This is a genomic window from Microbacterium sp. Marseille-Q6965, from assembly GCF_946151065.1.
GTDB lineage: Bacteria > Actinomycetota > Actinomycetes > Actinomycetales > Microbacteriaceae > Microbacterium.
Genome location: NZ_CAMGZA010000004.1, coordinates 115,344 through 173,014, shown reverse-complemented (window position 1 = coordinate 173,014; position 57,671 = coordinate 115,344). Strand labels below are relative to the sequence as shown.

Sequence of the window (57,671 nt, the reverse complement as noted above, 5' to 3'; positions counted from 1 at the left end):
AAGGACATGTCATAGGCGGCGGCGAGCTGCGACACCGTGGCCTCACCGGCGAGGGTGCGGCGCAGGATGTCGCGGCGCGTCGCGTCGGCGAGGGCCCGGAAGATGCGGTCCACCTCGTCGTCGGTCAGCTCCGTTTGTACAACCATTTGGTTGTAGATTAGCGCTGCTCGACGACTTGTCAAGGGGTACCTCGGAATCGCGCGATCCCCCGGGGCGGGCACGCCTCACGCCTAGGCTGAAATGTCGGCACCGGATCGACGAGAGCCGACGAGGGAGGGGAACGGACATGTCCGGATCGCGCGATCTCGACGCACAGAACACCGACCGCGCCACGCCGTCCGAGCCGGCGTGGCGACGGATGATCGCCCGCGTCATCCCGCGGCTGCGCAAGCCGCGCCGGCTCACCGTGGACGACGTCACCGTGGTCGACCGACCGATGCTGCGCCGTGCGGTCGCCGGGACGGTCGTCGGCAACCTCATGGAGTGGTACGACATCGGCATCTACGGCTACCTCGCCGTGATCATCGGCCGCATGTTCCTGCCCGAGGCCTCCGCGGGAGCACAGGCACTGTTCTCGCTCGGCGTTTTCGCCGTGACCTTCGTGGCCCGCCCGGCCGGCGGGGTCATCCTCGGACAGCTCGGCGACCGGCTGGGCCGCCAGCGGGTGCTCGCGTTCACCCTGATCATGATGGCGACCGCCACCTTCCTCATCGGCGTGCTGCCCGACTACTCCGTCATCGGCGCGTGGGCGCCCGTCCTGCTGATCGTGCTCAAACTCGCGCAGGGCTTCTCGACCGGCGGCGAGTACGCGGGCGCCACGACGTTCATCACCGAGTACGCGCCCGACCGCCGTCGCGGCTTCTACGCCTCCCTTCTCGACCTCGGTTCGTACATGGGCTTCGCGATCGGTGCGGCGTTCGTCTCGGTGCTGCAGCTGACGCTGTCGGACGACGTCATGCAGAGCTTCGCCTGGCGGATCCCGTTCCTGGCGGCTCTGCCGCTCGGCCTCATCGCGATCTACTTCCGCCTCAAGATCGAGGACACCCCGGCCTTCCAGGACGCCAAGGCCCGCGTCGAGGAGCAGGCCGTCGCCGCTCAGACCTCGCCCGACGCGCCGAAGGGCGTCATCGCGCTGATCCGCAGCTATTGGCGGGAGCTGCTCACCGCGTTCGTGCTCGTGGCCGCGGCCAACACGGTCGGCTACGCGCTCACGTCGTACATGCCGACGTACCTGACCGGCACGCTCGGCTACGACGAGGTGCACGGAACGCTCCTCACGCTGCCGGTCCTCGTGGCGATGTCGCTGTGCATCCCGCTGACCGGCGCACTCTCCGATCGGATCGGCCGTCGCCGGGTGCTGTTCATCGGTTCGGTCTCGGCCATCCTGCTGGCGGTGCCCTCGTTCCTGCTCATGATGCACGGAGCCATCTGGTCGACGCTCCTCGGGCTCGTGCTGCTCGCTGTTCCCGTGACCTTCTACGTGGCCAACCTCGCGTCCTCCCTGCCGGCCCTGTTTCCCACGTCGTCGCGCTACGGCGGCATGGGTATCTCCTACAACGCCGCGGTCGCGATCTTCGCCGGGACCGCGCCGTTCATCATGGAGTTCCTCGTGCAGGTGAGCGGGTCGGCCCTCGCACCGGCCTTCTACGTGATCGGCACGTCGGTGGCCGGTTTCGTCGCGGTGGTCGTGCTCCGCGAGTCGGCGCGGCAACCGCTGCCCGGCGCGATGCCCAGCGTCGCGACAGAGGAGGAGGCGCACGAGCTCGTGCGCACGCAGGATGACAATCCCGACCTCGACCTCGACGAGCTCTTCCCCGAGCGGCGCGCGGACTGAGGGGGACCGGCGCAACATTACGTCGCGTTTCGGCTCCGGTTCTCGACCACCACGGGGCGGCCTAACGTGGATGGACCCAGCCCGTCCGAGAGGAAGCCATCGTGTCCACGCCGCTGCCGCACATCCGCCCCACCGAGGTGCGCGAGGGTGTGGCGTGCATGTGCGCGCACGGCGGAGCGTGCTCCACGTACGCACCGGGTCACGCCCTGCACCTGATTCAGGCGCGGATCGCCTCGGCCACGCCCCTCGAATGGACCGACGGCATCGTCGAGCGCGCGGACGCACTCGAGGGGACGCTCGTCGTGCGCGACCTCGACGGCGACGTCCACGAGCTGTGGAACGCCGGGGGCGCCGCGCTCGAGGCCCCCGCGGGCACGCCGGTCGCGCTGCACCGCCGCTACGGCGTGCTCGCCGTGGGCCGCGCTCAGTTCAACGTGGCGTAGGCACGGAAAAGGCGGCCGTCACGCGGCCGCCATCATCATGTCCTTCATCGCGGTGCAGGCGTCCATGCACGCCTGGCACGCCTGGATGCACATCCGGCAGATCTCGCTGTCGGTGTGCGGTGCGCAGTCGTCGATGCAGACCTGGCACATCGCGATGCAGGCGTCGAGCATCCTCATCATCGCCGCGGGTGTCATGCCCTGCATGCGCATCATGGACCGCATCGTCGTGTGACACATATCGGCGCAGTTCATACACGCCGGCGCGCAATCCATCATCTGCGTCGAACAGATGGTCGTCGCCTGCTCCGCGGCCGAGCAGGCATCCATACAGGCCTGCATGACCGTCATGTCCATCGACGCCATCTCGGGCATCGACGCCATGTCCTTCGCCATGGCGTCCATCATCATCGCGTCCATCTCGCTCCTCGTTTCCTTGTGGTCGTCAGGCGAGCGGCAGCCCGTCTCGCCGCCAGGATAGGTGGCCGTCCCGCGGGACGGAACCCCTGCCTCCGGGGCGCGATCGGGCGGCCGATGCTCAGTGCCCGGAGAGGTTCAGCTCGTCCGGGTCCACGTCGACGTCGCCGACGTCATCCGGTCCGCCGGTGCCCGGCGCCACCTTGACGTCGTCGGGGTCGATGTCGTCGTCGACGCTGTCGGGAACCGGGTCCTCCTGCTTGCGCCGGGTCTCGGTGTCGCTGGCCGGGCTGTACGACATGTCCTTACGGACCGCGTCGCTTTCCGACAGCCCGGTCTCCTCCGGCGCCGGCGGGCGCTTGCCGGTCTCTCCCGCCGCGAATCGCGCGGCCATCTCGTCTGAGTTCATGCTGGCGAGCGTAGGCAGCGCAGCGCGCGTGCGTGAGCCCCTTGACACGCGCCAGGCGTGCCGGAAGATGCGCCTAGAGGCGGCCCCGCCCTCGCGCAACCCCCGCGCCGGATAGCCGCCTCGGCCGTACCGTCCCGCTATGGCCACTCATACGCACGATGTCATCATCATCGGCGGCGGCAACGGCGGCATCGCCGCAGCCGCCCAGTTGCGGCGGCGGGGCGCGCGCGACATCGTCGTCGTCGACCCCGCGGCGGAGCACGTGTACAAGCCCCTGCAGAACTACGTCGGAACGGGGCTCGCCCCCGCGTCGACGCTCTCCCGCCCGCAAGCGGACGTGATCCCGGAGGGAGTGGCGTGGGCGCGCGCGGCCGCGACGCGAATCGACGGCGGTCAGCGGACCGTCGAGCTCGAGGACGGGACGGTGCTGCGCGGGGGCGACATCCTCCTCGCCTGCGGTGCCGTCACCGACTGGGAGGCGCTGCCCGGGGCGCGTGCGGCGCTCGGGGAAGGTATCGCGTGCACCACGTACGAGCGGGACCACCTGGAGGCGACGTGGGAGCGGATCCGCACGCTGACCTCCGGGCTGGCGGTGTTCACCCTGCACGATCAGCCGGCCTCGGGGCGGGAGACAGCGCTCAAGCCGCTGTTCCTCGCCTGTGACCACTGGCGTCGCGAGGGCGTCCTGGATGCGATCGAGGTGCGCCTGGTGCATGCCGGCGAGGCGCTGCACCCGGTCGCCCCGATCGAGGAAGCGATCCGTCGCCATCTCGACGCGTACGGTGTCATCACCCAGCTCGGCACGCGCGTGCAGCGCATCGACGGCCGGGCGGTGACGCTGGAGGGTCCTGACGGCACGAGCGCGATCCAGCCCGACCTGCTGCATCTGCTGCCGCCGTACGCGGCGCCGGCGCTGATCCGCGCGTCACGCCTGGATGGACCGGGCACCCATGGGTTCGCGAGGGTGGATCCGCTGACGCTGCAGCACCCCGATCATGCGCGGCTGTGGTGCATCGGCGATGCCGCCCACCTCGGCGACGCCCGCACCGGCGGGGCGCTGCGGCACCAGGTGCAGACGGTGGTGGAGAACATGCACCGGCACCGCAAGGGTCGCCCCCTCGCGGAGTATGACGGGTACACCGTCGCTCCCATCGCCACCGCGCGGCGGTCCCTCTTCTTCGGCGAGTACGACAGCCGCACGCACGAGGTCCGGCGCAGCGTGCCGCTGTTCGACAACCTGCGCTCCCGGCCGTGGTGGTACCTGCTGGACCGCCAGGTGCTCCCCCAGCTCTACTGGCACGGGATCCTCAAGGGACGGATCTGACCGACCGCGTCAGCGCGGTCCGTCCGGCGGCACAGCCGCCGGACGGACGCGAAGGAAGGCGTCGATCGCGGCGGCCACCGCGCGCGGCCGGCGGTACTGCGCGAGATGTCCGCTGCCCGGCACGAAGACGAGGGCGGCGTCGGCCGCGCGGTCACGCAGTCGGCGGCACCAGTCCACCCCTGCGATCGGGTCACGTCCGCCGCGCATGATCAGCAGCGGCCGCGTCAGGGCCTGCACCCGCTCCTCGATCGGATAGGACAGCATGTGCGGCAGCTGCGCGAGGTACCACCGTGGGCCCGCACGCAGGTACTCGCCGTAGACGATGGCGTTCGCGCGCGGCGTCTCGTGAAAGGTGTCGAGCCCCAGGGCGACCGCCTGCGCGAGCGCAGAGCGGTGGTGGTCGTCGGTCACGGGGCCGATGGCGACGACGTGCGAGGCGAGGTCGGGCCGTTGCAGGGCGAGCTCGACCACCCACTGGGTGCCCATCGAGTGCCCCACGATGACCGCGTCGGCGATGCCGAGCCGATCGAGCACGGCGGCGAGCGCCCTCGCCATCTCGGGGACATCGGGGCTGTGGTCGGGCTTGGGAAGGCCGGCGTACCCCGGCAGGTCGAGGGCGAACACCTCGTCGGTCTGCGCGAGGAGCTCGTACAGCGGCCTGAAGTACTTGTGCGAGACCCCGATGCCGTGGACCAGCACGAACGTGCGCGTCGACGAGGGGCGGGGCCAGTGCAGCACGCGGAACGCGAGACCGTTGATCATGAGCACGCGCTCCTGCGGATCGCTGCGTTCCATCGCCGCCTTCCGTTCTCCCGGGAGCAGGGCGCCGGGAGCACCATCGTATGCGGCTGCGCATGCGCAGGATCGACGACCGAGCCGGCGGCACTCCTCGCGGCCACCGCCTTCCGGTGAGGGGGCGGCCTCCCGCCCCCTCACCTTCAGGCCGCGCGCCTGCGGCGACGGACGGTCAGCACCGCTCCGAGCAGGACGAGCAGCAGCGCGAGCGCGATCCACACGGCGGCGACGGGTGCGTCCGTCGCGGCGAGCGGGTCGGCGGCGACCGTGGTGACCACCGTTGCCGACGTCACCGCGGTCGGCAGCTGCTCGGTCGGGCTGGCGACGGTGGCCGTGTTGGAGACGGAGGGGAACGCGGCGTCCTCCACGCCGACCTGCAGCATCACGGCGACCGTGGCGCCCACGGCCAGCGCACCCTCGAGCGTGCAGCGGACCGTGCCGCTCTCGTCCGCGCACATGACCCCGTCGCCCGTCACGCCGCGGAAGACGAGACCCTCGGGAAGGGCATCCTCGACGACGATGGGGCCCGGATCCTCCGTGACTCCGAGGTTGGTGACCGTCAGCGCGTACTCCGCATCGGAGCCCACCTGGAAGTCGCCGACCGCGTCCTTCGTCAGCACGAGCGCGGCCTGGGCAGGCACCGACACCCGATCCTCCGACGTGTTGTCCTCGGGCATGGGGTCGGGCTGCGCCCCGGCCACCGTCGCGACGTTCGTCACATCGGGGTAGGCGCCGGGTTCCACCCGCGTGGCGATCTGCAGCAGCGGGGCGGCCGTCTGCGGCGCGAGCGCCACATCGAGGACGGCGGTGACCGTCGTCGTGCCATCCTCGGCCGTCGGTGCCGCGGTCACGGACCACGCCGGGTCGCTCGCGCCGGAGCCGACGTACCGCAGGCCGGCGGGCAGCGTGTCGGTGACGGTCACCTCGGCAGCCGTGGACGGTCCGGCGTTGCTCACGTCCAGCGCGAACGTCAGCTCGTTGCCGATACGCACGGCGTCGCCCTCGTGGCTCTTCACGATCGACAGGTCGGCCGACTGCGTGACGTCCAGGGGGGCGTCATCCGCGTTGTCGTCCGGCACCGGGTCGGCGGTCGGCGACGAGACCGTGGCGTGGTTCACCGCCGTGCCCACCGGCTGCGCGGGATCGATGGTGGCGATGACGACCAGTGGCGTGGCGGCCTGGCCGGCAGGCAGACCGTCGGGCGAGGAGCAGGTGAACGACGCGTCGCCGGCCTCATCCACGACGCAGGTCCATGCGCGTGCCCCGTCGGCGACGGAGACGAACGTGAACCCCTGCGGCAGCGCATCGGTGATCGTCAGCGGCCCGACCGCGTCCGAGGACCCGCTGTTCGTCACCTGGAGGAGGTAACGCACGTCGGCACCCGCGGCGGCCGTGGTGATCTCGCTGCCGTCCGCGTCGATCGCGGTCTTCGCGAGAGCGAGGTCCGCCGACGCGGTGACATCGATCGTGTCGTCGTCGCTCACGGGTCCGGTCGGGTCGGGCGTCGACGAGGTGACGGTCGCGACGTTGCGCAACGCGGTGCCGTGCGGCACCGACGACGCGATCTCGGCGGTGACGGTGATCGTCGAGCGGCCGACGGGCATCACGTCGCGCTCGCAGAGGGCGGCGTCGGCGTCGCAGGCCCAGTCGGCCCCGCTCATGGCCGTCACCGTCATGCCGGCGGGCACGGCGTCGTGCACGGCGACGTCGCGCGCCACGGACGGCCCCGCGTTGTCGACCGTGATCGTGTAGGTCGCCGTCTCGCCTGCGACGTACGTGCCGGCGGCCGCCGTCTTCACGACCGAGACGTCGGCCGAGGTCGTCACCGTCGTGGGGTCGGTGGCGACGTTGTTGCTCGGGTCGGTGTCGTCCGGTCCGCTGACGGTCCCCACGTTGAGGTGGGTGCCGGCGGCGACGTCGGCGGCGACCGTGGCGGTGAACTCCACGAGGATCGTCGATCCGTTCCCCAGCGTCGTCGCGCCGTCCCCGACGCTCCACTCCAGGGTCGAGCCCGTCACGGCGGGCTCGGCCGCGACGGCCGGTCCGCCCGCGACGGACACGGTGGCGGTGCCCGGCGCGTATCCGAACCCGGCGGGCAGCTCGTCGGCGACGACGATCGGGCCCGAGGAGTACGACGGGCCCTGGTTCGTCACCTCGAGCCGGTAACGCAGGGTGCCGCCCGCCACGACGGTGCCGTCGTGCGACTTCTGGATGGCGAGGTCGGCGTGGCGGGTGGCGCCGGAGCCGTCGTCGGCCCGGGGACGGTTTGTCGCGTTCTCGGCGGAGCCCTCCACCCAGTTGACGACTTCGTCGTCGTAGGCCGCATCGATCTCCAGCGTGATCCGCAGCGCGGCGGTGGCTCCGGGCGCGAGCGGGTCCGCGAGGACGAACCGCTGGTCGTCGCCCGCGGCACCATCGATCGACGTGCGCGTCCACGCGCCGGTCACCGACTCGAAGGCCGCGTAGGTGACGTACTCCGCCACCTCGTCGACGAGGGCGACGCCACGAGCGTCGGCGGTGCCGACGTTGGCGACGGTGAGGAGGTAGCTGACCGGCGCGCCGGGCACCGTCTCGTCCGCGTCGGTGGCGTCGCGCCACGCGCCGCCGTCGAGCACCTGCCGCGTCTTGGCCACCGCGAGGCGGGTGTCGGTGGTCGGCATCGTGGTGGTCGCGTCCTCGTTGTTGGCGGGTTCCGGATCGTCCGTCGCGCCCGGCGTGACCGTCGCGCTGTTGGTGATGTCGGTCCCCTCGGGGAGGGAGGCGGAGACGGTGCCGGTGAGGACGAACGCCGCCGCCTGCGCCGGGGTCAGCCGCTGCCCGGCGCCCAACGTCAGGGTGAGGGTGTCGCCTGCGCCGAGCGGACCGGTCGCGTCCGACGTCCAGCCGTCGGGCAGGGTGCCCACCGTCACGCCTTCCACCCCGTCGGGGATGGTGTCGCTGACGGTGATCGGGGCGGTGTCGCTGCTGACGGAGTCGGAGGGCCCGTCGTTCGTCACCGTCAGGGTCCACGAGATGGGCGCGCCGGCGTTGGGCGCCGCGGCGGGACCGGTCTTGTCGATGGTCAGGTCCGCCGCCGCCGTGACCGGCACCTCCGCGGCGTCGTCGTTGTTGTCGGGGTCCGGATCGAACGTGCCTGCGGAGACGCGGGCCTGGTTGGGCACGGGCGCCTCGGCGAGGTCGAATCCGGCGACGGCCTGCGCCGTGACGGTGAGGGCGGGGAAGGTCGCGCCGTCGGCGAGCGTGTCGGCGGCGTTCGTGCGGACCGCGGTGAATCCCTCGTCCGTCCGGGTCACGGTCCAGCCGTCGCCCGCCACGCCCGTGACGGTGAGTCCCTCGGGAAGGGTGCCCCAGTCATCGGCGACGGTGAACGGGCCGACCGCGGCATCGGGGCCGTCGTTGGTGACCGTGATGGTCCACGCCGTGGCGGCGGGACCGCCCGCGACGAGGCCGTCACCGGCCTCCTTCACGAGCGCCAGGTCGGCCGCGTGAATGAACGCGTCGGCCGCCGCATCCGGACCCGTGTACGGGCCTGAGGCGTTCTCCGTGACGCCGGAGGTGTCGGTCGTCGTGGCCGACAGCGTGTTGGTGTGGGGCACGCGCACGCCGTCGCCGCCCGTGACCCCCGCGTCCGTCAGCGCGGCCTCGGCGGGTGTGGCGGTGTAGGTGACCACGATGGTGCGCTGGGCCGCCGTTGCGCCGTCAGCCGCTCCCGGCAGCGCCGGACGGGCGTCCGTCACCGCGGACGCCGCCCATTCCAGGCTCTGCACCCCGCCGGTCACGGTGATCTCGGGGTCGGCGAGGGGGCGCGCCGCACCGGTTCCGACCCTGATCTGTGCCGAACCGGCGTCGAACTCCCAGTTGCGCGGCAGGACGTCGGAGATCCCGATGGTGTCTGCGGCGCCGTCGCCGTCGTTGCGCAGGGTCAGCGTCCACCCGAACGACTCACCGGCGTAGGCAGTGTCGCCCGCCGTCGCCGACTTGCCCAGGATGACGTGCGGGAACGCCGGCTCCACGGAGGCGGTGTCTTCCACATCGCCCGGTTCGTACACCCGCCCGCCCGATGGGAAGGACTCGAGTCGGGTGACGCGGGCGGTGTTGACGAGCACGTCATCGTCGCTCAGGGCGGCGGACGGTGCCAGCTCGGCGGTGTAGGTGAGGGCGATCGCCTCGGGTTCGCTTCCTGAGCCAGCCGGCTGCAGCGGCCCCGGCAGATCCGTGGCATCCCACGCGATCGTGCCGCCGCCCGTGGCGCCCTGCCCGGTGAGGGTGCCGCCGTGCGAGATGGTGGTCGGGTCGACGATGACGCCGTCGGGCACCTCGTCCTGCACGACGAGGTCGTGCGCGGGGGTGGTGCCGGTGTTGGTGACCGTGACCGTGTAGTCGAAGCGCTGCCCCGGCTCGGGAGCCCGGTCGGACACCGTCTTCTCGATCGCCGGCACAGGGTCGAGCACGTCGACGGTTGCACCATCCTCGATCGACGAGCGCTTGGCCTCGTCGCCATCGACAGTGTTCCAGGAGAACGTCGCGGTGTTCGGGAGGTCGCTCACCGACCGCCCGATGCTCTCGGAGAGGAGCACCTCGTAGCGGAGGGTGAGCGTGCGCACCTCCGCGGCAGCGGCGATGTCGCCGTCGTAGGTCCACCGCCACGTGTTCGTCTGGGGGTCGTGCGAACGCGTCCACGCTCCGTCGATCGAGGAGTCGGTCTCGGGCCCGTTGACCGAGGAGTCGATGAGCTCCACGCCGGACGGCAGGTCATCGGCGATCGTCGGCTCGTAGTAGTTGATGTTCGGTTGCAGGGTGATGTCGACCTCGTACTGCACCGTGTCCCCGATGGGGGCGCCCAAACGATCGGTGTACGCGTCCGTCGTCTCGGCCAGACGCACACCCTTGGCGATGCGGGCCGTGGCGGCCTCGATCGTCGCTGCGGCGTCATCGGTCCGATCCCCGCGGCGATCGCCGGCGTCCGGGAGCGATTCGGGCAGCGTGTGCCCGGTGACCACGGCGGTGTTGTCGTACACCGCGCCCGCGCCCGTGCGCGGATCGATCTCCGCGCGATACGTGATGGTCGCTGTCGGCGGCACCTGCGCAATACGCCACGTGATCGTGCCACCCGCGCCCGCATACACGCCGTCGTCGACGGCGCTCGGAGCGGTCGAGAAGGATGTCGGGTCCACCACGAGCCCCGCCGGCACGGTGTCGACCACGACGTTGTCGTAGCTCGCCACGCGGTTGGTGTCGTTGGTGACGCTGAGCGTGTAGGTCACCGGCGTCCCCACGCCCACGTCGGTCACGCGATCCGCGGCCTTGGTGATGCCGAGGTTCGGCTCGCGGTAGGTGACCGTCGCCGTGGCGTTCCCCTCCCACGAGAGGCTGTCGAACCGCGCCTCGTTGGTGAGCGTGGCGCCGTTGTTCCCCGCATCGTCGGGCAGGTACCCCGTGAGGGTGACGGTGAACACCTGCGGCTCGTCCGACGAGTTCGTGTACGTCTGGGGGAAGGTGAGCACGCCCTGCGGCCGGCCGTCAGCGTCGTCCGGGAACGAGAAGTCGGCTCGGGTGGCGCCGGTGAGCGCGGTGGAGCTCCAGTCGGTGTCGTCCGTGATCTCCAGCGGCAAGGGGGCACCCTGCGGGCCACGCAGCCCCGCGTCCCGCAGCACCGCGTCGCGCACCGATGTGCCCGCGGGGATCGTGACCGAGTACTCGTAGGTGATCAGCTCCCCCTGCACCACGTCGGTCGCACCGTTGCGCGGGTCGAGGTTCGCCGTTCCCGGGCTGATCTCCGTCGATACGACCCGCTTGCTCATGGCGGCGGCGGGCGTGTGCACGGCGGAGTCATCGCGGCTGGCGCTTCCCGGCACCTCGTCGGCGGGGTCGCGGTCGGTGCCGTCCAGCGAGCCGGCCGGGTAGAAGGTGGCGGTCTCGCCGGTGTTCAGCGGCACGTCGTACTGCGTGATGGACGCGGTGTTGTCCAGATCGACGTTCACCAGCACATCGGCGGGGATCGCGACCGCATAGGTCAGCGTGTGCTGCGCCGCCGCGGCGAGATCGATGCCGGTCCACATGACGACAGAGCGTCCCGTCTGCTCGATGCTCGCCGGGTACCCCGCGTCGCCGGGATCGCGGGCGATTCCGCCCTCGACGGCCGACACGTCGTCCTTTGTCACGCCCTCGGGGAGAGCGTCCCACACCACGAGGTCCGTCACGTCGGTCGTGCCGCCGGTGAGGTCGATGCGGTACGTGACCACGTCGCGGGCGGCGACCTCGATGCCGTCGCGGTTCGAGCCGAAGGATGCACCGTCGGCGCCCTGCTGCGAGCCGGCGGGACGGGCGGCGTCGCCGTCCACGTCGCGCACGCCCTTGACGAGCGTCGGCCCCTGCGCCGTCTGGATGGCTGAGGCGTCGCGATCGAAGAAGACCCTCCCCAGCACGTTCTCCTGCTGGTACTTCATCAGGTTCTCGGGCTTGTCGAGCGTGGCCTCGTCGTTCGGGGTCCACGACGTCACCGTGCCGAGCACGTGCAGCACGAGCACCGAGTTCATCGGCACGAAGCGGTCACCCTCGGCACCGGGGTTGCCGACCGCCCAATCGAGGCGCTGACCCGTGACCGTGGGGTCGGGCACGTTCAGGCCCTCGCTGGTGCCAGGGCCCGCCGCCCAGTCGAGGTACTCGACGCCCGACGGAAGGAAGTCGGTGATGAGCGGGTTGCGCACGTCGATCTGGGACGCAAAGTCCACGCGCAGCTCGTAGCAGACGACATCGCCCGGCACGAAGGGTTCCGCGTCCGCGCCGGTGTGGTTCTCGCTCCACGCCGCGTCGTCGGCGGGCACGGCGCACGACGCCTCGGCGGTGGCGCCGGGCAGCACGGCCTCACGCGAGAGCACGCGCTTGGAGATGTCGGACAGGCCCGAGGTGATCTCGTCCGACGAGTCGTCCCAGACGTCCTCCTCACCGGCGGCGGGATCGGCGGGGTCGGCGACGGCGTCCACCGGATGCGTCACGCCTTCGATCTCGACGCGGACATCGAGCGCGTCACCCGAGGAGGTGCTGCCGACGTAGGGCGGGTGCGTGGTGTAGTGCGCGCGCATCAGCGCCGTGGTGATGATCTGCAGCGAGCCGTTGGCCGCGATGGTGCCGGGGTCCGGCGTGAACGTGAGGGTGAACTCGCCGGCGGCGGCGTCGTAGTGGATGCCCTCGAGCGTGGCCCCGCTCAGAGCCGCATCCGGCGACGTCGGCGGGTACGGGCAGTCCGAGGGCCACTCGTCGCCCGTCACCTCCACGTCGCCGTTCGGGATGACCGGGCACAGGCCGTTGGGGAAGGTGGCGGTGACCGTCATCCCGTCGGCCGATGCGTACTCGCCGGTGGCGATGTCGAAGGTGAATGTCGCGATCTCGCCGACGCGGAACTCGTCGCTCGTTTCCGGGCCCGGGTCGGTGTCGACGCTCTCGAGGATGCGCAGGTCCATGGCCTGGATGCGCTCGGTGTCGGTGTCGGACACGGTGGCCTCGGTGCCGCTCGCCCGCGCTCCGGCGTACGTACCCGACACGGTGGCCGCGTTCGTGTACGCGATGCCGTCGCCGGCCCCGCCCTGCCCCTGCCGGGTCGACGGGCCGTTGTTGTTGTTGAGATTGGCCGCCTGGGCCCCACCGACGGGCGGGGTGCCGCTGCCGTCATCGGCGACGAAGTCCATGGTGTTCTCGTAGAGGGGCACCGCGGCGGCGTAGCGGATCACGGTCACGCCCGCGGTGCCGGCGTCGTCCGGCATCGCCTGCGCGGTGCCGCCGGCGACGGGCGGCAGGTTCCAGGTGACCTTCGTGTACACGCCGGGGGTGAGGTCGGCGGGCAGCCCGCTGTTCACGGTCTCGACGGTGGCCGGCTGCACGCAGTCTGCCGGCGCCGTGCCGGTGAGGGGACCGGCACCGGCGTACTCGCGCGTGCCATCGGACAGCAGGGATGACGGCCTCGTGTTGTCGACCTGCGCACAGCCGAGGAACTCGAGACCGGCGGGCAGGTAGTCCACCACGGTGACCCCCTCGGTCGCACCCTGCGGGGTGTTCTCGACCGTGAGTGTGTAGACCGTGTGATGGTCGTGCACGCCGCGGAGCAGCTCGATCTCGGGGCTCGGCTCGTGCTTCGTCAGCCGAAGCGCCTTGACGGGCACCGACGCGGCGTCCGCGCCGGACGAGGTCTCCTCGCGTGCGGCGGCGGCGCCGACCCCGGTGGAGCCGTCGAAGATCGGCTTGACCGACGCCTGGCCCGAGACGTGCCCGGTGAGGGCGACGTCGATCTCGGCGCCGACCGGGAAGACCTCGGCGTCGGGGCGCACCGTGATGGTGGAAGAGTAGTCCGCGTTCGCCGGCAGATCGGCGACATCCTCGAACACCCACAGCTGGGTGCCCTCGGGCACCGTGTCGAGGGGCGGGGTCCTGCTGCTGTTGGGCAGCGTGTCGCCGCTGTCGTAGATGGCCGGCGCGCCCATCCCGCTCGAGACGAAGTGGACACCGTTGGGCACGGCAAGGGTGAAGCCGATGTTGTACCCGCCCGTGCCGTCGGAGGTGTTGCGCAGCGCGACGTCGAATGTCGCGTCCTCCCCCGCGAGGATGAACGCCTTCGCATCGGCGTCGCCGTGAGCCCCACCGGTGTCCTGCAGCGCGATGGAGGCCGCCGGGGCGGGCAGCGCCGCCGCGCTGGCTGCCGTCGCCCCCCACACGCCGAGCCCGATCATGCCGAGCACGAGCGACGGCGCCGTCAGGAACGCGATCAGCCGCGAGCGGCGGCGCTCGCGCGCGCGGCGCCTGGCGGCGCGGCTGTCTGCGGATGCAGTGGACGTGTGCATGTGGCTCCCCCGGGCGTCACGGCGCGCAGCACCGCCCGCACTTCTCGGCACGGGCGCGACGATCGGGTGCGGTCGCGGTGCGGGACGCTCGGGCGGCGTGCAAAAGCGGCACGGCGACCGCTCGACCCCTCATCGTCGCGATACGGCCCGCACCGAATCAGTCGGGGTGCCGGATTTCACCCGCTCTTTCACCCGCTGTTACCCGGCGTCCCCGCTCGCGACTGCCGCACACACCGCAGAGGACCCCGGGCCATCGGCCCCGGGGTCCTCCGTCGTCGCTTCTCGGCCTGCCGCCGTCGGCGTCTCATGCAGCCTGCGGGACCCTCCTCGGCACGGGGCTCAGCGGCGCCTTTTTCGCGGCGCCGGGGGCGGGCTTCTTCTCGGCACTGAGGTCCATGCCGCGGCTCGACGTGGCCGCATGGGCGAGCTCCTCCAGCAGGGCGCCGTCGAGCGAGACCGGCTCCGCCTCGCAGACGAAGCGCAGCGGGATCGACGAGTGCACCCAGATCGTCTCGCGGCCGGCACCCGAGGGGCGCTTCCACGAGATCACGAACGACTCCCCGCGGCGCAGCTTGGTGAACGCCACCAGCTGCACGTGCATCAGCAACTCGTCGTCGACCTCGATCGGCTGGTCGGTGGATCCGTAGAACAGCTGCCCCATGATGCCCTCCTCGATCGCGCCGCGCCGTCCCGCTGACGGCCCCTTTGTCAAGGGTGGCTGATTGTTAGACAGCCTAACGGTAAGATAGTCGAGAAAGCTAATCGGATGTCACCGCGCTCCGGTCGGCACCGACAGGACGACAGGTCCGCCGCGGATCGGGCGTCTGCGGCGGACGGCGAGCACCCGAGGGAAGTAGGCTCACCCCCGATGGCATTCCCGACGCATGACGCGGCCTCCGGCTACTGGTACCCCGATGCCGAAGGCACCACGACCGTCGACGTCCTCACCCTCCTGAGGCGCTATCGCTCCGCCGAGACCGCGATGCGGGCGCGCACGCGTGCCCAGATGCGGATGAATGAGACCGACCTGATGGCACTGCGGTACCTGCTCCGTGAGAAGCATGCGGGCCGCCCCGTGCGCCCGGTCGACCTCGCGCGCTACCTACATATCTCGACGGCCTCGGTCACCACCCTCGTCGACCGCCTCGTCCGCGATGACCACGCGCGGCGTGAACCGCACCCGACGGATCGGCGCACCCAGATCATCGTGCCGACTGCGCACAGCGATACCGAGGTGCGCGCCACGCTCGGGCCCATGCATCAGCGCATGCTCGCCCTCGTCGACGGCCTCAGCGAGGGTGAACGCGCGGTGGTGGCGCGCTTCCTCGAGGGCATGACGGCAGCCGTCGAGGAAGCCGCCGGGCAGGACGAGAAGCCGGCCTGAGCGCGCCTGCGCCGACGCCCCTGCCTGGTCTTGGCATGACGGGCACCCGTGCGCCGCGGCCCCGAAGAAACCTCCGTGGACGCGCGTTGACAACATACCTACTGGTAGGTATAGCTTGGCGACATGAGTTCTCGCGAGCGGCTCGTCGAAACGATGAGCGAACTGATGTGGGAGCGCGGCTACGCCGACACCAGTCCGCGCGACGTGAGGGAGCGGTCCGGCGTCGGTCAGGGCAGCATGTACCACCACTTCCCGACGAAGCGGGACCTCGCCCTTGCCGCGCTCGAGCGCAACGTGAAGGCCCTCCTGCCCGCCACGGCCGAGCTCGACGGCACCGAGGGCAGCCCCCTCGCCCGGATCGAGGCCTACCTCATGCGTCCGCGCGACGCGCTCAAGGGCTGCAAGGTGGGCCGCATGACGCAGGACCCCCAGGTACGCGAGGACCCCGCGCTGCTCGCACCCGTGGGCCAGGCATTCGCGGACGTGCACGTCCGGTGGGTGAACGCCGTGCGCGCTGCGATGGCAGCGGGGGAGCTCCGAGACGACCTCGACCCGGAGCGGCTCGCACACACTCTGATGGCGGTCCTGCAGGGCGGCTATGTCCTCGCGATCGCGCAGCAGGATCCCGGCCCATTCGACGACGCGCGCGCCGGGGCGATCGACCTGCTGCGCGCTGCGGCTCCTTCATCCCCTTCGCCCGCTCATCGGGGCACCGACACGAGAAAGCAGATGTCATGACAGTACGGATCGGGATCAACGGGTTCGGCCGGATCGGTCGCAGCTTCCTTCGCGCGGCGCTCGGCAACAACGCCGATGTGCAGGTCGTGGCGGTGAACGACCTCACCGACACCGGCACGTTGGCGACGCTGCTCGAGTGGGACTCCCTGTCGGGGCATCTCGACGGCGTGACCACCGAGGCGGACGCGCTCGTCGTGCAGGGCCAGCGCATCGCGGTGTTCGCCGAGCCCGACCCCGCGGCGATCCGCTGGGGGGACATCGGAGCCGACGTGGTGATCGAGTCGACGGGCCGGTTCACGGACGCGAGCGCGGCGGCCGCCCATCTCCGAGGCGGAGCGAGGAAGGTTCTCGTCTCGGCGCCGGCAAAGGGGGACGTGCCGACCGTCGTGCTGGGCGTGAACGACGACGATCTCGACATCGACGGGCACGATGTCTTCTCGAACGGCTCGTGCACCACCAACTCGCTCGCCCCGCTGGCGATGGTCCTGCACGAGCATTTCGGGATCGAGTCGGGGCTGATGACCACTGTGCACGCCTACACGAGCGACCAGCGTCTGCACGATGCGCCACACGCGGACCTGCGCCGGGCGCGCGCCGCGGCGGTCTCCACGATCCCGGCGTCGTCCGGCGCCGCCAACGCGATCGGCAAGGTTCTGCCGGAGCTGGACGGACGACTGACGGGCGCCGCCCTGCGCGTGCCGGTGCCGGTGGGCTCGATCACCGACCTGACCGTCCTGCTCCGCGAAAGCGCCAGCGTGGATGAGGTCAATGCCGTGTTCCGCGACGCCGCCTCATCTCCTCGGCTGCACCGCTACCTTCAGTACTCCGAGGCCCCGCTGGTCTCGGCCGACATCGTCGGCAACCCGCACTCCTCGATCTTCGACGCGCCCCTGACCCAGGCCGTCAGCCGCCAGGTCAAGGTGCACGGCTGGTACGACAACGAGTGGGGGTTCTCCAACCGGCTCGTCGAGTTCGCGGAACGGCTCGGCGCCGCGCTCTGATCCCCGGCGGGAGCGTCACTCCACGAGCTTGCCCGCGACCGAGACCTCGTCCCTCATGAGCGCGGCGATGCGGGCGGGGATCGGCGGGATCGCCTCGCGCACCACGCCGGTCTGGGGCGACCAGACGAGATTCACCTGAAGATTCGGGTCCGTTTCGGGATAGTCGCTGCGGTTGTGGCACCCGCGGGTCTCGCGTCGCTCGAGCGCCGCTTCCAAGGTGGCGCGCGCCGCGAGCGACGCGGACTTCAGGTCGAACGCGTGCGCGAGGTCGTGATACCCGGCGATGTCGGGATGCACCCCGATGTCGGCCATTCGCGCGTCGATCCGGTCGAGCTCGGCCAAGCCCTGGCGGAGCCCCTGCTCGTCGCGCACCACGCCGGCGTGCTCCGTCATCGTGTCGCGGATCGCGCGCTGAAGAGCGCGGACGTTCTCGGTGCCCCGCGAGGCCAGGAGCTCGTCGATCTCGGCGCGCGCCCGGTCCACCGCGGCCCGTGAGCGCTGCTGCGCCGGAAGCGCGGCGGCGTACTCCGCCGCGGCCTGCCCCACGATGCGCCCGTACACGAGCAGTTCGATCAGGGAGTTTCCGCCGAGGCGATTGGCGCCGTGAAGACCGGACGACGCTTCGCCGATGGCATACAGCCCCGGCACGCCCGTGCCGTGATCGGAGGAGCGAACCCACACACCCCCCATGGAGTAGTGCGCCGTCGGCGCGATCTCGATCGGCTCCTTCGTGATGTCGAGCATCTGCAGCTCGAGCATCGTCTGGTACACCCGCGGGAGCCTCTGCATGATCGTTTCCCGAGGCAGGTGCGACACGTCGAGCCACACCCCACCGTTCGGCGTGCCGCGCCCCTCCTTGATCTCGGTGTAACAGGCGAGAGCGACACGATCTCGCGTCGACAGTTCGAGGCGCACCGGGTCGTACCTGTGCATGAACCGCTCGCCGAGGCCGTTGCGGAGGATGCCTCCCTCGCCACGCGCCGCCTCGGAGATCAGCGTCCCCGCGGCGTTCTCGGGCTCGATGATTCCGCTGGGGTGGAACTGCACGAGCTCCGGATCGCGGAGGCGCCCGCCCGCTTCGACCGCGAGGCGGAACGAGTCACCGGTGTTCTCATCCCGCCGCGAGGAGGTCCTGCGCCAGATCCGATTGTGGCCGCCGGCCGCGAGGATCACCGCATCCGCGTGGATGAGGTATCGCGTGCCATTCTCCAGGTCGAATCCGTACGCCCCGAAGACGGCGCCCTCCTCGTTCACGAGGATCTTCGTGACGTACACCGTGTCGAGGATGGGAACGTTCAGCTGCTGTGCGCGATTGACGAGGGTCCGCTGGATCTCGAGCCCCGTGTAGTCGCCGGCGAACGCCGTGCGACGGTACGTGTGCGCTCCGAAGAAGCGCTGCGAGATGCGGCCGTCCTCTTCCCGTGCGAACGGCATGCCGTACCGCTCGAGGTCTTCGATACCGCGTGCCGCTCCCGCGGTGACGGTCTCGACCGTTTCCGGATTCGCGAGCAGGTAGCTCTCCTTCAGCGTGTCCGCGGCGTGCTGCTCCCAGCTGTCCTGCTCGTCCATCGTCCCGAGCGCGGCATTGATGCCTCCCGCGGCGAGCGAGGTGTGCGCGTCGGACTTCGGTCGCTTGCCGAGCGCGAGCACGTCGACGCCCGCCTCGGCCAGCTCGATCGCGGCCCGCAGCCCCGATCCGCCCGTTCCCACGACGAGCACCGTCGTCGAGATCTGTCGTTCGTTGGTCATGCTTCGACGCTAGGCGCGCCGCTTCCATTACTCCAATGCATATTCCGGCTCGGAACGATAGCCCTAGGCTATACACGTGAATCTGGAGCAACTGCGCGGCTTCGCCGCCATCGCCGAGACGGGCAATTTCACCCGCGCCGCGGAGAAGCTGCACCTGTCGCAGCCTTCCCTTAGCAGACAGATCAGCAGCCTGGAGCAGGAGCTGGGCATGCCGTTGCTCGACCGGGCGCGCGGGGGCAGCACGCTGACCGCCGCCGGCGAGGTGGTCTACCCGCTGGCGCGGCGAATGCTGGCCGACGCGAGTTCCATCCGGCGCGAGCTGGACGAACTCGCCGGGCTCGCGCGGGGTCGGGTGCGGCTCGGTGCGACCCCCAGTCTGTGCGCGGGACTCGTGACGGAGGTCCTGACGACCTTCCGGCCGGCACATCCGGGCGTCGAGCTGCATATCGTCGAGGAAGGATCCCGCCGGCTGCTCGAGCGGCTCGGCAGCGGCGAGCTCGATCTGGCGTTGATCACCACCTCGGCAGCCCGTGTCCTTCACGGTGTGTCCGTCGCGCCGCTCCTCGAGGAGGAGCTCGTGCTCGTCTCGTCCGCGTCGTCGCCGGTCGTGGGGGATGCGCCGACCGTCGACGTGCCGACGATCGCCACGCTGCCCCTGATCATGTTCAGCGCGACCTACGATCTGCGCGCCACCACGGAGGCGGCCTTCGCCGCCGCGTCGGTCGCCCCGACCGTCGCGATCGAGGGCCTGGAGATGGACGCCGTCCTGCGCTTCGTGGAGAGAGGGCTGGGCGTCGCCATCGTTCCGGCGACGGTCCTGCTCGAACGCCCGAGCCTCCGAGCGACGCGCATCAGCGATCCCGTCCTCTCCCGCACGATCGGCATCGCCCGCGTCGACGGCGTCCGCCTCGGCCCCGCCACGCTGGCCCTGCGGAATGCGCTGCTGTCGACAGCCGCCACCCTCGCCACGGAACCGGACAATCCCCTCGCCCTCGTGGCCGGATCTCACGACTGACCCTGGACCGTCGGGCCCGACTGGGGACATGCAAGAGTCCCCGCATCCCTCGCAACCGCGAGGAAGACGGGGCCTTTGCAATGGCGGTGACGGTGGGATCTGCGTCCTGATCTGGGGATATACACCGCGGACGCCGAGCTCTGAAATCGCGTGCCTTCGCGGAAGTTGAGCACATCGCGAAGCAGCCGAGAACAGGTACTCACAGGTCTTCTGTTACCACGATGTTCCCACGGCGGCCGCGCACGACCTCGCCGTCACGTACCACGGGCTTGCTGCGTACGACTCGTGCCCTCGCGGCCGGTTCCTCAAGAACGAGCTCGGCTTCATGCCCCGGGTCCGGTCGAAACTCGGCTACGGCAACGCCGTACACGACACAATGCGCGTGCTCAGGGAACGCACACAACCCAGGTGTCGCGTCGACTGTCACCGAGATCGATCAGCTTCCCCGGGCTGCGCGAAGTGCGCCAGTGCAACGTTCGACGCATCTGCTCGGGCCCCCGCGCGGTGAGTCAGCAAGCGTACCTGGCCGCGTAGTCCTCGGCGACCGGAGCCCAGACGAGCCGCAGCGCGTCGTCGAGCGTGCGGATGTCGTCGGCGTCGGGCGGGAAGACCACGAACTCGTGCGGGATCACCCGCCCCGCCGAATCGACACGCCCTTCAGGGTCCGCGAATCGCAGCGCGACACGATCGCCCACGCGTTGGCAGGTCTCGCGCCCGCTGCCGGCCGCGGAGAACACGGCGTCGTACTCCGGCAGCGGATCCGCGAAGCCCCCATCGTCGAGGAAGCGGAAGCCCCAGTCCCGTCCGCGCGTGGCCCAGATCACCTTCACCGCTTGCTCCGGATGAGAACCTTGCCCTCTTCGCTCTTCTGCAGGTCAACACGGAATCCGCTGAGGAGCGCGCGGACATAGTCACGCTTCGCCAATGCGTCCTCGTGATACCTCTTCAGCGCGGCGCCGCCGACCGAGGCAAGCTCCGTCAGCGCCGGCCCAAGCAGAGAGACGGCCTTCCCGAGCGGTCCGGGCAGATTGACCTTGCCCAGCAGGAAGCCCGCGAGCCTTCCCGCGCCGTCCGCCAAACTCGCCGCCACCTTGGTTGGGATCCCGACCGCCTGCTCCCACCGCAGCTTCCGTTCGAGCGGCAGAGCCGCGGCGATCGGAAGGATCAGGTCGAGGCCGATGCGCTCCGTGACCTCGATCTTCGACGCGTCGAAGCGCGCGGAGGAAAGCAGCACGAAGTCTTCCCCGACGGAGAGCACCTGCTCGGCCTGCACAAACTCGGCGAGCGCCTTTCGGAGCTGCTCGATCTCGCCGGCGACGTTTTGGATCAGCAGGTCCCGAAACCTCACGACATCCATGTCGGGCAGCACGTCCGCTTTCGACAGCGCGAGCATCCAGATGCGCGGGAATTCCGCGAGCGGTGCTCCTTCATCGAGGAGGTTGCCCTTCAGCACCAGCAGGCCGGTGCGGAGAGACGTCAGCAGTGACTTGAGGTACACCCGCTCCTGCCCCTGGTGGTCGCGCAACTTCTGCCCATCGACGAGCACGAGAGCGACGTCAGATTGGAGGAGAGCCCGAAAGGCGGCAACACGTCGTTTGGCCTCGGACTCGCCAGTGACGTCCTGCTCGAACCACTCGCCCGGATAGTCGTGCCACACGAGCTTGAGGAGGTCCGACGACCCCTTGGCGGCCTTCGCCGCGAACTCCTCGTTCAGTCGCAGGTTGAATGCGTAGGACTTCGCGGAGAATCTCGTCGCCAGGGGGACCTGCGCCTCGTTCTTCATCCCGAGGTAGTTCTGGTGCAGCGCGTTTCCCTGCCCGATACTCTCGGGTTCAATCCGAAAGATGCTGTCCTCGAGGAACTGTGGCTCCTGCGCCGCGCCGTAGAACGACGACAGCATGACTGTCTTCCCGCTGCCGCTCGCGCCGAACACGGCGATGTGCTGTTCTCGGGACTTCTTGTGAGGCGCCATACTCCGCACCTTATCGACCATCGCCGACACGCCGTCGGCGTCTGGAAGCCGGCTCGAGTTCGAGGGCTTCGATCACAACGACCCGCTCGAGTGCCACATGGCGAGTTACGTCAGGTTCCTCATGCGTGATAAGCGGTTATCCGGCTACTGGTATCCCTACCGTGTATCCGCTGCGAGCGCGGACGGCTCCAGCCATCACCCCACATCTGCGCCCCGGCACGACGCTCGTGCACGTGAGCGACCTATACGACTTCGATCGCGCACTGCGGTTGCTAATCCTCGGCGCTATCGAGATGGTCGAGGTCGCCCTCCGGTTCACCGTGCGCCATACGTTGGGGCGTCGTAGTGCCTTCGCCCATCGCAGCGCTTCCCGCCTAGATCCCGCGTTCTCGCGTGAGAGACCGCAAAGTACCGCCCGCACCTGCCCGCGTGGGTCGCCACCGAGGTCATCACCTTCGGCATGCTCGGTCAACCGGTTGAGGTGACCACATCGAAGGCTAGCGCGACCCGCTCGCGATCGTTCTGTGCCGCGCGGAGTACAGCTCTGTGCGCAACATCTGTGCGCATCACTCGCGCCTGTGCCCCTGTACCGTCTGATGTCATGGGTCACCTGCCTCCGAAGACGATTGCCGAGACACTCCGCGGAATCCAGGCCAACGAGCTTGTGCCCCCCGCGATCCAACGCGAATACGGGTGGAAGCCCTCGCAGGTCGTCAGGCTCTTCGACTCGATCCTCCGGGGATATCTGATCGGGAGCTTCCTCGCCTGGTGCATCGATCCGGAGACCTTCGAGCGCGTCAAGTTCTATGGGCCCTTGGAGGACTACTCGCAGGAACGTAACCTCATCCACCTGCTCGCGCGGCTCGCCCTGTCGAAGAACCAGGCGGACGAGATGGCCGTCCTCCTGCTGACGAAGGAAGGCGACCCCGAGTACGAGGCGCAGCACCTCACGAGGCTCCACGAGATCTCGGAGCCGGCGACGGCGACGGCGAGCGGATTGCGGTTCACGGTGAAGTTTGACGACAGTACCCGCGACCGCTGGAACCGCGCGGACACGGGCTGGAAGATCCTGCTCGGCCGCGGTCTGGACAACTTTCAGAAGGGCGCCGGCAGCCAGTTCGACCTCGGGCCGCGACAGCAGGAGTTCCAGTTCCGCCAAATAGCCGCGTTTGGAGTTACCTGCGTCCGGGAGTATGTGCGTGGCTAAGGAGGCACGGCCGGGCGAGAACCCGCGCGCCGCGACGCCCGAGGGGCCGTGGCGAACTCTGGAGGATCTCGCTGATCCCAAGTACTTGCGGCGCGTGTGGACGAATGAGATAAGCCGACAGCTACGCGACCTCAAGTTCAGTTCCCGAAACCTGATTATCGATCCCCTACAGGGGATCGTGACCGCGAGGAACCTTGACGATTTCATCGGGCAATTGTCGCGAGACCTGAAATCAGGGCGTTACACCCCAGAAGCTGGCGTGATCCTAAGGTCCGCTAAAAAACTCGGGATATCCCGGCCCGTGTGCTTTATGCAGCCGCGCGATGCGCTGGTCTACCGCGCCCTCGTGAGACTTGCCGAACGGGAACTACTCAACGGAATTCCCTCGTGGGTTGCTTTTCAGAGAGCAGATAAGGCGGACGGGTCGGGAGCAGAGGACGACTCGGAGAGCATAGATTGGTTCGAGCGTTGGATGCGGCACGAGGGTATGTTGCCGAATCTAATTCACCGGGACGATATAAAGTATGTTGTCCAGTCGGATGTCTCGAACTTCTTCCCATCGGTCCGGTTGGAGGTCGTTCGCGAGCATCTCTCGAACAATACGACACTGGATCGCACACTTGTTCGACTTTGTTGCCAGATCATCGCGGCGGCGCATCCGCGGGTCGCGTACGCAGATGACTCTTTCCTTGGCCTCCCCCAGGAGGCGCATGGAGCGTCACGCGTTATCGCACAGGCCATCCTGAAGCCCGTGGATGACGAATTCATGGAGCTCGGGACTGACGGGCGATACTCGCGCTTCATGGATGATGTTCTATGGGGTGCGAATAGCGTTGAGGAGGCTCACCGAATCCTGGCTCGTTTCCAACAGCGCTTGGAAGAGGTTGGGCTGTACCCCAATGGGTCGAAGACGCGCGTAGTCGAGAAGTCGGAATTCCTCGAGGCGTACATGGTCTCAAGCAACGCGAAGCTCGAGAGGATAGACAAGCTCATCGAGCCGTTGTTCGATCAGGGGCGGTCCGTGACCACACCGCCTGATCGCATTCTATTTGAAGTTCGGGAGGCGTCTCGCGCGCACCGCGACATCACCAAGCAACCCGATCGTTGGCCGCGTGTCACAAGGAGAATCTACACGCTTCATCGCCGATTAGGCATAGATGACTGGTGGGGCAACTGGCCGGCCGACCTCGCCAGCGATCCTGGAGGTGCGGCGGGGTACTTTGAGTACTTTCGCTCCTGGCCACTCACCAAAGAACGGCTCGATACCGCTGGACAGACCGTGGACGAATTCTTCGGTCTATACCCCGATGTGGAGATCATCTTCGGTGAGGCCATAGCCACGGCACCAAACCCGTACAGCGAGGAATTGTGGGGAAGCGTTTTCAAGTTCGGCTTCTCCCGTTTCAAGCGGTTCGCCCGCGGGCGTGAGGCTAATCAGCACCTCGCAAGCACGTGGTTTATAGTATGCGCGAAGTTCGCCAACGACCGGCAGCGTGTCGAACTCGTCACAGATGCCCTGAAGTGGTGCGCCGACTCCATGCCCGACGTCATCGCCCAGTGCGTGGCGCTGGACGCAGGGCGGCAGTTCTCAAAGGTGCTCGCACCGGTTCACTATGGCGCAACAGAGGCCCTCGCAACGGACTTCTTCTTACGACTGGACGAGTCTGATGCTCAGACGACCAACGTCATCCGAAAGCACCTGGAGCCAGTGAGTGTCTTAGCACCTAGGCGTGCCGTCGTTCGCCCACGAGCCCTGCTCTTACTGGGGCGGCTCGGCCGACTTGGCGTGCTGAAAGAGTCCGACGTCAACCGTTGGCTCTCTGTTCTGGAGGGAAATACCACACGACTTAGGGATCACCGCGTCGAATACCTGCTGAAGCGCTGGGCTTAGGCCGACTTCGCGTCGCGACCAAAGAATGTGGCGGTATGCAGACGGCAGGCCTTGCCAGGACATCGCCCCGCCCTACCGTTCGCCCACCCGGGTGCGGCGCGGCTTCCGGGTCTGTTACCAGGATGTTCCCCCGGCCCCGACGCCAGGCATGCGAAACCCCCGCGATCCCTGTGTTTTCAGGGGACCGACGGGGGTTTCGAGTGGCGGTGACGGTGGGATTTGAACCCACGGTAGGGGGTTACCCTACACAACTTTTCGAGAGTTGCACCTTCGGCCGCTCGGACACGTCACCGGGGTCGAGTTTACGCGACGTTCTCCCGAGGCGCCAATCGGCACCAGCACACCGGCGCGAGACCGCTCACGCGTCGTCCTCCTCCTCCATGAGCATGCCCACGGAGGTGGCGCAGGCGTCGCCGCGCCAGGCCTCGAGGCCCTCGCGCACGGCGAAGGCCGCGATGACCAGGCCCGCGATCGCGTCGGCCCGCCACCAGCCCAGCGCGCTGTTCAGCACGAGCCCTGCGAGCACAGCCGCCGACAGGTACGCGCAGAGGAGCGTCTGCTTCGAGTCGGCGACGGCGGTCGCCGATCCGAGCTCACGACCGGCGCGCCGCTCCGCGAAGGAGAGGAACGGCATCACCACCACGCTCAGGGCCGTGAGCGCGATCCCGACCGTGGAGTGCTCCGCGTCCAGACGGCTCGCGAGCGCGAGCACGGATGACGCGCTGACATACGCCGCGAGCGCGAAGAACGCGACCGCGATGACGCGCAGCGTGCCCCTCTCCCACCGCTCGGGGTCGCGACGGGTGAACTGCCACGCGACGGCGGCGGCCGAGAGCACCTCGATGGTCGAGTCCAGACCGAAGCCGATGAGGGCGGCGGACGACGCGGCCGCACCGGCGGCGAGCGCGACGACCGCCTCGACGAGGTTGTAGAGGATCGTCGCCGCGACGATCCAGCGGATCCGCCGCTGCAGGAGCCACCGACGGTCGGCGGGTGAGGCGGTTGCGGTCATGCGCAGGTGCAGCTCTCCCCCGCGCAACAGCCGGGCTCGACGTACAGCACGACGCGCAGCAGCTCGTCGAGCGCGGGCGCGAGGTGCGAATCGGCGAGCCGGTACCAGCTGCGTCGCCCGTCGGGCACCGACTCGACGAGACCGCAGCCGCGCAGGCAGGCGAGCTGGTTCGACATCACCTGGCGGGACACCCCGAGCGCGTCGGCAAGGTCGGACGGGTACGCCGGCGCCTCGCGCAACGCGAGCAGCACACCCACGCGCGTGGGATCGGAGAGGGCGTGACCGAACCGCGCGAGCGCGGCGGTGTGGGTCACGGTCGCGGTGGCGGACGCGGTCGACATGAGGCGATAGTACACGTTTCGCTGTACTGACAACTTCCGGGGCGGCCCGACGTCGCCGGTCCGGCATAGCCTGGGCGCATGACCGGCCCCTCTCAGACGCGCGTGCTCTGGATCGCGATCCTCGCCTCGTTCGTCGCGTTCCTCGATGGGACGGTCGTGAACGTCGCTCTGCCGGCGATCGACCGCGAACTGGGCGGCGGGCTCGCGACCCAGCAGTGGGTGGTCGACGGGTACCTGGTAACGCTGGGCGCGCTGATCCTCGTCGCCGGCAGCGTGAGCGACGCCTTCGGGCGCGCGCTCGTGCTGCGGATCGGTCTCATCGGCTTCGGCGTCGCCTCGCTCGCGATCGCCCTCGCGCCCGATCCGCTCCTGCTCGTGATCGCGCGCATGCTGCAGGGCGCGGCGGGGGCCTTCCTCGTGCCCAGCTCGCTGGCGCTCATCACCTCGACCTTCGAGGGCCCCGCGCAATCGCGCGCGATCGGCACGTGGACATCGCTCACGACCGGGGCGATGATCGCCGGACCGCTCATCGGCGGCGCCCTCGTCGACCTGGCGAGCTGGCGCCTGGCCTTCCTCATCAACGTCGTGCCGATCGGCGTGACGCTGTGGCTGCTGCGCGGCATGGCCGATCCCCCGAGGCGCGCCGACGCCCGCATCGACGTCCTCGGCGCCGCGCTGTGCGTGTTGGGCTTCGGGGCGCTCGTGTTCGGGCTCATCGAGCAGCCGAACCTCGGATGGACCCACCCCGCGATCCCCGGCTCGCTCGCGGGCGGCGCGATCCTGTTCGCCCTGTTCCTGCTGCGCCAGCGCACCGCGCGCTCCCCCATCCTGCCCCTCGACGTGTTCCGGGTGCGCAACTTCTGGACGGGCAACGTCGCCACCGCGCTGATCTACGGCGCGCTCTCGCTCAACGGCTTCGTCGTGGCCGTGTACCTGCAGGAGGGCGCGGGACTGCCCGCGACCCTCGCCGGCCTGGCGAGCCTGCCGACGACGATCCTCATGATCCTGCTGAGCTCGCGGATCGGCGCCCTCTCGGGCCGCTGGGGAGCGCGGATCTTCATGACGGTCGGGCCGATCGTCATGGCGGCGGGGTCGCTGCTGCTGCTCGCCGTCGCCCCCGACTTCGACTACTGGTGGCAGGTGCTGCCCTCGATGATCGTGTTCGGCCTGGGTCTGTCGATCACCGTGTCACCCCTCACCGCCGCAATCCTCGGGGCGATCGAGCCGGCACGCAGCGGCATCGCGAGCGCCGTGAACAACGCCGTCTCGCGCGTGGCGGGCCTCGTCGCCGTCGCGGCCATCGGCACGATCGTCGGAGGCACGCTCGACCTCGACGGCTTCCACCGCGCCGCCGTCGTCGTCGCGGCGCTCATGGCGGCCGGCGGCATCGTGTCGTGGCTGGGGATCCGCGATGCGGCGCGGCCGTCACCGGCCGAGACGCGGGGCTGAGCCCACGACACGCGGCTGACCCGCCGATCGGCCGAGCGGCGTGGGCCTCGGGTGGATCGGCGGGCACACCGCCTCAGCTCACCCGGTGACGTCGACGAAGATGGGGTTGGCGTAGAACCACAGGTCGTCCCACGGCGACCCTCCGTCGCCACGGGGGCGCGAGATCGGGCCGGCCGGGTCGATCTCGGCGCCGAGCAACCCCACTCCCCGCTGCTTGCCGTCGCTGCCGCGCAGACGCACGTAGCAAGACGCGTCGGCGACGAGCGGGACGATCAGCGTGAACGTCCCCTCGCGGCCCGACACGTCGACGCTCTCGACCACTCGCGTGTCCGGAGCGCGCCACGATGTCGGATCGGGAGCGGCCCCCGTCACGGCGCCGCGGATGACGTCCACGTGCGCCAGAGCAGGCACGGCGCCGGTGGAGTTCGGCAGCGTCTGCGCCGTGATCGTGACCTCGAGAACGAGGCGCGACCCCCGCGGCACGGTCAGGCGCTCCCCGAGCGTGGCCGAGGCGGTTCCGGCCTCGTCCCGCAGGCGCACGTCGAGCGCCCCCACGAGCTGGCCGTGATCGACCCACACCCGGCCGGCCCGCAGCGCGTCCATGACCGAGAGGTAGTCGATCGACGTGACACCCACATGGGTGCGCGAGAACTCTCCGGGCCAGAAGTCGCTGCCCGGCTGGTAGTCCTCGGTGAGCACGGGGTCGGGCAGGCGGCCCGCACCGGCGAAGTCCACGCCCTGCGGGAAGGTGCCGTTGGCGTGCCGGTCCCATGCCGCACGATGCACGTCGGAGTTCGAGGTGATCCACCACCCCCGGCCCTCGGCAAGCATCGCGTCCCACATGCCGCCGACCGTCGCCGTCATCCAGTCGAAGCCGCCGTAGGTGACCCAGGCCTCGTCCGGGTAGCCGGACCAGGAGTCGGCGCGCCGCGCGTTCTCGTATTCTCCGCGGATGCCGTTCGCCCGCCAGCCCGGAAGGGCCGCCGCCTGCGCCCCGGGGGCGCCCTCCATGCCCACCATGATGCCGTCGGCGGCATCGCGCCATCCCCGCAGCTCCGCAGGGGAGTCGATGCCGAGACGCGCCGGGTGGTTCGCGAAGACGAGGACGTCGTCGACGAAGCCCTCGGCCTTGCGACGCGCGAGCCAGCGCAGCGCCTCCCGCGCGTGCTCCTCGTTGCGCGCCGTGTCCGCGTGCCCCTCGGCGCCCTGTGTGTACCCGAGGAGGTTCCCGTCGTATGCCAGCTCGAACGACCGCAGCAGGCGGGCCTCGTTGGGGCCGGGAGCCACCATGACGGTGCCGTGCTCCGCAGCGGGGATGTACCACTCGAGGCCCTGGAAGACCATCATGCGAGGGTTGTCCGCGCGGGCGGCGAGGATCTCGCGGCGCTGGGCGAGCGCGCCGCCACCGTCGGCGTGACCGACGTTGCTGTGCTCGGTGAAGGCGATCCAATCCACCCCGAAGTGCTGCGCCCGCTCGGTCACCTGGCTGAGGGTGTACTTGGCATCGCTGCTGTACACCGTGTGCGCGTGGTGGTCGCCGACCAGCCAGATGTAAGACGGCGCGTCCGCCGCCGCCCGCGCGGGCATCGCCGCCGAGGCAGGCGCCGCCCCCAGCGCGGCAATGCCCGCACCGGCTCCCAGAGCGCCGAGCAGGGCCCGCCGCGAAAGCTCGCGCCGTCCGAGCAGCGATGCGGGGACCGAGGGGTCGGCCCAACGTGGCAGGGGAGCCTTCACGGAGATTCCTTTCGTCGGGGGGCGCCCGGCAGGGCACAGCGACCGTAGGTACGGCACATGACACCGAGGCGACCGGGCGATGAACGACCGTTAACCTCCCGGCCATCTGTCGTCCCCATCCCGCGGATAGACCTGGCTCCGCCCGATTCCATCGCTCCGAAAGGCTCCCGTGTCCCTCCGCTCCCTCGCCGTGTCCGCCCTGCTCGCGTCCGCGGTGGTCTCGGCCGCCGTCGTCTCCGGGGCGGCGCCGGCATCCGCCGCCGTCGCGACGCCGCCGCTCGTCCTGCGCGACGATGCCGGCGCCTCGCTCAGCGTCGTCGACGCCGCGGCACACCCGTCGTTCGCGTCCGCGACGGCTGCCGAGGCATGCCCCGCGGGGGCGGATGCCGCGCGCCTCGTGGTGGAGGCCGACGGACGAGTCGTCATCAGTTCCGTGCAGCCGCTGGCGGATGCCGCGACACCGCCCACGGTCGAGCCCGAGCTGCCCCTCGCCGACGCGACCGACGCCGATGCGTTCGCGTTGACGCTCGAGTGCGTCGACGTCCAGCAGGGCGTGCCCGTGCCCACCGGCGCGGTGTTCAGCGTGGACCTCACCCGCATCGACGGGGTCCGGTACCGGGTGACGCCCGCGCCCGCCGCGGCGACAACGGTGACGCTTACGCGCACGGACGACGCGGCGCTGCGCGTCGGCGGGCAGGCGCACCTCGTCGCGACGGTGGCTCCCGGCGACGCCCGGGGCACCGTCACGATCGACGACGGCGCAGGTACGGCGTTGCAGGCGGAGGTCAGCGAGGGCCGCGCGCAGTTCGCCTACCCTCTGGCCGCCGCGGGCACGGTGAGCCTGAGCGTCTCGTTCGTGTCGGACGACCCGGCACTGTGGGAGAACGCCGAGGGCCAGGCGCTGCAACTGGAGGTTGCGGCCGCGGAGGCGCCCAGCACCGCCGCTCCGAGCCCCGCCCCGACGGAGGACTCCGCCCCGCCCGCCGCGGGACCGCGGGACGCCGACCTGGCGGCCACCGGCAGCGGTCAGGCGGTCATCGCGTGGATGGCGGGGACGGGCGTTGCGCTGGCGGCGATCGGCGGGTCGGTGCTCGCGCTCCGACGGCGCGCGCTCGCGCGCCGCTGACGGGCGGCGGCCCGGCGTCGGAGCCCCCGCCTACGCTGGAGACATGGCCTCGAAGCGACCCGCCCCCGCCCCGTTCCGGTGCACGGAGTGCGGCTGGACGACGGCGAAGTGGGTCGGCCGCTGCGGCGAGTGCCAGCAGTGGGGCACGGTCGTCGAGGCGGCACAGCCGCAGGGCCTCACGCGGCGCGTGGAGTCGATGATCCCGACGGCCGCCGCCACGCCGATCACGCGGATCGAGACGCGGGAAGCGCCTCGCCGACCGAGCGGCATCGGCGAATTCGATCGCGTACTGGGCGGCGGCGTCGTGCCGGGCGCCGCGATTCTGCTCTCGGGCGAACCGGGCGTGGGCAAGTCGACGCTGCTGCTCGAGGTGGCGGCACGGGCGGCGAACGAGGGCCGGCGCGTGCTCTACGTCAGTGCCGAGGAGTCGCCGGCGCAGGTGAGGCTGCGCGCCGAGCGCACGGGCGCGCTGCACGACGAGCTGTACCTGGCGAGCGAGACCGATCTGGCGACGATCCTCGGGCATATCGACTCCGTGCAGCCGGAGCTCGTCATCGTGGACTCCGTGCAGACGGTCTCGTCCGCGCTCTCGGACGGGGCGGCGGGCATGCCGGGCCAGGTGCGCGAGGTCGCCGCGACGCTGATCCGCATCGCCAAGGATCGGGACCTGCCGATCATCCTCGTCGGGCACGTCACGAAGGACGGGCAGGTCGCCGGGCCGCGGCTGCTCGAGCACCTCGTGGACGTCGTGTGCCAGTTCGAGGGCGACCGCCAGACCGCGCTGCGCTTCGTGCGGGCGCTGAAGAACCGCTTCGGCCCGACCGACGAGGTGGGCTGCTTCGAGATGACCGGCGACGGCATCGCCGAGGTGCCCGACCCGAGCGGCCTGTTCCTGTCGCAGGGATCACCCGAGCCCGGCACGTGCGTCGCGATCGCGCTGGAGGGACGCCGTGCCCTGCCGGTGGAGGTGCAGGCGCTCACCATCCCCACCAGCGCGCCGAACCCTCGCCGCATCGTCCACGGCGTGGATGCGTCTCGCGTGGCCATGGTGCTGGCGGTGCTCGAGCGCAGGGCGGGCATCAAGACGAGCGACCAGGACGTGTACGTCTCCACCGTGGGCGGCGTGCGCTTCACGGAGCCCGCGGCGGATCTGGCGATCGCGGTGGCGGTGGCCGGCTCGGTGCGCGGCTTCAAGGTGGCCCGCCAGATCGCCGCGATCGGCGAGCTCAGCCTCGCCGGCGAGGTGCGACCGGTGACGCAGGCCGCACAGCGTCGTACGGAGGCGGCACGGCTCGGCTACCGGCAGGTCGTCGATGACGGCGCCAAGCGGCTGCGCACGGCGCTCGAGCACATCCGCGCGCACGCCCCGTCGGCGCTCGACGACGTGCCGACATTCTGAAACGACGCCGCCCGTCACCGATCCGGTGGACGGTGACGGGCGGCGCCGGCGGCTGAGAGCGCGACGGGTCAGAAGGCGGGGATGACCGCGCCGTCCGCCCAGGTCTCCTCGATGAACTGGCGAACCTCCTCCGAGCGGAGCAGCTCGTCCAGCTTCACGATCGCCTCGTTCGTCTCGTCGCCCGCGCGCACGGCGAGGAAGTTGGCGTAGGGGTTGTCCTCACCCGACTCGACGAGAATGCCGTCCTCGGTCGGAGACAGCCCCGCCTCGATGGCGTAGTTGCCGTTGATGACCGACGCGTCGACGTCCTCCAGAGTGCGGGCAAGCGACGCGGCATCCGCCTCGACGAACTCGAAGTTCTTCGGGTTCTCAGCGATGTCACCGACCGTGGCCGCGACGACCTCGACGTCATCCGAGAGGGTGATCAGACCCGCCTGCGCGAGCAGGTCGAGGGCCCGCCCCTGGTTCGACGGGTCGTTGTTGATGCCGATGCGGGCACCGTCCGGCAGGTCGGCGACGTCGTCATACTCGTTCGAGTACAGCGCGAACGGCTCGATGTGCACGCCGGGGAAGTGCTCGAGGTCGTAGCCCTGCCCCTCCGTCTCGAACTCGAAGTACGGCAGGTGCTGGAAGTAGTTCGCGTCGAGCTCGCCGTCGGCGAGCGCGCGGTTCGGAAGCGCGTAGTCGTCGTAGCTGACGATCTCGAGGTCGAGCCCCGCCTCCTCGGCGAGATTCCCGTCCACGAACTCCAGGATGGTGCCGTGCGGCACGGGCGAGACGCCCACGGTGAGGGTGGTGATCCCCTCCTCGTCGGGTGCGGCGATCTCCGCGTCGGATCCGCCGGCGCCGCAGCCGGCGAGGAGAAGGATGCTGGCCGCCGTGGCGGCGGTGACGGTCGCGATGCGTCGCATGACTGTGCGCTTTCTGGTGGTGCCTGATCCGATCAGCGGTGGTCGATCCTCTTCACGACGGTGTCCCCGACCCACTGCACGATCGCCACGAGGGCGACGAGCAGCACGATGCAGGCGACCATCGTGTCGCCCTGCCACCGGCGGTAGCCGTAGTCGATGGCGAGCGCCCCGAGGCCGCCGCCGCCGATCGTCCCGGCCATCGCGGTGTAGCTGATCAGTGTCACGGTTGTGACGGTGAGGGCTCCGACGATACCGGGGAGGGCCTCGCGCACCAGAACGTGATACGTAATGTGACGTCGCGATGCGCCCATCATCTGCACGGCCTCGATCTTGCCGCCGTCCACCTCGCGCAGCGCGTTCTGAACCATGCGCGCGAAGAACGGGATCGCACCGACCGCGAGCGGCACGACGGTCGCCTGCCACCCGAGCGCGCTGCCGACGACGAAGCGGGTGAACGGGATCAGCGCGATCATCAGGATGATGAACGGGATGGATCGGCCGAAGTCGACGATGAGGCTCAGCACGCGGTAGACAGCCGGCTGCGGAGTGAGGCCCTTCGGGCTGACGCTGTGCAGCAGGATGCCGAGCGGGAGGCCCAGCGCGGCGACCGCCAGCGTGGTGAACACCATCATGAGCAGCGTCTCGCCGGTCGCCTCCCACAGCCGGTCGTGGAAGATGGGGTTGTTCCAGAACAGGTCGCTCACTGCTCGTCCCCCTCTCCGCGCGCCTGCGCGCTGGTGAGCTCGGCATGCACGCCCGCGCTCCGGAGCGCCGCGAGCATCCGCTCCGCCTCCTGCGGGCTGGACGGAGCGAAGTGGATGCGCCCCACCTGGCGGCCGTGGATCGTCTCGACGGTGCCCGCGGTGATCTCGGCCGTGGCTCCCGCCTCACCCAGGATTCGGAAGAGTCCGGCGAGATCGGGACCGCCCTCGGTGGCGAGGAGGGCCTCGATGATCGCGCCGTCCTCGCCGAGGTGCACGGGCGGGAGCGGGATGAGCTCCTTCGACAGCGGCGAGGCGGTGTCGCCGATCACCTCCAGCAGGGGACCGCTGCGTGCGATGCGGCCGTCGGCGAGGAGCGAGACCGAATCACACACCTCGCGCACGACGCTCATCTCGTGCGTGATGATGACGACCGTGATGCCGAGTCGGTCGCGCAGGCTGCGGATGAGGGAGAGGATCTGGCGGGTGGTGGCCGCGTCCAGCGCCGACGTCGGCTCGTCACAGAGCAGCACCGCGGGCTCGGCCGCGAGCGCCCGCGCGATGCCGACCCGCTGCTTCTGCCCGCCGGAAAGCTGAGAGGGGTAGCTGCCACGGCGCTCGGTGAGGCCGACCAGATCCAGCAGCTCGGCCACACGGCGCCGACGCTCGGCCCCCGTGACGCCCGCGACCTCGAGCGGGTGAGCGATGTTCTGTTCGGCGGTGCGGGAGTCCAGCAGGTTCACGTGCTGGAAGACCATGCCGATCTTCCTGCGCGCCTTCCGCAGCGCCGCGCCACGGGCGGACGACAGGTCCGTCCCGTCGATGGTGATCTTGCCGCTCGTGGCCGGGTCGAGGCCGGTGAGGCAGCGGATCAGGGTGGACTTGCCGGCACCGGAGCGGCCGACGATCCCGTGGATCTCGCCCCTGTCGATCGTGAGATCGACGCCGTCCAATGCGGTTACGCCTCCGGGGTAGACCTTGCTCACCCCGCGCAGTTCGATCATGTGGTGCTCCTCGGGCCCTCCGTCGGGGCCGCCCACCATTCTCACCTTCGGCGCCTGAGCGCCGAGGCGAGACGACGTCGTATGACGCCGTGCGTCGCGCGACGGCGTCAGAGGTCGAGAGCGCGAAGGAGCTCCGAGGGATCGGCCTGCATGGGATGAGGTCCCGCGATGTCGAGGAACACGGTCGTGATCTCGTCAGCGTGCGCCGCGAGGAACGTGCGCAGCCACTGCGGCGAGTAGACCCCGAAGGCCGGCGGCAGGTTGGCCGGTTTGTGGCGTGCGTCGCTGAACAGCAGCAGGGCCACGTCTCCCGTGGCCGGGTCGCGGAAGGTCCACACCTCGCCGCCATCGAGCGGGTTGTCGCGGGGACCGGGCTTGAGCAGCGGGACGATCGTGTTGCCGTTGCGCAGGGCCAGGGCGACGGCGGCCATGTCCTGCTTCTCGAGCGCCTGCGCGAGCGCCTCCGAGCGCACGTCCTGCTCGGTCAGCTTCGGGGGCTTGCGCTTCTTGGCCATGCTTTCAGCCTATGCGGGCGCTCCGGGCCGGACACAGAGAACCGGCCCCGCAGGTGGATGCACCGCGGGGCCGGTCGTCGAGTGGGACGAGATCATTCCATGTTCATGGCGTCCTGTGCCCGTCCGGCGATCTTCTCCACGGGGTTCGGCAGCTCGGTGGTGCCGTAGAACCGGGAGTCGGGGTGGGTGGGCGGCGGCATCGGCGAGCTCGTCGTGGGGCCGTCGTGGTACGTGAACTCGCCCTTGCCGTCCGGCGTCGGACCGGACGCCCAGCGGCCCTCGGCGGCGGCGGCGCCGTCGCTGAAGTTCAGGTACTGGTACGACACCTCGCGGTGCTCCTTGTCGATCGGGAAGTTGCTCGGCACCGGCAGCTCCTCCACGCCGTTCTCCTTGAGATCCTCGATCGCGGCGAGCCACTGGTTCTGGTGCATCGTGTCGCGCGCGATGAGGAAGGCCAGCAGGTCGCGCACGCCCGAATCGTTGGTCATGTGGTACAGCCGCGCCGCCTGGAGGCGGCCCTGCATCTCGCCGTTGGCGTTGGCCGTGAAGTCGGCGAGCAGGTTGCCGCTGGCCGTGATGTAGCTGCCCTGCCACGGGTTGCCGTTGCTGTCGACGGGGCGAGCGCCGGCGCCCGCGACGATCGCGTGCTGCACGTCGGTGCCGCCGATGACCGCGGCGACGGTCGGATCGCTCTGCACGGCCTCCTCGGTGATGCCCAGTGGCGACTTCTCCAGCAGCTGCGCGATCATCACCGCCAGCATCTCGACGTGACCCATCTCCTCGGCACCGATCCCGAAGAGCAGGTCGCGGTACTTGCCGGGGATGTGGGAGTTCCAGGCCTGGAACTGGTACTGCATCGCGATGGTGATCTCGCCGTATTGGCCGCCGAGCACCTCCTGCAGCTTGCGGGCGTAGACCGCGTCGGGCGCGTCCGGCTTGACCGAGTGCTGCAGCTCCTGCCTATGGAAAAACATGCGTGGTGCCTCCCGCGAGTTCGAACCGGTTGATGGTGCGGCCAGTCAACGCTCCGATATCGGGGCACGCACGGGGGTGGCCGGTCGTGGAGACGTCTGCGACAATGCGCAGGGCGCGCTCAGCCCAGAATGAACTGGCGCGACGAGGGCGACGCGATGCCGCCGATCTCGACCTTCAGGTGGTACGACGATCCCCCGCCGGGGGCGACCGGCCGCCTGTCCGAGTCGCACGTGTCGACGGCCGAGCGGGTGCGATCCCACACCACGGGCTCGGCGCTCGTCACCTCCTGGCCTGCGGCCAGCGTCACGATCATGTCGATCGGGTCGCGCTGGCAGTCGGTGGAGCGCCACCAGGTGTCGTCGCCGCTGGTGATGGTGAAGCGCTGCTGCGACGTGCCCACGTTGAACGTGCACTCCACGTCGCCGGTGTTCACCAGGCGAATCGAGAGGCGTGGCTGCTCATCCGCGGCGTACACGTCCTTATCGGTGAGCGCCTCCACCTGGATCGCGTTCGGGTCGCACACCTGCGGTCCGGTTGCCTCGGTCGGCTCCGGCTCCGGCTCCGGCGTCTGCGATCCGGAGGGGGCGGGCGTCGCCTCGCCGGTCGGTAGCGGCGTGCTCGTCGGCGCCGACGGCTCGGGCTCGGAGAAGAGCGCACCGACCATCCGCCACGGTTGCGCCGTGACCGCCCACACGATGCCCGCGGTGATGCCGCCCACGACGATGAGGGCGAGCAGGAGCGCCACGATCCGCCGACGCCGGTAGACGGCGGGGGAATGACGTCGCGCGCTCACGTCTTCAGGGTAGGCGGCGAGGCGGCTCAGAGCCGCTTGAGCATGCGGGTGTTGCCGAGCGTGTTCGGCTTCACATGCGCCAGATCGAGGAACTCGGCGACGCCCTCGTCGGGGCTGCGCACGAGCTGCGAGTACACGTCCGGGTCGACGATCTGCTCGCCGATCGGCGTGAAGCCGCGACGCGAGAAGAAGTCGACCTCGAACGTGAGGCAGAACAGGCGCGTCACCCCGAGAGCGCGAGCATTGTCCTCCAGACGGTCGACGATCGCGCGCCCGATACCGTGGTGCAGCCAGTCATCGCGCACGAGCAGGGTGCGCACCTCTGCCAGGTCTTCCCAGATCACGTGCAGGGCGCCGCAGCCGATGATCTCTCCCGCCGCCTCGGCGACGACGAACTCCTGCGTCGCCTCGTACAGGACCACGAGATCCTTGCCGAGCAGGATCCGGCGCTGCACGTACGGCTCGAGCAGGTCGCGGATCGGCACGATGTCGGCCGTGCGGGCCGGGCGCACCAGGAACTCGGTCATCCGTCCAGCGTAGAACCCGATGCTCGACCCCGCCTGCGGGGCCGGCGACGACGCCCCGGATAGAGTCCTCGGGTACGCCCACGCCGTCGAGAGGTCACATGTCACCCACGGAACCGCAGCCCGGCCACAGGGTGGTCATCCGATACACGGATGACGGATCGCCCACGGACGCCGTCGGGTCTGTCGTCGCGGTGACCGAGCGCGACGTCTCGGTGGAGACCAAGCGCGGCCGGGTGACGATCCCCCGGGGCGCGATCCTGCTCGTTCACGAGCTGCCACCCGCGCCCACGCGTCCTGGCGCGCTGCACCGGATCGTGTCGGCGGAGGACCTGCAGCGGATCGCCGCGAACACCTGGCTGCCGGAGGACTCGGCGTGGCTGCATGCCGACAATCTGCGGGCCGAGGAGCGCGACGAACCGGCCGCCGTGCAGGCGGGCTGGCTGCTGCGCGCGAACGGTGGCGTCACCAACCGGGCGAACTCCGCCCTCCCCCTGAGCGATCCGGGCATGCCGCCGGAGGCCGCCCTCGAGCTCGTCACGGCGTGGTTCGCCGCGCGCGACCAACCGCCCGCCTTCCTCATCCACTCGTCTGCGGGCACGACAGAGCTGGCCCCCGCGTGCGCGGCCATCGCGGGGCGCTTCCGCGACGCCGGACTGGTGCCCTCGAAACCCACCCTCGTGATGACGGCCGCCGCCCGCGAGATCGCGGCGGACGCCGGCCGACCCGTCGAGGCCGCACCGGCGGGCCTCGAGATCGTCGAGCACGAGGAGCCGCACGCCGTGCACTTCGAGGCATGGGGGCGCCCGGTCGGGTCGCCCGGGTACGAGGCCTACCGGGCGCTGGTGCGCGGCCCCGAGTCGCGGACCTTCTTCTCCGCGATCGCCCGCGACGCGGAAGGATCCACCTCGCTCGTCGGCGTCGTCCGGCTGGCGATGTCGCAGAAGTGGGCCGTGATCTCCGATCTCGTCGTCGCCCCCGCCTTTCGCCGCAGGGGCGCAGGGCGGGCGCTGGTGCGCGCGGCGGCGGCCGGTGCCGCCGTCCGCGGTGTGCGCTCGGCGCTCGTGCAGGTCGAGGCGGGCAACGAGGCCTCGCTCGCGCTCATGGCCGCGCTCGGCTTCACGGAGCACCACCGCTACTGGCACGCGCGCGTGGCGGGCTGAGCGCGGCCGGCCCACGGCATCACCACCGCAAGCCGCGCCGGCGCCCCGACCCGGGAGTGTGTGCCCCGGACACGCAAAAGGGCGGCCCCCGAGGGGACCGCCCTTCTGGTGTGAGGTCGGATCAGCTGCCGAGCGCCAGGTCCGGCGTGCCGGAGATGCCGCCCGAGGTGTTCACGCCGACCGCCACGCGCTCACCGCGCGGGGCGTTCTCGAACGTGAACCGGCCGTCCGCGACGTCCACCTTGATGTGGTGGCCCGCCTCGAGGGTGCCGGCGAGGATCCGCTCCGAGAGCTGATCCTCGATCTCGTGCTGCATCGCGCGGCGCAGCGGGCGAGCGCCCAGCGCCGGGTCGAAGCCGATCTCGATAAGGCGCTCCTTGGCGGCGCGCGACAGCTCGATCGTCATGTCGCGGTCCAGCAGACGGTCGTTGAGGCGCTTGGTGAACAGATCCACGATCTGGACCAGCTCCTCCTTCGACAGCTGCGGGAACACGATGATGTCGTCGACGCGGTTGAGGAACTCGGGCTTGAAGTGCCGCTTCAGCTCCTCGTCCACCTTGCCCTTCATCCGCTCGTACGTCGTGGTCGAGTCGCCCTCGATCTGGAAGCCGACCGGGCCACCGGCGATCGCCGACGAACCGAGGTTCGTCGTCATGATGATCACGGTGTTCTTGAAGTCGACCACGCGGCCCTGACCGTCGGTCAGGCGACCCTCCTCGAGGATCTGCAGCAGCGAGTTGAAGATGTCCGGGTGCGCCTTCTCGATCTCGTCGAACAGCACGACCGAGAACGGCTTGCGGCGCACCTTCTCGGTGAGCTGGCCGCCCTCCTCGAAACCGACGAACCCCGGAGGGGCACCGAACAGACGCGAGACGGTGTGCTTCTCGCCGAACTCGCTCATGTCGAGCGAGATCAGCGCGCCCTCGTCGTCGAACAGGAACTCGGCGAGCGCCTTGGCGAGCTCGGTCTTTCCGACACCGGTGGGGCCGGCGAAGATGAACGAGCCCGAGGGTCGCTTCGGGTCCTTGAGGCCCGCACGCTGGCGACGGATCGTCTTCGAGAGGGCGGCGATCGCCTCCTCCTGTCCGATGACCCGCTCGTGCAGAGCCTTCTCCATGAAGACGAGGCGGCTGGTCTCCTCCTCGGTGAGCTTGAACACCGGGATGCCCGTGGCCTGGGCCAGCACCTCGGCGATCAGACCCTCGTCGACCACCGCGCGCGACTCGATGTTGCCCGAGCGCCACTGCTTCTCGAGGCGCAGGCGCTCGCCCAGCAGCGCCTTCTCCTCGTCGCGCAGCGCGGCGGCCTTCTCGAAGTCCTGCTCCTCGCTCGCGGCCTCCTTCTGCTCGCGCACCTTCGCGATGCGCTCGTCGAACTCGCGCAGCTCGGGCGGGCTCGACAGGATCGACAGGCGCAGGCGAGCGCCGGCCTCGTCGATCAGGTCGATCGCCTTGTCGGGCAGGAAGCGGTCGCTGATGTAGCGGTCGCTGAGGTTGGCCGCCGACACGATGGCGCCGTCGGTGATCTGCACCTTGTGGAACGCCTCGTAGTGGTCGCGCAGGCCCTTCAGGATGTTGATGGCGTGCGGCAGTGACGGCTCGTTCACCTGAATCGGCTGGAAGCGGCGCTCGAGCGCAGCGTCCTTCTCGAAGTGCTTGCGGTACTCGTCGAGCGTGGTGGCGCCGATCGTCTGCAGCTCGCCGCGGGCGAGCAGCGGCTTCAGAATCGAGGCGGCGTCGATTGCGCCCTCGGCGGCGCCCGCTCCCACCAGGGTGTGGATCTCGTCGATGAAGACGATGATGTCGCCGCGGGTGCGGATCTCCTTGGTGACCTTCTTCAGGCGCTCCTCGAAGTCACCGCGGTAGCGCGACCCGGCGATCAGCGATCCCAGGTCGAGCGAGTACAGCTGCTTGTCCTTGAGCGTCTCGGGCACCTCGCCCTTGACGATCGCCTGCGCGAGACCCTCCACGACGGCGGTCTTGCCCACACCGGGCTCGCCGATCAGGACCGGGTTGTTCTTGGAGCGGCGCGAGAGGATCTGCATCACGCGCTCGATCTCCTTCTCGCGCCCGATGACCGGGTCGAGCTTGTTCTCGCGCGCGGCCTGCGTGAGGTTGCGACCGAACTGGTCGAGCACCTGCGACCCGCCCTGGCCCTGCGACGTCTGCTCGACGCCGCCGCCCACCGCGGCAGGCTCCTTGCCCTGGTAACCCGAGAGCAGCTGGATGACCTGCTGGCGCACCTTGTTGAGGTCGGCGCCGAGCTGCACGAGCACCTGCGCCGCGACGCCCTCACCCTCGCGGATGAGACCGAGCAGGATGTGCTCGGTACCGATGTAGTTGTGGCCGAGCTGCAGCGCCTCACGCAGCGACAGCTCCAGCACCTTCTTCGCCCGCGGCGTGAAGGGGATGTGGCCGGTCGGCTGCTGCTGACCCTGGCCGATGATGTCCTGCACGCGCTCGCGAACGGCGTCCAGCGAGACGCCCAGGGACTCGAGAGCCTTCGCGGCGACGCCCTCGCCCTCGTGGATGAGACCGAGCAGGATGTGCTCGGTGCCGATGTAGTTGTGGTTGAGCATCTTCGCCTCTTCCTGGGCGAGCACAACCACACGACGGGCACGGTCGGTGAATCTCTCGAACATGTCACTCCTCCGGGCACTTGGCCTTCGGGACGCGGGGTGCAGGAAGCGCACCTCGCGCCATGGATTCCACCGTAACGACGGATGGCCCCCGCGGCGCCCGTGTTCGCCCTGGGCATAGCGCGTTCCGGGTGCCGACGACCCGCAACGGGACGACGGGCGGCGGGCGGGTCGGGGCGGGGGCGTCACCTCCCGTTCAGATGCCGGTCGCCGCGCGGCCACGCGTCGCTCCTACGGTGTGCCGGTCCCCTCCGACCAGAAGAGATCGTCACTTCCCGCATGCATACGAAGCCACTCATCGCGCTCGCCACCGTCGCGCTCACCGCGCCCCTCCTCGTCGCTCCCGCCGCGGCCTCCGCCGCGCCGGCGGAGGACACGCTCGGCCTCCACCTGACCGGCGGCGGCTCCTCCCTGCTCGAGGCGCAGTCGCAGCGGATCGCCCCCGGGCTGGACCACGTCGCGTTCTCCCGGCTCGAGGGCGCCGGGTGGGTGACGGGCGACATCCTCGTCGCCGACCTCACGACGCCCACGCTGTCGCTCGACGTCGTCGACTCGGGCAGCATCACCACGCCTGCGCGCGTGAGCGACCAGGTGGCCGGCAGCGGGGCGGTCGCGGCCGTGAACGGCGACTACTTCGACATGAACGCGACGAACGCCCCGGTCGGCACGAACGTCACGAGCGAGGGCATCCGCACCGGATCGGCCTCGCCGCGCGAGGCGTTCACGATCGCCGACGGCCTCGCGGCGGTGCAGCAGCTCACCGCGCGGGGCACCCTCCCCACCCCCGCCGGCCCCGTCGCGATCAACGCGTTCAACGCCCCCTCCATCCCGGCCGACGGGATCGGCGTCTACACCGCCGCGTGGGGCGACTACACGCTGAACAATGCGGCGGGCGGCGCCCAGCGCGTGTCCCGAGCCAGCGTCGTCGACGGCGTCGTCACCGAGGTCGCTCAGGGCGCGGGCGCTCCGGAGATTCCCGACGGCGGCCACGTGCTGCTCGGGCGCGAGGCCGGGGCGGACGCGATCGGTGCCCTGCAGGTGGGCGACGCGGTCACCATCGAGGTCGGCCCGTCGGCCGACGTGGACCTGGCCGTCAGCGGCAGCCAGCGCCTCGTCATCGACGGGCAGAAGGGCACCGCGGAGCAGGTCGAGGCCGCCCGCACGGCCGTGGGCGTCAACCGCGACGGCACGGAGATCTACATCGTCGCGATCGACGGCCGCGCCTCGGACAGTCGCGGGCAGACGATCCAGGAGCTGGCCCAGCTCATGCTCGATCTCGGCGCGTACAACGCGGTGAACCTGGACGGCGGCGGGTCGACCACCATGCTCGCGCGCCCCGCCGGGGCGGCGGAGCTGGAGCTCGTGAACCGTCCGTCGGACGGCAGCGAGCGGCTCGTGGCGAACTCGCTCGTCTTCTTCTCGAGCGCGCCCGCCGAGGCCGCCACGGAGGTGCAGGTGTCGCCCGCTGTCGACGGCGGCGACGCCGTGTTCCCCGGCCTCGACCGCTCCGTCACGGCCACGGGCCTCGACGCCAACCTGGGTCCCGTCGGCGTGACGGGCTCCTTCTCCGCGGAACCGGGGCTGGAGGTGCGCTCGGCCGAGGCGTCGTCCGCCGTCGTCACGGGCATGGCGCCCGGCAACCACGAGCTCGCCTTCACGAGCGAGTCCGGACTCACGGGCACGGCGCCGCTGCGCGTGCTGGGCGAGCTGGACCGGATCGAAGGCTCCTCCCGCGTCATCTCGTTCCTCCAGCCGGACGAGAGCACGACGTTCCGTGTCACCGGATACGACGGCGACGGCCACACCGCCCCCGTCGAGGTCTCAGACGTGAGCATCGACGCCGGCCCCGAGGTGTCGATCGAGCCCGCGGGCATCGACGCCTTCACGATCCGTCCGCTGGTGGAATCGGGCGCGACGACGCTGCGCGTCGACGTGGCCGGTCACCGCTTCGAGGCCGCGGTGACCGTCGGCCTCGCCGAGGACGTGGTGCTCGACTTCGCGGACGCGGCCGCCTGGCGGCAGGAGACCGCCCGCGCGACCGGCACGCTCGCCGCCGCTCCGGCTGCCGGCCCGGACGGACAGGACGCGCTGTCGATGACGCACGATTTCACGACCAGCACGGGCACGCGAGGAATGTATGCGATCGCCCCCCAGCCGATCGAGCTGCCCGGCCAGCCCCGTGCCGTGACCCTGTGGATCAACGGCGACGGCACGGGCGCGTGGCCCCGCCTGCAGGTGCGTGCCGCCGGCGCGACCGCCGCCACGAATCTCGACGGCCCCACCATCACCTGGGAGGGCTGGCGCAAGGTGGAGTTCACGGTGCCGGCCGGGATCGCCTACCCGCTCGCCTTCGAGCGGATCCGCATCATGGAGACGCGCTCGACCGCGCAGTACCAGGGCTCGCTACAGTTCGCCGAGCTCGGCATCGTCTACGCCCCCGAGGTGGACCAGCCGCAGGCCACACCCGTGTTCGATCCGCTCATCATGACCAATGGCACGGCGGACGACAGCCCGCTGCGGGTGGCGGTGGTCAGCGACTCGCAGTTCGTCGCGCGCAATCCCGACAGCGAGATCGTCGCGGCCGCGCGCCGCACCCTGCAGGAGGTCGTGGCCGCCGATCCCGACCTGCTCGTCATCAACGGCGACTTCGTCGACGAGGCCAGCCCCGCCGACTTCGACCTGGCGCGGCGGATCCTGGACGAGGAGGTCGGCGACGCCGTCCCGTACATCTACGTGCCCGGCAACCACGAGGTGATGGGCGGCGACATCGCCAACTTCGAGGCGGCCTTCGGTGATACCCGCACCGCGCGAGACATCGAGGGCACCCGGATCATCACGCTGAACTCGGCCAGCGGCTCGCTGGGGCAGCGCGGCGGCGCCATCGACCAGCTGCAGTTCCTCGAGGATCAGCTGGCCGACGCGGCCGATGACCCGGACATCACCGGGGTGACGGTGTTCTTCCACCACCCCACGCAGGATCACCTGGTCGGCGACCACAGCCAGCTCTCCGACCGTGTCGAGGCGCGCGAGCTGGAGGCCACCTTCGCCGAGTTCCGCGCGGAGACCGGCAAGTCCATCGCCGCGGTGAACGCGCACGTGGGCAACTTCTCGGGCCGCAGCTCGGAGGGCGTGAGCTATCTGACCAACGGCAACTCGGGCAAGAGCCCCTCGGGGGCGGCGGAGCTGGGCGGCTTCACCGGCTGGACCATGCTCGGCATCGACCCGGCCCGGGGCGTCGTCGGTGCCGAGCCGGCGCCGGTCGTCGACCGGACGGCGTGGCTGCGCGCGGAGGTGCGCCCCCGCGTGGACGAGCTCACGCTGTCGGGCGTGCCCGAGACGCTGCCGATCGGCGGGACGGCGCAGGTGTCGGGCACCGTGTCGCAGGACGGCACGCGCGAGGTGCCGGTGGCATGGCCGATGTCCGCCCGGTGGGGCGGCGAGGGCGTGGTGGTCGACGACGGCGCCCTGCGCGCGCTCGAGGCCTCCGCCCAGGTCGTGCGGTTGAATCCCGCCACGGGGGAGCTGACCGCCGTCGCCCCGGGCACGGCCACGGTGGAGCTGACGGTCAACGGCGTCACCCGCGCGGCGTCCGTGACGGTGCCGGCGGCGCCCGGCGGCACTCCCGAACAGCCCGGTGAGGAGCCCGAAACACCGCAGCAGCCGGGCGACGGGGACGACGCCGACCCCGGCCCCGGTGACGGCGCCGGTGACGGCGATGGCTCCAGCGACGCCCCGCGGCCGGGGTCGGGCGACCCGGGCGACGCCGCCGCCGATCGCGGTCTCGCCGCCACGGGAGCCGAGCCGGGCATCATCGCCGCGGGTCTCCTGCTCCTGATCGCGGGCCTGGCCACCACCCTGGGACTCGCCGCGGCGCGCCGCCGTCGCACCCGCTGAAGCACCGAGTCCCTACTCGGGCGAAGAGGGCCGGAACACCGCTTCCGGCCCTCTTTCGCGCATCGGCCGTTTCGAAACGTTCCGTCATACGGGCTCGGAACAACCTGAGCACTCTTAACGTTGACTCGCCTGGCACCAGGCAGCCCCCGAAACGGAGAACCATGAGCACCACCACGACCTCGCCGAGGACGCGGACGAAGCGACCCTTCTACGCCTCCTTCGGCTTCCAGATCCTCGTCGCCCTCGTCGTCGGCATCGGGCTGGGCCTGCTCGCGCGCCAGCTCGGCGCGACCGCGGATGAGCCGAACGCCCTCTCGGGCACGCTCGACACGATCGGCAGCTCCTACGTCACCCTGCTGCGCGCCGCCGTCGTCCCGCTCGTGTTCACGGCGATCGTCGCGAGCATCTCCAACCTCCGCCGTGTGCAGAACGCCGCGCGCCTGGCCGGCCAGACCCTGCTGTGGTTCGCCATCACGGCGTTCATCGCCGTGTCGATCGGTATCGTGCTCGGCCTGACCCTCCAGCCCGGCAACCGCGCGGGCGAGGGACTCGAGGGCCCCGCAGAGCCGAGCCGCGTCGGCTCGTGGTGGGACTTCCTCATCGGTCTCGTGCCGCAGAACTTCCTCGGCCTGGGCGTCTCCGGCACGGTCGACCCCGAGACCGGGGCGTTCACCGGCAGCGCCTCGTTCAACATCCTGCAGATCATCGTCGTCTCGGTCGTCGTCGGCATCGCCGCGCTGCGCGCGGGCAAGAAGGCGGAGCCGTTCCTCGCCTTCACCGAGTCGCTGCTCAAGGTCATCCAGCGCGTGGTGTGGTGGATCATCCGTGTCGCACCTATCGGCACCCTGGGCCTCATCGGTGCCGCCGTGGTCGAGTACGGCTGGGAGAAGCTGACGTCGCTGGCGTGGTTCGCGTTGGCGATCTACATCGGTCTCGCGCTCGTGCTGTTCGTCGTCTACCCGGTTCTGCTCGCCTCGCACCGCCTCTCGATCAAGCAGTACTTCACGGGGGCGTGGCCGGCCATCCAGCTCGGATTCGTCAGCCGCTCATCGCTGGGCACGCTGCCGCTGACGCAGCGCGTGGCGGAACGCAACCTCGGGGTGCCGCGCGAATACGCGTCGTTCGCCGTGCCGTTCGGCTCGACCACGAAGATGGACGGCTGCGCCGCCATCTACCCCGCGATCGCCGCGATCTTCGTCGCGCAGTTCTTCGACATCGAGCTGTCGTTCATCCAGTACCTGCTGATCGTCGTCGTCTCGGTCGTGGGCTCCGCGGCGACCGCCGGAACGACCGGCGCGACCGTGATGCTCACGCTCACCCTGTCGACGCTCGGGCTGCCGCTCGAGGGCGTGGGTCTGCTGCTGGCGATCGACCCGATCCTCGACATGGGCCGCACCGCGGTGAACGTCGCGGGCCAGGCGCTCGTGCCGGCGATCGTCGCCAAGCGCGAGGGCATTCTCGATCAGGACCTCTACGACGCTCCGCGCGAGGGCCTGCCGTTCCTTGACGAGGATGAGGCGGAGGCCGACAAGGTCACCGACTCCGAGGCGACCGACGCGCAGGAGCCCGCGGCCGAGACCGCGGGCGCGGGGAGCGCGACGGCTCGCTGATCCGACCGGACGATGGCCCGTCTCCCTTCGGGGAGGCGGGCCATCGTCGTTCTTCCCGCCCGCGCCCGCGAGCGGCGCCTCGCCCCCCCCCCGGCGACACCACGCTTGACTTATCGATATTCGTTGTTATCGTTTTTCGTGAACAACGATCCGATAGGGGGAACGGTGACGACATCCACCACCACGCGACCGCTGTCGCGCGGCGACCGCATCGCCTTGGGCATCATCGCAACGGGCGCGGCCGCGGTGGCGATCATCGCCCTGGCGGCGATCGTGATCGCCGCCGTCGATGCCGTCGGGCGCACGGTGACCGTGACGAACCTGTCGTTCGTCGATGCACCCCTGGCGCCGCCGACGGGTGCCGCTTCCGCCCGATACGAGAGCGCCGCAGTCACCCTGGCGGCCGCTCCGGCGTCCATCCGATCGATGCTGTTCCTCGAGGGCGCTCTGCCCGCGTTGGCAACCATCGGCACGTGCGCGATCGCGGTCTGGCTGGGCCTCGGGCTGATCCGGTCGCGGCCCTTCACCCGCGGCGCCGACGCCGCTCTCTTTGCGGTTGCGAGCATTGTGATGGCGGGCGGGATCGGCGGGCAGGTCGCCGGCGCCGTCGGGCGCGCGGAGACGACCGCGCTGCTGGAACGGACGAACCCCGCAATGGAGGGGATCTTCTCCACCTTTCTGCTCAATCTGGACCTCGCACCCGTGGGCTGGGGCTTCACACTCGCGCTCGTCGGCGGGGTGGTCGGCGTCGGCCGCCGCCTGCAGCGCGACACCGAGGGGCTCGTGTGAGCCCGGCGGCGGAGGAGGAGGCCAGCGGCATCCACTGTCGGCTCGACGAGCTGCTCGCCGAGCGCGGCATGACCCTCACCGCTCTGAGCGAGCAGGTCGGGGTGAGCATCGTGAACCTCTCGGTCCTCAAGAACGACCGGGCCCGCGCGATCCGCTATTCCACGCTCTCGGCGATCTGCCGCGCCCTCGACTGTGAGGTCGGCGACCTGCTCGTCCGCGCTGACTGAACGCCGGCCGGTCAGTCCGGCCGCAGCGCGCCGCGGGTGTCGAGGGCCAGCTCCTCGGCGTCCATCGCGACGAAGAGCTCGCGCATGACCTCCTCGCTGAGGTTGCCCGCCCGGCACTCGTCGAGCAGCACCTGCCGCCGCACCGCGAGCCACCCCTTCGACAGCTCCACAAGCGCGTCGCGCGGCACCTGGCGTGGCAGATCCTGCGCCCTGTCGAGCTCGCGATCCGCACGGTCGGTGCCCCGCTCGACGCGCACCATCGCCCGGGCCACGCGCTTGAACGCCTCCGCGCTCTCCTCGCCGTGCTCCTCGGTCCAGCGACGCTGCTGCTCACGCAGGTACTCCAGCCCGGCCTCCGCGCCCAGGCGACGCATGCGCGCGATCTCGGCCTCGTCGGAGCGCCGCTCCTCGTCGGCCGTCACGCCGAGCAGGCGGATCAGCGGGGTGAGCGTGAGCCCCTGGAGCAGCAGCGTGCCCACGGTGACCACGAACGCCACGGCCACGAGCACCTCGACGTGCCCGGTGGGCATCGCGCCCCCGGTGAGGTCGGGCAGGGCCGCGGCCATCGCAAGCGTCACCACCCCGCGCATGCCGGCCCACGACACCACGACCCGCTCGCGGCGAGACAGCGGCGGCTCGAAGACGCGCCGCCGAATCGCCTCCTTCGTCGGCTTCGCGGGGCCCAGGCGCGCCCGCTGCCGCTCCTTCCTGCGCCGGATGGCGCGGGCGCGCCGGCTGTGCGGGTCGGTGCGGTACGCCTCGGCCGCGTGCTTGAACCGCATCAGCCGCACCCGCTGCCACACCTGGCCCCACGCATACGAGGCGAAGACGAACAGCGGTCGGATCAGGATGACGACGGCGAGCACGGCGACGGCGATGACGATCGTGCGCGTGCCGTCGGTGCTCGACAACTCACGGATCACGGTCGGCAGCTGCAACCCGACGTACGCGAACACGAAGCTCTCCAGCAGGAAGTCGACGGAGTGCCACACCGGTCCGTCCTGCTGGCGGGTCGTGTAGGACGTGCGCGGCGAGTGGTAGCCCACGTAGAAGCCCATCGCGACGACGGCGAGCACGCCGGACCCGTGCAGGTGCTCGGCGATCGCGTATGCACCGAACGGCATGAGCAGCCCGAAGGTGCCCGAGACCACCGCGTCGGGGTACCGCATGCGGATCTGGTGCAGCACGACGCCGAACCCCAGCCCGATTCCGACGCCCAGCACCACGGCCAGGACGAACTCCCACACCCCCTGCCACACGGTGACGGTGGCGCCCGCGACGACCGCCGCGAACACGCGCACGAGCGTGAGCGACGTGGCGTCGTTGATGAGGCTCTCGCCGCTCATCACGTTCATGACGCGGCGCGGCAGCCCCAGCTTCCGCCCGATGGCTGCCGCCGAGACCGCGTCGGGCGGCCCGACGATGGCTCCCAGCAGCAGCGCACCGGCGAGCCCCAGCTCCGGCATGATGAGCCACGCGACCACGCCCACGGCGACCGCGGTGACGAGCACGAGCCCCACGCCCAACCGTCGGATGTGCGGCAGCGAGTAGCGGAAGCTCACGAACGACGACTCCAACGCCGCCGAGTAGAGCAGCGGCGGCAGGGTCAGGTTGAGCAGCAGGTGCCCGTCGATCTCGACGTCGGGCACGAACGGCAGGAGCGACACGGCGAGCGCGACGGCGGTGACAAGCAGTGGGGCCGGCCAGCCGCGCCAGCGCGCGAACGCCGCCACGGCCACCGATCCGACGAGCACGTAGAACAGCTCCACACCCATGACTCGACCCTATTCCTGAGGCTGCCGCCCCTCATTCGCCCCCTGCACGACGAAGGACCATCGCGCTCAGGAGGGCCGGGATCACCCCCGCCGCCGTCGCCGCGAGGCGAAGCTCCTTCGTTGTGCAGGGGAATGCCCGCGCGGTCGGCGGGGTTGGACCGAGGGATGAGCGAGCACGCGAACCCCGCCCTGTCCGTCCTCGACCTGGTGCCGGTGCGCACCGGCCAGACCAGCGCACAGGCCGTGACGGCCTCGATGGCGATGGCCCGCCGCGCCGACGAGCTGGGCTACCGGCGCTACTGGTTCGCGGAGCATCACAACATGCCCGCCGTCGCATCGACGGCGCCGCCGGTGCTGATCGCGGCGGCTGCGGGTGTGACCGAGCGCATTCGCGTGGGGTCCGGCGGCGTCATGCTGCCCAATCACTCCCCCCTCGTCGTCGCGGAGCAGTTCGCCGCCCTGTCGGCGCTCGCCCCTGGGCGCATCGATCTGGGCATCGGACGGGCGCCCGGCAGTGACCCTGTCATCACGCAGCTGCTGCGGCGGTCCGGCACGACGAGCGACGTGGAGCGCTTCCCAGAGCACGTGACCGACATCATGTCGCTCGTGAGCCCGGAGGGGGCGACCGTCCGCTTCGTCTCCGGCGGCGAGTACGCGGTGCACGCGACGCCGGCCGCCACGACGGTCCCCGAGGTGTGGCTGCTGGGATCGAGCGACTACTCCGCGCAGCTGGCCGCGCAGCTCGGACTGCCCTACGTCTTCGCCAACCACTTCGCCGGCGACGGTCTGGAGCGCGCGATGGCGCTGTACCGCAGCGGGTTCCAGGCGACGGAGGCACGGCCGGCGCCGAAGTCGTTCGTCACGGCCAACGTCATCGTCGCGCCCACGCGCGAGGAGGCGCAGGAGCGAGCCCTGCCCCAGGCCCGCCAGTTCGCGCGGATGCGTACGAACAAGCCGATGCGGCCGATCGAGACGGTGGACGAGGCACTCGCCGAGAAGCCCGACGCGATGGAGCAGTCGTTCATCGAGCAGACGATGAGCCGCTGGATCGTCGGCACGCCGGACGAGGCGGCCACCCAGCTGCGCGAGTTCGCCGCCACCCATCAGGTCGACGAGATCATGATCTCCGCGGTGGCGGGTTCGTACGCGAGCGAGCCGCTGGACGAGCCCACGGGCCGGGTGCAGACGCTCGAGCTGCTCACCGCCGCGATGGCCTGACCGCTGCGCTCTCTCGACTCCTCTCCGCCTTGGCGCCTCGCGCCTCCGGTGGTCGAACGGAAGCGACCACGCCGACCGATCGTCGACGGAGCAGAGCGGCGCGAACCGCGCGAGGGGCTCGGACGCGGCCGGATCGAAACCGACGCGCTTCAGGCGTCGGGCTCGCCCGAGAGCAGCCCCCGCAGCCAGTCGCGCGAGTCGGCGAAGGCCTCGTCGGCGTAGCGGTCCGGGTACTGCACGATCTTGCGATCGGCGCGCGGGTAGGAGCCGAGGAACGTCACCTTCGGGCTGAAGCGCTTGAGCCCCATGAGCGCGTCGGCCATCCGCTCGTCGCGAATGTGGCCGTCGGCGTCGATGACGAAGCGGTACCGGCCCATGCGATCACCGATCGGGCGCGACTGAATGAGACTCAGGTTGATGCCGCGGGTGGCGAACTGTTCAAGCATCTCCAGCAGCGCACCCGGCTCCTCCGACGGCAGCTCGGCCACGAGCGAGGTCTTGTCGGCTCCGGTCGGCTCGGGCGGCGCGACGGTGCGGGTCACGAGCACGAAGCGCGTGACGGCGTGCTCGTTGTCGCCGATGTTCTCGGCCAGCACGTCGACGTCGTAGCGCCCGACCACACCGGGTGCGGCGATGGCCGCCTGGGCGGGCAGGGATCCGTCGAGCAGACCGATCGCGCTGGCCACGTTGCTGCCGGCGACCACGGCACGGTGTCCCGGCACGTGCTCGCCCAGCCACTGCAGGCACTGTGCGTACGCCACCGGATGCGCGGCGATGTCGGTGACGTCCGCGAGGCGGGTGCCGCGCGGCGCGACGAGCACGAACGTCACCGGCACGAGGTACTCGCCGACTATCCGCAGCCCTGGGGTGTCGGCGAGCGCGTCCTGCGCGCTCGAGACGCCGCCCTCGACGGTGTTCTCGATCGCGATCATCGCCGCGTCGCTGGCTCCCGAGGCGACATCGCCGAGAGCCTCACCCACGTTGTGCACGGGCTTCCAGACCTGCCCGCGCGCCTCGGGAACCTGCTCGAGCGCGGTCTCCGTGAAGGTTCCGGCGGGGCCGAGATAGCTGTAGACACGACGCGCACCGGGCTCGATCGACATGAAGGCCAGCGTATCCCGGGCTCCGCTTCGGGCGCACCGCCGCCGCGATCCACACCGGACGCATAACCGTCGGGTAACGATGCCTGGCAGACTGGAGGAATGACGAGCCGCGCAGGACAGCCCGCCGAGCCCTCGGACCTCGCAGACATCGACGCGCTGATCAGCGCCTACTACGACCTCAAGCCCGATCCGGCGGTGCCCGCCCAGCGGGTGTCGTTCGGCACGAGCGGTCACCGCGGGTCGAGCCTGAGCGCGAGCTTCAACGAGCCGCACATCCTCGCGACGACGCAGGCGATCGTCGACTACCGCAACCGCGAGGGCATCGCCGGCCCGCTCTTCCTCGGGCGTGACACGCACGCGCTGTCGCTGCCGGCCGAGCGCAGCGCGATCGAGGTGCTCGTCGCGAACGGCGTCGACCTGCGGATCGACGCCCGTGACTCGTGGGTGCCCACGCCGGCGCTCAGCCACGCGATCCTCACGCACAATCGCGGGCGAGACGCCGGTGACCCGGCCCGCGCCGACGGCATCGTCGTCACGCCGAGCCACAACCCGCCGTCCGACGGCGGCTTCAAGTACAACCCGCCCCACGGCGGGCCGGCCGACACCGACGCCACCGAGTGGATCGCCGCGCGGGCCAACGAGCTGATCGAGTCCGGCCTCGACGGTGTGCGCCGCGTGCGCTTCGCCGACCTCGACGCCGACGCCCTCGCCGGCTACGACTTCCGCGACGCGTACGTGCGCGACCTCGGCACCATCATCGACATGGACGCGATCCGGTCCGCCGGCGTGCGCATCGGCGCCGACCCGCTGGGGGGCGCGTCGGTCGAGTACTGGCAGCTCATCGCCGAGGTGTACGGCCTCGACCTGACCGTCGTCAACCCGGACGTCGACCCGACGTGGCGGTTCATGACGCTCGACTGGGACGAGAAGATCCGGATGGATCCGTCGTCCCCGAGCGCCATGGCGTCGCTCGTCGCGCGGCGTGACGAGTTCGACCTCATCACCGGCAACGACGCCGACGCCGACCGCCACGGCATCGTCACCCCCGACGCGGGCCTGATGAACCCGAACCACTACCTGGCGGTCGCGATCGACTACCTCTACGCGCACCGCCCGTCCTGGCCGGCCGATGCGGCCATCGGCAAGACGCTGGTGTCGTCGATGATGATCGACCGCGTCGCCGAGTCGCTGGGTCGGCGCCTCGTGGAGGTCCCGGTCGGGTTCAAGTGGTTCGTGCCGGGCCTGCTGGACGGCTCGGTCGCCTTCGGAGGCGAGGAGTCCGCGGGCGCGTCGTTCCTGCGTCGCGACGGATCGGTGTGGACGACCGACAAGGACGGCATCCTCCTGTGCCTGCTCGCCGCCGAGATCATCGCAGTCACGGGCAAGACACCGTCGCGGCGCTATGCGGAGCTCGAGGAGGCGTTCGGCGCCTCGTCGTATGCCCGCGTCGACGCCCCCGCGACGCGCGAGCAGAAGGCGGCCCTGAAGGCACTCTCGCCCGAGTCGGTCACCGCGACCGAGCTCGCCGGCGAGCCGATCACCGCGAAGCTCTCGCACGCCCCCGGCAACGGCGCGGCGATCGGCGGTCTCAAGGTGCAGACCGAGCACGCGTGGTTCGCGGCGCGTCCCTCGGGTACCGAGGACGTCTACAAGCTCTACGCCGAGTCGCTGCGCGGACCGGAGCACCTCGCTCAGGTACAGGCCGAGGCCCGCGCCGTGGTCGACGCCGTCTTCGAGGGCTGAGATGTGGGGGCGGCGCGCGATTCACCGGGTCGGGCGCCGACCGCGAGGAGAACGGTCATGCCGCGGATCCTGACCGTGGTGCGCAGGACGCTGGCCCCGCTCAGCCGCACCCGGGCGTTCCGCGCGCTGGGCCCGCGGCTGCTGCCGGGCGCCGAGCGCCTGGCGCGGCGCCTGAGCGGCGGGCGCGTGCAGGTGAGCGGGCTGCTCGTCCCCTCGCTCACGCTGCACACGGTCGGCGCGCGCTCGGGTGAGTCCCGAGCCACCGAGCTGATGTATACGCCGGACGGACGCGGGAACGCGATCGTCGCGGGCAGCAACTTCGCGCGCGACCGGCACCCGGCCTGGACCCATAACCTGATCGCTCATCCCGAGGCGCGGATCACCGTCGGCCGACGCCGGTATGACGTCGTCGCGACGCGGATCGACACGGACCCCGACGAGCGCGAGGCGGCCTGGGCGCGGTTGGAGCGGCAGTGGCCCGGATACCGCGGGTACGAGCGCGACTCGGGTCGACAGGTGCGCCTATTCCGGCTGCGCTTGCTGCGCGAGCTCGACCGGTAGCGGCAGCAGCAACCGGCTGCGCGAACTCGACCGGCGCCGCGATCAGTGACGCGGCTTGCGGCGCGCCCAGCGCGCGGGCAGGTCGGGGCCATCCCAGACCTGCACGACGCCCCAGGCCACGGCGGCGATGGGCACGGCCAGGATGGCACCGAGGATGCCCGACAGCACGGTACCGATGGTCAGGGCGACGAGCACGACGAGGCTGTGCAGCTTGAGCGCCCGGCCCATCAGCACCGGCTGCAGGAAGTTGCCCTCCAGCTGGTTCACGGCCACGACGATGATGACGATGATGACGGCAGTCCATAGCCCGCCGTCCACGAGGCCGACGAGCGCCGCGAGGATGCCCGCGGCGGTCGCGCCGACGATCGGGATGAACGCGAGCAGGAAGACGACGAGCGTGAGCGGGAGGGCCAGCGGCACCTGCAGCACGAACAGGCCGATGCCGATGCCGATCGCGTCGACGGCCGCCACGGCCGCCGTGCCGCGCACGTAGGCCCCGAGCGTGTCGATGCTCTTGGAGCCGATTCGCCGCATGCGGCCGTACCACTCGCCCTCGAAGGGACGCAGCAGGAACGCCCAGATCTCGGGCCCGTCCTTCAGGAAGAAGAACAGCACGACGACCATCAGCACGAAGCCGGCGACGAAGTTCGCGACGGCGCCGAATCCCGCGACGGCGCCGCTGCCGACGCTGGAGCCGAACTGCGCGCTTGTCACGAACTCCTGCAGCGCGACGATCCACTCGTTGATCTGCTCCTGCGAGGGCGCAAACGGCAGCGTGTTGACCCACTCGATCACCTGCTGCACGCCCTGCTGGGCGCTGGCGTAGAGGTCGGCCGCCTGGTTGCTCACCTGAGCGACGATCGCCCAACCGAGTCCGCCGACGACGAGCACGATCGCCAGCAGCAGCAGCACGGTGGCCAGCACCGCGGGAATCCGCGCCCGCATCCATCGCATCAGCGGCTCGAACGCGGCGGCGAAGATGAGCGCCAGGATCAGCGGGATCACGACGAGCGTGAGCGACCGCAGCCCCCACACCAGTCCGGCGCCGAGGATGACGATCGCGATGATCTGGACGGCGCGGATGGCGAACAACCCCAGCCCGTCCGACCACGCGGCCCGCGCGCGACTTGGCGGCTGCGGCGCGACGACGGCCGGCGCGGGCGGGGCGGAGCGCTTCCTGCTGAACACCATGCGCTCCATCCTGCCGCCTCGGGTGCGGGATGCCGCAACCCCTTGTCGAACCACGCCGACTCAGCACTCCCCACCAGCGCGCCCGAACAGCGCAGGGTAGGACGGCTCCTGCCCGGAGAGCCGATGGGGAGTCGACACGCGGAACACGGGACGTCCAACCGCGATTCACCGTCCGTTCACCCGCACGTTCCTCGTTTCTCAGGAACCGCGACCAGGTTGAGGACCCATGAGCCTCCTCATGGATCCCGCCGCGAACTCGTCCGCCGACGACAGCTCCGGCACGCCGAAGCCCGAGCGCCGCCCGCTGCTCACGCTGCTCATGAGCGGCCGCACCCACGGCAAGCGCAGCCCCGTGACGTGCCTCTACAAGTGCGACAACGCCTGCTTCCATCCCGCGCCGAACACCAGCGACAACGGCTACTTCCGCGACATCGCGGACGCCGTGCTCAGCCGCCGGGCGGCTCTCGGCGGCGCCGCCGCGGCGGCCGCCGTGGTGATCGGTGCGAACCTGCTCGCCGGCGCCGAGCCCGCGGCGGCCGCGAAGGTCGGCAAGGGCGGGGGCGCGGCCTTCGGCTTCACCCCGATCGCGCCCGTGCCCTACACGGTCGACGCCGTCACCGTGCCGGAGGGCTTCCGCTGGGACCCGATCATCCGCTGGGGCGACCCGCTCTTCGACCGCGCCGACGCCTTCGACCCGCACGCGCAGACGGCCGAGAAGCAGGCAAGGCAGTTCGGCTACAACTGCGACTACCTCGACATCATCGCGCACCCGAACGGTAAGAGCGCGGTGCTCGTGGCGAACAACGAGTACACGAACGCCCCCATCATGTTCCCGCCGGCCGGGAGCGAGGAGGAGCGCCTCGAGCAGCTGCGCGTGACCATGGCCGCACACGGCATGTCGATCGTCGAGCTGCGGCGCAAGCACAAGGGGACGCCGTGGTCCTACGTCGTCGGCGCCCCGCGCAACCGCCGGGTCACCGCGAGCACACCCTTCGCCGTCGACGGTCCCGCCGCGGGATCGGACCTGCTCAAGACGAAGGACGACCCGGCGGGCCGGCGGATCCTCGGCACCTTCGGCAACTGCGCCGGCGGCACCACGCCCTGGGGCACGGTGCTCTCGGGCGAGGAGAACTTCAACGGCTACTTCCGCGCCGAGAACACCGGCGATTCGGTCGCCGCGCGCGGCGCTCGCCGATACGGCCTCAGCCCGAGCGCGTCCAGCTACGGCTGGGAGGCGGTGGATCCGCGCTTCGACGCCCGCCAGGACGGGTACGAGAACGAGCCGCACCGCCACGGTTGGATCATCGAGATCGACCCGGAAGACCCGACCGCCGCCCCGGTGAAGCACACGGCCATGGGGCGCATGAAGCACGAGGGCGCCAACGTGACCATCTCCGCCTCGGGGCACGCCGTGGCGTACATGGGTGACGACGAACGCTTCGACTACCTCTACAAGTTCGTCTCGCGCGACACGTTCCGCCCCGGCAAGAGCGCCAAGGCGCGCGAGCACAACAAGCGGCTGCTCTCGAGCGGCAGCCTTTACGTCGCGCGCTTCACCGGCGACTCTCCGATCTCGGAGATCACGGGAACCGGTGCGCTGCCGTCGGACGGGCAGTTCGACGGCACGGGTGAGTGGGTGCCGCTGGTGATCGACGACGAGAGCGTGGTTCCCGGCATGTCGACGGACGAGGTGCTCGTCTTCACGCGCCTCGCGGCCGACGCGGTGGGCGCGACGAAGATGGACCGCTGCGAGGACGTCGAGCCGAGCCCGCGCACCGGCCGCGTGTACGTCGCCTGTACGAACAACACCAACCGCGGCACCGGGTCGAACGAGGGCGCCACCGAGGTGAACCCGCGCAATGTCAACCGCGACGGCCACGTGATCGAGATCACGGAGGCCCGCGAGGACGCGACGGCGACGACGTTCGGCTGGAGCATCCTCATCCTGGCCGGCGACCCGGCCACGAACGCGCTGACCTACTTCGCCGGGTTCCCGGCCGACAAGGTGTCGCCGATCTCGTGCCCCGACAACCTCGCGTTCGACTCCGAGGGCAACCTGTGGATCTCGACCGACGGCCAGCCGGGCACCATCGGCTACAACGACGGCCTGTTCCGCGTGCCGCTGGAGGGCGCCGAACGCGGCAACGTGCAGCAGTTCCTCGCGGTGCCGCGCGACGCCGAGACCTGCGGACCCGTCATCCACGACCGCGACCGGAGCGTCTTCGTCGCCGTGCAGCACCCGGGTGAGGAGGGGTCGTGGGAGGCGCA

45 protein-coding genes, 1 tRNA gene and 1 pseudogene (2 of these 47 cut by a window edge) are annotated in these 57,671 nt (G+C 70.5%); 23 read left to right on the top strand and 24 right to left on the bottom strand.

The window, feature by feature from the left end:
• Positions 1 to 146 carry the 5' portion of a helix-turn-helix transcriptional regulator gene (locus tag N8N77_RS11470; protein WP_261166999.1) on the bottom strand. It extends 190 nt beyond the left edge of the window, so only the first 146 of its 336 coding nucleotides appear in the window; the start codon lies at positions 144 to 146; its stop codon lies beyond the left edge, outside the window.
• A gap of 140 nt (positions 147 to 286) precedes the next feature.
• Between N8N77_RS11470 and N8N77_RS11465 the strand changes: the two genes are divergently transcribed.
• Both N8N77_RS11465 and N8N77_RS11460 read left to right on the top strand, forming a co-directional pair.
• Positions 287 to 1,834 (top strand): MFS transporter, encoded by a 1,548-nt coding sequence (locus N8N77_RS11465; protein ID WP_396652832.1) that lies wholly within the window; start codon positions 287 to 289, stop codon positions 1,832 to 1,834.
• Positions 1,835 to 1,935: 101 nt separating this feature from the next.
• Entirely contained in the window at positions 1,936 to 2,277 is a 342-nt protein-coding gene (locus N8N77_RS11460) for a hypothetical protein (protein WP_261166998.1), read from the top strand.
• A gap of 18 nt (positions 2,278 to 2,295) precedes the next feature.
• Here the strand turns inward: N8N77_RS11460 and N8N77_RS11455 are convergent, their stop codons facing one another.
• Both N8N77_RS11455 and N8N77_RS11450 read right to left on the bottom strand, forming a co-directional pair.
• The gene (locus tag N8N77_RS11455; RefSeq protein WP_261166997.1) at positions 2,296 to 2,694 is read right to left on the bottom strand and encodes a hypothetical protein; all 399 of its coding nucleotides are present in this window, start codon (positions 2,692 to 2,694) and stop codon (positions 2,296 to 2,298) included.
• Positions 2,695 to 2,812: 118 nt separating this feature from the next.
• Entirely contained in the window at positions 2,813 to 3,100 is a 288-nt protein-coding gene (locus N8N77_RS11450) for a hypothetical protein (RefSeq protein WP_261166996.1), read from the bottom strand.
• Positions 3,101 to 3,239: 139 nt separating this feature from the next.
• Between N8N77_RS11450 and N8N77_RS11445 the strand changes: the two genes are divergently transcribed.
• Positions 3,240 to 4,424, top strand: coding sequence for an FAD-dependent oxidoreductase (locus N8N77_RS11445; protein ID WP_261166995.1), 1,185 nt, complete (start codon positions 3,240 to 3,242; stop codon positions 4,422 to 4,424).
• Between the two features lie 9 nt (positions 4,425 to 4,433).
• Here the strand turns inward: N8N77_RS11445 and N8N77_RS11440 are convergent, their stop codons facing one another.
• The 3 genes from N8N77_RS11440 to N8N77_RS11430 all read right to left on the bottom strand — a co-directional run bounded on the left by N8N77_RS11440 (position 4,434) and on the right by N8N77_RS11430 (position 14,711).
• A complete protein-coding gene (locus tag N8N77_RS11440) occupies positions 4,434 to 5,219 on the bottom strand; it encodes an alpha/beta fold hydrolase (protein WP_261166994.1) in 786 nt (261 codons plus the stop codon).
• Between the two features lie 143 nt (positions 5,220 to 5,362).
• Positions 5,363 to 14,050: a hypothetical protein gene (locus N8N77_RS11435; RefSeq protein WP_261166993.1), complete on the bottom strand. Its 8,688-nt coding sequence runs from the start codon at positions 14,048 to 14,050 to the stop codon at positions 5,363 to 5,365.
• A gap of 304 nt (positions 14,051 to 14,354) precedes the next feature.
• Positions 14,355 to 14,711 carry a hypothetical protein gene (locus tag N8N77_RS11430; protein WP_261166992.1) on the bottom strand — a complete coding sequence of 119 codons (357 nt, stop codon included), beginning with the start codon at positions 14,709 to 14,711 and terminating at the stop codon, positions 14,355 to 14,357.
• 207 nt (positions 14,712 to 14,918) lie between these two features.
• Here N8N77_RS11430 and N8N77_RS11425 point away from each other — a divergent pair, with 207 nt between their 5' ends.
• From N8N77_RS11425 to gap, 3 genes are all read left to right on the top strand, one after another.
• Positions 14,919 to 15,434 (top strand): MarR family winged helix-turn-helix transcriptional regulator, encoded by a 516-nt coding sequence (locus N8N77_RS11425; protein WP_261166991.1) that lies wholly within the window; start codon positions 14,919 to 14,921, stop codon positions 15,432 to 15,434.
• A gap of 123 nt (positions 15,435 to 15,557) precedes the next feature.
• Positions 15,558 to 16,172 carry a TetR/AcrR family transcriptional regulator gene (locus N8N77_RS11420; RefSeq protein ID WP_261166990.1) on the top strand — a complete coding sequence of 205 codons (615 nt, stop codon included), beginning with the start codon at positions 15,558 to 15,560 and terminating at the stop codon, positions 16,170 to 16,172.
• Positions 16,169 to 17,173: a type I glyceraldehyde-3-phosphate dehydrogenase gene (gene gap, locus N8N77_RS11415; RefSeq protein ID WP_261166989.1), complete on the top strand. Its 1,005-nt coding sequence runs from the start codon at positions 16,169 to 16,171 to the stop codon at positions 17,171 to 17,173. The genes N8N77_RS11420 and gap overlap by 4 nt, the downstream gene beginning before the upstream one ends.
• Before the next feature lie 15 nt (positions 17,174 to 17,188).
• Here the strand turns inward: gap and N8N77_RS11410 are convergent, their stop codons facing one another.
• Positions 17,189 to 18,922: an L-aspartate oxidase gene (locus N8N77_RS11410; RefSeq protein ID WP_261166988.1), complete on the bottom strand. Its 1,734-nt coding sequence runs from the start codon at positions 18,920 to 18,922 to the stop codon at positions 17,189 to 17,191.
• A gap of 76 nt (positions 18,923 to 18,998) precedes the next feature.
• Here N8N77_RS11410 and N8N77_RS11405 point away from each other — a divergent pair, with 76 nt between their 5' ends.
• On the top strand, positions 18,999 to 19,937 hold the full coding sequence (locus N8N77_RS11405; RefSeq protein WP_261166987.1) for a LysR family transcriptional regulator: 939 nt from the start codon (positions 18,999 to 19,001) through the stop codon (positions 19,935 to 19,937).
• Positions 19,938 to 20,446: 509 nt separating this feature from the next.
• Here the strand turns inward: N8N77_RS11405 and N8N77_RS11400 are convergent.
• Complete coding sequence (locus tag N8N77_RS11400) at positions 20,447 to 20,767, bottom strand: hypothetical protein (protein ID WP_261166986.1); 321 nt, start codon at positions 20,765 to 20,767, stop codon at positions 20,447 to 20,449.
• Positions 20,764 to 21,909 carry a TRAFAC clade GTPase domain-containing protein gene (locus N8N77_RS11395; protein WP_261166985.1) on the bottom strand — a complete coding sequence of 382 codons (1,146 nt, stop codon included), beginning with the start codon at positions 21,907 to 21,909 and terminating at the stop codon, positions 20,764 to 20,766. The genes N8N77_RS11400 and N8N77_RS11395 overlap by 4 nt, the downstream gene beginning before the upstream one ends.
• On the opposite strand from N8N77_RS11395, the pseudogene N8N77_RS13465 reads away from it, so the two are divergent.
• The 4 genes and pseudogenes from N8N77_RS13465 to N8N77_RS11380 form a co-directional block, all read left to right on the top strand.
• Positions 21,908 to 22,099 (top strand): annotated as a pseudogene (locus N8N77_RS13465) (YfbU family protein); the annotation flags it as partial. The gene N8N77_RS11395 and the pseudogene N8N77_RS13465 overlap by 2 nt on opposite strands.
• Complete coding sequence (locus tag N8N77_RS11390; RefSeq protein ID WP_314732527.1) at positions 22,035 to 22,394, top strand: Abi family protein; 360 nt, start codon at positions 22,035 to 22,037, stop codon at positions 22,392 to 22,394. The pseudogene N8N77_RS13465 and the gene N8N77_RS11390, both read left to right, overlap by 65 nt.
• Positions 22,395 to 22,510: 116 nt before the next feature.
• Positions 22,511 to 23,116, top strand: coding sequence for an MIT C-terminal domain-containing protein (locus N8N77_RS11385; protein WP_261166983.1), 606 nt, complete (start codon positions 22,511 to 22,513; stop codon positions 23,114 to 23,116).
• Entirely contained in the window at positions 23,109 to 25,007 is a 1,899-nt protein-coding gene (locus N8N77_RS11380; protein WP_261166982.1) for an RNA-directed DNA polymerase, read from the top strand. The genes N8N77_RS11385 and N8N77_RS11380 overlap by 8 nt, the downstream gene beginning before the upstream one ends.
• A 201-nt stretch (positions 25,008 to 25,208) precedes the next feature.
• Here N8N77_RS11380 and N8N77_RS11375 read toward each other — a convergent pair.
• The 3 genes from N8N77_RS11375 to N8N77_RS11365 form a co-directional block, all read right to left on the bottom strand.
• A tRNA-Ser gene (locus tag N8N77_RS11375) sits at positions 25,209 to 25,299 on the bottom strand.
• A gap of 66 nt (positions 25,300 to 25,365) precedes the next feature.
• The gene (locus N8N77_RS11370) at positions 25,366 to 26,019 is read right to left on the bottom strand and encodes a cation transporter (RefSeq protein WP_261166981.1); all 654 of its coding nucleotides are present in this window, start codon (positions 26,017 to 26,019) and stop codon (positions 25,366 to 25,368) included.
• Positions 26,016 to 26,360 (bottom strand): helix-turn-helix transcriptional regulator, encoded by a 345-nt coding sequence (locus tag N8N77_RS11365; RefSeq protein ID WP_261166980.1) that lies wholly within the window; start codon positions 26,358 to 26,360, stop codon positions 26,016 to 26,018. The genes N8N77_RS11370 and N8N77_RS11365 overlap by 4 nt, the downstream gene beginning before the upstream one ends.
• 78 nt (positions 26,361 to 26,438) lie before the next feature.
• On the opposite strand from N8N77_RS11365, the gene N8N77_RS11360 reads away from it, so the two are divergent.
• Positions 26,439 to 27,809: an MFS transporter gene (locus N8N77_RS11360; protein ID WP_261166979.1), complete on the top strand. Its 1,371-nt coding sequence runs from the start codon at positions 26,439 to 26,441 to the stop codon at positions 27,807 to 27,809.
• Between the two features lie 78 nt (positions 27,810 to 27,887).
• Here the strand turns inward: N8N77_RS11360 and N8N77_RS11355 are convergent, their stop codons facing one another.
• On the bottom strand, positions 27,888 to 29,543 hold the full coding sequence (locus tag N8N77_RS11355) for a PHP domain-containing protein (RefSeq protein WP_261166978.1): 1,656 nt from the start codon (positions 29,541 to 29,543) through the stop codon (positions 27,888 to 27,890).
• 169 nt (positions 29,544 to 29,712) lie between these two features.
• Here N8N77_RS11355 and N8N77_RS11350 point away from each other — a divergent pair, with 169 nt between their 5' ends.
• Positions 29,713 to 30,669, top strand: coding sequence for a hypothetical protein (locus N8N77_RS11350; protein ID WP_261166977.1), 957 nt, complete (start codon positions 29,713 to 29,715; stop codon positions 30,667 to 30,669).
• Between the two features lie 43 nt (positions 30,670 to 30,712).
• Positions 30,713 to 32,068, top strand: coding sequence for a DNA repair protein RadA (radA, locus tag N8N77_RS11345; RefSeq protein WP_261166976.1), 1,356 nt, complete (start codon positions 30,713 to 30,715; stop codon positions 32,066 to 32,068).
• Positions 32,069 to 32,136: 68 nt separating this feature from the next.
• Here the strand turns inward: radA and N8N77_RS11340 are convergent, their stop codons facing one another.
• From N8N77_RS11340 to N8N77_RS11310, 7 genes are all read right to left on the bottom strand, one after another.
• On the bottom strand, positions 32,137 to 32,979 hold the full coding sequence (locus N8N77_RS11340) for a MetQ/NlpA family ABC transporter substrate-binding protein (protein WP_261166975.1): 843 nt from the start codon (positions 32,977 to 32,979) through the stop codon (positions 32,137 to 32,139).
• Positions 32,980 to 33,011: 32 nt separating this feature from the next.
• A complete protein-coding gene (locus tag N8N77_RS11335) occupies positions 33,012 to 33,683 on the bottom strand; it encodes a methionine ABC transporter permease (RefSeq protein WP_261166974.1) in 672 nt (223 codons plus the stop codon).
• On the bottom strand, positions 33,680 to 34,684 hold the full coding sequence (locus tag N8N77_RS11330; RefSeq protein ID WP_261166973.1) for a methionine ABC transporter ATP-binding protein: 1,005 nt from the start codon (positions 34,682 to 34,684) through the stop codon (positions 33,680 to 33,682). The genes N8N77_RS11335 and N8N77_RS11330 overlap by 4 nt, the downstream gene beginning before the upstream one ends.
• Before the next feature lie 107 nt (positions 34,685 to 34,791).
• On the bottom strand, positions 34,792 to 35,199 hold the full coding sequence (locus N8N77_RS11325) for an SseB family protein (protein WP_261166972.1): 408 nt from the start codon (positions 35,197 to 35,199) through the stop codon (positions 34,792 to 34,794).
• Positions 35,200 to 35,291: 92 nt separating this feature from the next.
• Positions 35,292 to 36,173, bottom strand: a complete 882-nt coding sequence (locus N8N77_RS11320; protein WP_261166971.1) for a manganese catalase family protein — start codon at positions 36,171 to 36,173, stop codon at positions 35,292 to 35,294.
• Between the two features lie 119 nt (positions 36,174 to 36,292).
• On the bottom strand, positions 36,293 to 36,967 hold the full coding sequence (locus N8N77_RS11315) for a hypothetical protein (RefSeq protein ID WP_261166970.1): 675 nt from the start codon (positions 36,965 to 36,967) through the stop codon (positions 36,293 to 36,295).
• A gap of 26 nt (positions 36,968 to 36,993) precedes the next feature.
• Positions 36,994 to 37,494, bottom strand: a complete 501-nt coding sequence (locus N8N77_RS11310; RefSeq protein ID WP_261166969.1) for an amino-acid N-acetyltransferase — start codon at positions 37,492 to 37,494, stop codon at positions 36,994 to 36,996.
• Positions 37,495 to 37,592: 98 nt separating this feature from the next.
• Between N8N77_RS11310 and N8N77_RS11305 the strand changes: the two genes are divergently transcribed.
• Positions 37,593 to 38,654: a GNAT family N-acetyltransferase gene (locus N8N77_RS11305; protein WP_261166968.1), complete on the top strand. Its 1,062-nt coding sequence runs from the start codon at positions 37,593 to 37,595 to the stop codon at positions 38,652 to 38,654.
• Between the two features lie 121 nt (positions 38,655 to 38,775).
• Here N8N77_RS11305 and N8N77_RS11300 read toward each other — a convergent pair whose 3' ends face one another.
• Positions 38,776 to 41,295 (bottom strand): ATP-dependent Clp protease ATP-binding subunit, encoded by a 2,520-nt coding sequence (locus tag N8N77_RS11300; protein WP_261166967.1) that lies wholly within the window; start codon positions 41,293 to 41,295, stop codon positions 38,776 to 38,778.
• Positions 41,296 to 41,571: 276 nt separating this feature from the next.
• On the opposite strand from N8N77_RS11300, the gene N8N77_RS11295 reads away from it, so the two are divergent.
• The 4 genes from N8N77_RS11295 (at position 41,572) to N8N77_RS11280 (ending at position 47,812) form a co-directional block, all read left to right on the top strand.
• A complete protein-coding gene (locus N8N77_RS11295; RefSeq protein WP_261166966.1) occupies positions 41,572 to 45,186 on the top strand; it encodes a phosphodiester glycosidase family protein in 3,615 nt (1,204 codons plus the stop codon).
• Between the two features lie 161 nt (positions 45,187 to 45,347).
• On the top strand, positions 45,348 to 46,796 hold the full coding sequence (locus tag N8N77_RS11290) for a dicarboxylate/amino acid:cation symporter (RefSeq protein ID WP_261166965.1): 1,449 nt from the start codon (positions 45,348 to 45,350) through the stop codon (positions 46,794 to 46,796).
• Positions 46,797 to 46,961: 165 nt separating this feature from the next.
• The gene (locus N8N77_RS11285; protein ID WP_261166964.1) at positions 46,962 to 47,585 is read left to right on the top strand and encodes a hypothetical protein; all 624 of its coding nucleotides are present in this window, start codon (positions 46,962 to 46,964) and stop codon (positions 47,583 to 47,585) included.
• Positions 47,582 to 47,812 (top strand): helix-turn-helix transcriptional regulator, encoded by a 231-nt coding sequence (locus N8N77_RS11280; protein WP_261166963.1) that lies wholly within the window; start codon positions 47,582 to 47,584, stop codon positions 47,810 to 47,812. The genes N8N77_RS11285 and N8N77_RS11280 overlap by 4 nt, the downstream gene beginning before the upstream one ends.
• An 11-nt stretch (positions 47,813 to 47,823) precedes the next feature.
• On the opposite strand, the gene N8N77_RS11275 is transcribed toward N8N77_RS11280, so the two are convergent.
• Positions 47,824 to 49,587: a sodium:proton antiporter gene (locus N8N77_RS11275; RefSeq protein WP_261166962.1), complete on the bottom strand. Its 1,764-nt coding sequence runs from the start codon at positions 49,585 to 49,587 to the stop codon at positions 47,824 to 47,826.
• A 165-nt stretch (positions 49,588 to 49,752) separates the two neighbouring features.
• Here N8N77_RS11275 and N8N77_RS11270 point away from each other — a divergent pair, with 165 nt between their 5' ends.
• Positions 49,753 to 50,805 carry an LLM class flavin-dependent oxidoreductase gene (locus tag N8N77_RS11270; protein WP_261166961.1) on the top strand — a complete coding sequence of 351 codons (1,053 nt, stop codon included), beginning with the start codon at positions 49,753 to 49,755 and terminating at the stop codon, positions 50,803 to 50,805.
• Between the two features lie 149 nt (positions 50,806 to 50,954).
• On the opposite strand, the gene pheA is transcribed toward N8N77_RS11270, so the two are convergent.
• Positions 50,955 to 51,908, bottom strand: a complete 954-nt coding sequence (gene pheA, locus N8N77_RS11265) for a prephenate dehydratase (protein WP_261166960.1) — start codon at positions 51,906 to 51,908, stop codon at positions 50,955 to 50,957.
• Positions 51,909 to 52,007: 99 nt separating this feature from the next.
• On the opposite strand from pheA, the gene pgm reads away from it, so the two are divergent.
• The gene (gene pgm, locus N8N77_RS11260; protein WP_261166959.1) at positions 52,008 to 53,651 is read left to right on the top strand and encodes a phosphoglucomutase (alpha-D-glucose-1,6-bisphosphate-dependent); all 1,644 of its coding nucleotides are present in this window, start codon (positions 52,008 to 52,010) and stop codon (positions 53,649 to 53,651) included.
• Positions 53,652 to 53,708: 57 nt separating this feature from the next.
• Positions 53,709 to 54,212: a nitroreductase family deazaflavin-dependent oxidoreductase gene (locus N8N77_RS11255; RefSeq protein ID WP_261166958.1), complete on the top strand. Its 504-nt coding sequence runs from the start codon at positions 53,709 to 53,711 to the stop codon at positions 54,210 to 54,212.
• A 42-nt stretch (positions 54,213 to 54,254) separates the two neighbouring features.
• Here the strand turns inward: N8N77_RS11255 and N8N77_RS11250 are convergent, their stop codons facing one another.
• Positions 54,255 to 55,403 carry an AI-2E family transporter gene (locus N8N77_RS11250; RefSeq protein WP_261166957.1) on the bottom strand — a complete coding sequence of 383 codons (1,149 nt, stop codon included), beginning with the start codon at positions 55,401 to 55,403 and terminating at the stop codon, positions 54,255 to 54,257.
• Positions 55,404 to 55,722: 319 nt separating this feature from the next.
• On the opposite strand from N8N77_RS11250, the gene N8N77_RS11245 reads away from it, so the two are divergent.
• Positions 55,723 to 57,671 carry the 5' portion of a PhoX family phosphatase gene (locus N8N77_RS11245; RefSeq protein WP_261167153.1) on the top strand. The gene runs 97 nt beyond the window's last position, so the window shows 1,949 of its 2,046 coding nt (coding positions 1-1,949); the start codon lies at positions 55,723 to 55,725; its stop codon lies off the right edge, out of view.

Coding starts and splice junctions, on each gene's coding strand:
- N8N77_RS11395 (WP_261166985.1), bottom strand. CDS start 21,909: ATGGCGCCTCACAAGAAGTCCCGAGAACAGCACATCGCCGTGTTCGGC.
- N8N77_RS11275 (WP_261166962.1), bottom strand. CDS start 49,587: ATGGGTGTGGAGCTGTTCTACGTGCTCGTCGGATCGGTGGCCGTGGCG.
- N8N77_RS11435 (WP_261166993.1), bottom strand. CDS start 14,050: ATGCACACGTCCACTGCATCCGCAGACAGCCGCGCCGCCAGGCGCCGC.
- N8N77_RS11440 (WP_261166994.1), bottom strand. CDS start 5,219: ATGGAACGCAGCGATCCGCAGGAGCGCGTGCTCATGATCAACGGTCTC.
- N8N77_RS11370 (WP_261166981.1), bottom strand. CDS start 26,019: ATGACCGCAACCGCCTCACCCGCCGACCGTCGGTGGCTCCTGCAGCGG.
- radA (WP_261166976.1), top strand. CDS start 30,713: ATGGCCTCGAAGCGACCCGCCCCCGCCCCGTTCCGGTGCACGGAGTGC.
- N8N77_RS11255 (WP_261166958.1), top strand. CDS start 53,709: ATGCCGCGGATCCTGACCGTGGTGCGCAGGACGCTGGCCCCGCTCAGC.
- N8N77_RS11425 (WP_261166991.1), top strand. CDS start 14,919: ATGGCATTCCCGACGCATGACGCGGCCTCCGGCTACTGGTACCCCGAT.
- gap (WP_261166989.1), top strand. CDS start 16,169: ATGACAGTACGGATCGGGATCAACGGGTTCGGCCGGATCGGTCGCAGC.
- N8N77_RS11410 (WP_261166988.1), bottom strand. CDS start 18,922: ATGACCAACGAACGACAGATCTCGACGACGGTGCTCGTCGTGGGAACG.
- N8N77_RS11430 (WP_261166992.1), bottom strand. CDS start 14,711: ATGGGGCAGCTGTTCTACGGATCCACCGACCAGCCGATCGAGGTCGAC.
- N8N77_RS11300 (WP_261166967.1), bottom strand. CDS start 41,295: ATGTTCGAGAGATTCACCGACCGTGCCCGTCGTGTGGTTGTGCTCGCC.
- N8N77_RS11290 (WP_261166965.1), top strand. CDS start 45,348: ATGAGCACCACCACGACCTCGCCGAGGACGCGGACGAAGCGACCCTTC.
- N8N77_RS11310 (WP_261166969.1), bottom strand. CDS start 37,494: ATGACCGAGTTCCTGGTGCGCCCGGCCCGCACGGCCGACATCGTGCCG.
- N8N77_RS11365 (WP_261166980.1), bottom strand. CDS start 26,360: ATGTCGACCGCGTCCGCCACCGCGACCGTGACCCACACCGCCGCGCTC.
- N8N77_RS11320 (WP_261166971.1), bottom strand. CDS start 36,173: ATGTTTTTCCATAGGCAGGAGCTGCAGCACTCGGTCAAGCCGGACGCG.
- pheA (WP_261166960.1), bottom strand. CDS start 51,908: ATGTCGATCGAGCCCGGTGCGCGTCGTGTCTACAGCTATCTCGGCCCC.
- N8N77_RS11360 (WP_261166979.1), top strand. CDS start 26,439: ATGACCGGCCCCTCTCAGACGCGCGTGCTCTGGATCGCGATCCTCGCC.
- N8N77_RS11250 (WP_261166957.1), bottom strand. CDS start 55,403: ATGGTGTTCAGCAGGAAGCGCTCCGCCCCGCCCGCGCCGGCCGTCGTC.
- N8N77_RS11295 (WP_261166966.1), top strand. CDS start 41,572: ATGCATACGAAGCCACTCATCGCGCTCGCCACCGTCGCGCTCACCGCG.
- N8N77_RS11445 (WP_261166995.1), top strand. CDS start 3,240: ATGGCCACTCATACGCACGATGTCATCATCATCGGCGGCGGCAACGGC.
- N8N77_RS11325 (WP_261166972.1), bottom strand. CDS start 35,199: ATGGCCAAGAAGCGCAAGCCCCCGAAGCTGACCGAGCAGGACGTGCGC.
- pgm (WP_261166959.1), top strand. CDS start 52,008: ATGACGAGCCGCGCAGGACAGCCCGCCGAGCCCTCGGACCTCGCAGAC.
- N8N77_RS11340 (WP_261166975.1), bottom strand. CDS start 32,979: ATGCGACGCATCGCGACCGTCACCGCCGCCACGGCGGCCAGCATCCTT.
- N8N77_RS11305 (WP_261166968.1), top strand. CDS start 37,593: ATGTCACCCACGGAACCGCAGCCCGGCCACAGGGTGGTCATCCGATAC.
- N8N77_RS11465 (WP_396652832.1), top strand. CDS start 287: ATGTCCGGATCGCGCGATCTCGACGCACAGAACACCGACCGCGCCACG.
- N8N77_RS11450 (WP_261166996.1), bottom strand. CDS start 3,100: ATGAACTCAGACGAGATGGCCGCGCGATTCGCGGCGGGAGAGACCGGC.
- N8N77_RS11330 (WP_261166973.1), bottom strand. CDS start 34,684: ATGATCGAACTGCGCGGGGTGAGCAAGGTCTACCCCGGAGGCGTAACC.
- N8N77_RS11420 (WP_261166990.1), top strand. CDS start 15,558: ATGAGTTCTCGCGAGCGGCTCGTCGAAACGATGAGCGAACTGATGTGG.
- N8N77_RS11385 (WP_261166983.1), top strand. CDS start 22,511: ATGGGTCACCTGCCTCCGAAGACGATTGCCGAGACACTCCGCGGAATC.
- N8N77_RS11270 (WP_261166961.1), top strand. CDS start 49,753: ATGAGCGAGCACGCGAACCCCGCCCTGTCCGTCCTCGACCTGGTGCCG.
- N8N77_RS11455 (WP_261166997.1), bottom strand. CDS start 2,694: ATGGACGCGATGATGATGGACGCCATGGCGAAGGACATGGCGTCGATG.